Origin of the sequence: Alloalcanivorax mobilis, assembly GCF_002864685.1 — a bacterium.
GTDB lineage: Bacteria > Pseudomonadota > Gammaproteobacteria > Pseudomonadales > Alcanivoracaceae > Alloalcanivorax > Alloalcanivorax mobilis.
Genome location: NZ_NMQZ01000003.1, coordinates 112,843 through 168,285, shown reverse-complemented (window position 1 = coordinate 168,285; position 55,443 = coordinate 112,843). Strand labels below are relative to the sequence as shown.

56 protein-coding genes and 1 tRNA gene (2 of these 57 cut by a window edge) are annotated in these 55,443 nt (G+C 63.5%); 20 read left to right on the top strand and 37 right to left on the bottom strand.

Annotated features, from left to right (window positions below; translation table 11 throughout):
* The 9 genes from CGS25_RS03525 to secF form a co-directional block, all read left to right on the top strand.
* Positions 1–86, top strand: the 3' portion of a protein-coding gene (locus tag CGS25_RS03525; protein ID WP_101674609.1) for a GMC family oxidoreductase. 1,564 nt of this gene lie to the left of the window's left edge; the window shows 86 of its 1,650 coding nt (coding positions 1,565–1,650); the start codon falls outside the window, past its left edge; its stop codon occupies positions 84–86.
* A gap of 75 nt (positions 87–161) precedes the next feature.
* Entirely contained in the window at positions 162–1,394 is a 1,233-nt protein-coding gene (locus tag CGS25_RS03520) for an NAD(P)/FAD-dependent oxidoreductase (protein ID WP_101674608.1), read from the top strand.
* 239 nt (positions 1,395–1,633) lie between these two features.
* Positions 1,634–2,263 (top strand): TetR/AcrR family transcriptional regulator, encoded by a 630-nt coding sequence (locus CGS25_RS03515; RefSeq protein WP_067610095.1) that lies wholly within the window; start codon positions 1,634–1,636, stop codon positions 2,261–2,263.
* A 298-nt stretch (positions 2,264–2,561) separates the two neighbouring features.
* On the top strand, positions 2,562–3,053 hold the full coding sequence (locus CGS25_RS03510; RefSeq protein WP_089033084.1) for an RDD family protein: 492 nt from the start codon (positions 2,562–2,564) through the stop codon (positions 3,051–3,053).
* Positions 3,054–3,061: 8 nt separating this feature from the next.
* On the top strand, positions 3,062–4,117 hold the full coding sequence (queA, locus tag CGS25_RS03505; protein ID WP_101674607.1) for a tRNA preQ1(34) S-adenosylmethionine ribosyltransferase-isomerase QueA: 1,056 nt from the start codon (positions 3,062–3,064) through the stop codon (positions 4,115–4,117).
* A gap of 73 nt (positions 4,118–4,190) precedes the next feature.
* Positions 4,191–5,312: a tRNA guanosine(34) transglycosylase Tgt gene (gene tgt / locus CGS25_RS03500; protein WP_089033082.1), complete on the top strand. Its 1,122-nt coding sequence runs from the start codon at positions 4,191–4,193 to the stop codon at positions 5,310–5,312.
* A 77-nt stretch (positions 5,313–5,389) separates the two neighbouring features.
* Complete coding sequence (yajC, locus tag CGS25_RS03495) at positions 5,390–5,725, top strand: preprotein translocase subunit YajC (protein ID WP_089033081.1); 336 nt, start codon at positions 5,390–5,392, stop codon at positions 5,723–5,725.
* Between the two features lie 81 nt (positions 5,726–5,806).
* On the top strand, positions 5,807–7,687 hold the full coding sequence (gene secD, locus CGS25_RS03490) for a protein translocase subunit SecD (protein ID WP_089033080.1): 1,881 nt from the start codon (positions 5,807–5,809) through the stop codon (positions 7,685–7,687).
* Positions 7,688–7,694: 7 nt separating this feature from the next.
* Complete coding sequence (gene secF / locus CGS25_RS03485) at positions 7,695–8,621, top strand: protein translocase subunit SecF (RefSeq protein WP_089033079.1); 927 nt, start codon at positions 7,695–7,697, stop codon at positions 8,619–8,621.
* Between the two features lie 116 nt (positions 8,622–8,737).
* Here the strand turns inward: secF and CGS25_RS03480 are convergent, their stop codons facing one another.
* From CGS25_RS03480 to suhB, 7 genes are all read right to left on the bottom strand, one after another.
* Positions 8,738–9,940, bottom strand: a complete 1,203-nt coding sequence (locus CGS25_RS03480) for a pyridoxal phosphate-dependent aminotransferase (RefSeq protein WP_089033078.1) — start codon at positions 9,938–9,940, stop codon at positions 8,738–8,740.
* Position 9,941: 1 nt separating this feature from the next.
* Positions 9,942–11,351, bottom strand: a complete 1,410-nt coding sequence (locus CGS25_RS03475) for an amidase (RefSeq protein WP_089033077.1) — start codon at positions 11,349–11,351, stop codon at positions 9,942–9,944.
* A gap of 38 nt (positions 11,352–11,389) precedes the next feature.
* Complete coding sequence (locus CGS25_RS03470) at positions 11,390–12,358, bottom strand: D-2-hydroxyacid dehydrogenase (protein WP_089033076.1); 969 nt, start codon at positions 12,356–12,358, stop codon at positions 11,390–11,392.
* Positions 12,355–13,605, bottom strand: a complete 1,251-nt coding sequence (locus tag CGS25_RS03465) for an aspartate aminotransferase family protein (RefSeq protein WP_101674606.1) — start codon at positions 13,603–13,605, stop codon at positions 12,355–12,357. Before CGS25_RS03465 ends, CGS25_RS03470 begins: the two co-directional genes overlap by 4 nt.
* A gap of 61 nt (positions 13,606–13,666) precedes the next feature.
* Positions 13,667–14,839, bottom strand: a complete 1,173-nt coding sequence (locus CGS25_RS03460; RefSeq protein WP_089033074.1) for an isocitrate/isopropylmalate dehydrogenase family protein — start codon at positions 14,837–14,839, stop codon at positions 13,667–13,669.
* 156 nt (positions 14,840–14,995) lie between these two features.
* Positions 14,996–16,450 carry an NAD-dependent succinate-semialdehyde dehydrogenase gene (locus tag CGS25_RS03455; RefSeq protein WP_089033073.1) on the bottom strand — a complete coding sequence of 485 codons (1,455 nt, stop codon included), beginning with the start codon at positions 16,448–16,450 and terminating at the stop codon, positions 14,996–14,998.
* A gap of 261 nt (positions 16,451–16,711) precedes the next feature.
* A complete protein-coding gene (gene suhB / locus CGS25_RS03450) occupies positions 16,712–17,530 on the bottom strand; it encodes an inositol-1-monophosphatase (protein ID WP_089033072.1) in 819 nt (272 codons plus the stop codon).
* A 192-nt stretch (positions 17,531–17,722) separates the two neighbouring features.
* Between suhB and CGS25_RS03445 the strand changes: the two genes are divergently transcribed.
* The 5 genes from CGS25_RS03445 (at position 17,723) to CGS25_RS03425 (ending at position 21,776) form a co-directional block, all read left to right on the top strand.
* A complete protein-coding gene (locus CGS25_RS03445) occupies positions 17,723–18,496 on the top strand; it encodes an RNA methyltransferase (RefSeq protein WP_089033071.1) in 774 nt (257 codons plus the stop codon).
* A gap of 2 nt (positions 18,497–18,498) precedes the next feature.
* On the top strand, positions 18,499–19,269 hold the full coding sequence (gene cysE / locus CGS25_RS03440; RefSeq protein WP_101674605.1) for a serine O-acetyltransferase: 771 nt from the start codon (positions 18,499–18,501) through the stop codon (positions 19,267–19,269).
* A gap of 25 nt (positions 19,270–19,294) precedes the next feature.
* Positions 19,295–19,501 carry a hypothetical protein gene (locus CGS25_RS03435; protein WP_089033069.1) on the top strand — a complete coding sequence of 69 codons (207 nt, stop codon included), beginning with the start codon at positions 19,295–19,297 and terminating at the stop codon, positions 19,499–19,501.
* A gap of 617 nt (positions 19,502–20,118) precedes the next feature.
* Positions 20,119–21,036, top strand: coding sequence for a bile acid:sodium symporter family protein (locus CGS25_RS03430; RefSeq protein WP_101674604.1), 918 nt, complete (start codon positions 20,119–20,121; stop codon positions 21,034–21,036).
* A gap of 32 nt (positions 21,037–21,068) precedes the next feature.
* A complete protein-coding gene (locus tag CGS25_RS03425; RefSeq protein ID WP_089033067.1) occupies positions 21,069–21,776 on the top strand; it encodes an extensin-like domain-containing protein in 708 nt (235 codons plus the stop codon).
* A gap of 205 nt (positions 21,777–21,981) precedes the next feature.
* Here CGS25_RS03425 and CGS25_RS03420 read toward each other — a convergent pair whose 3' ends face one another.
* Positions 21,982–22,821, bottom strand: a complete 840-nt coding sequence (locus CGS25_RS03420; protein ID WP_101674603.1) for a DMT family transporter — start codon at positions 22,819–22,821, stop codon at positions 21,982–21,984.
* 94 nt (positions 22,822–22,915) lie between these two features.
* On the bottom strand, positions 22,916–23,239 hold the full coding sequence (locus CGS25_RS03415; RefSeq protein ID WP_101674602.1) for a winged helix-turn-helix transcriptional regulator: 324 nt from the start codon (positions 23,237–23,239) through the stop codon (positions 22,916–22,918).
* 97 nt (positions 23,240–23,336) lie between these two features.
* Here CGS25_RS03415 and CGS25_RS03410 point away from each other — a divergent pair, with 97 nt between their 5' ends.
* Positions 23,337–23,894: a carboxymuconolactone decarboxylase family protein gene (locus CGS25_RS03410; protein WP_101674601.1), complete on the top strand. Its 558-nt coding sequence runs from the start codon at positions 23,337–23,339 to the stop codon at positions 23,892–23,894.
* Between the two features lie 23 nt (positions 23,895–23,917).
* Here the strand turns inward: CGS25_RS03410 and CGS25_RS03405 are convergent, their stop codons facing one another.
* From CGS25_RS03405 to CGS25_RS03310, 20 genes are all read right to left on the bottom strand, one after another.
* Positions 23,918–24,679 (bottom strand): IclR family transcriptional regulator, encoded by a 762-nt coding sequence (locus CGS25_RS03405; protein WP_089033063.1) that lies wholly within the window; start codon positions 24,677–24,679, stop codon positions 23,918–23,920.
* Positions 24,680–24,723: 44 nt separating this feature from the next.
* A complete protein-coding gene (locus CGS25_RS03400) occupies positions 24,724–25,287 on the bottom strand; it encodes an NUDIX hydrolase (RefSeq protein ID WP_101674600.1) in 564 nt (187 codons plus the stop codon).
* Between the two features lie 16 nt (positions 25,288–25,303).
* The gene (locus tag CGS25_RS03395) at positions 25,304–26,317 is read right to left on the bottom strand and encodes an FAD-binding oxidoreductase (RefSeq protein WP_101674599.1); all 1,014 of its coding nucleotides are present in this window, start codon (positions 26,315–26,317) and stop codon (positions 25,304–25,306) included.
* Between the two features lie 19 nt (positions 26,318–26,336).
* The gene (locus CGS25_RS03390; RefSeq protein WP_089033060.1) at positions 26,337–27,335 is read right to left on the bottom strand and encodes an amidohydrolase family protein; all 999 of its coding nucleotides are present in this window, start codon (positions 27,333–27,335) and stop codon (positions 26,337–26,339) included.
* A 12-nt stretch (positions 27,336–27,347) separates the two neighbouring features.
* On the bottom strand, positions 27,348–27,701 hold the full coding sequence (locus tag CGS25_RS03385) for a non-heme iron oxygenase ferredoxin subunit (RefSeq protein ID WP_089033059.1): 354 nt from the start codon (positions 27,699–27,701) through the stop codon (positions 27,348–27,350).
* A 17-nt stretch (positions 27,702–27,718) separates the two neighbouring features.
* Complete coding sequence (locus tag CGS25_RS03380; protein ID WP_089033058.1) at positions 27,719–28,621, bottom strand: DMT family transporter; 903 nt, start codon at positions 28,619–28,621, stop codon at positions 27,719–27,721.
* 24 nt (positions 28,622–28,645) lie between these two features.
* Entirely contained in the window at positions 28,646–29,467 is an 822-nt protein-coding gene (locus tag CGS25_RS03375; protein ID WP_101674598.1) for a 1,6-dihydroxycyclohexa-2,4-diene-1-carboxylate dehydrogenase, read from the bottom strand.
* 43 nt (positions 29,468–29,510) lie between these two features.
* Positions 29,511–30,368 carry a VOC family protein gene (locus CGS25_RS03370; protein WP_089033056.1) on the bottom strand — a complete coding sequence of 286 codons (858 nt, stop codon included), beginning with the start codon at positions 30,366–30,368 and terminating at the stop codon, positions 29,511–29,513.
* Positions 30,365–32,263, bottom strand: a complete 1,899-nt coding sequence (locus CGS25_RS03365; RefSeq protein ID WP_232802236.1) for a TRAP transporter permease — start codon at positions 32,261–32,263, stop codon at positions 30,365–30,367. Before CGS25_RS03365 ends, CGS25_RS03370 begins: the two co-directional genes overlap by 4 nt.
* A 171-nt stretch (positions 32,264–32,434) precedes the next feature.
* Complete coding sequence (locus CGS25_RS03360; protein ID WP_089033054.1) at positions 32,435–33,787, bottom strand: OprO/OprP family phosphate-selective porin; 1,353 nt, start codon at positions 33,785–33,787, stop codon at positions 32,435–32,437.
* 198 nt (positions 33,788–33,985) lie between these two features.
* Positions 33,986–35,026, bottom strand: coding sequence for a TAXI family TRAP transporter solute-binding subunit (locus CGS25_RS03355; RefSeq protein WP_101674597.1), 1,041 nt, complete (start codon positions 35,024–35,026; stop codon positions 33,986–33,988).
* A 143-nt stretch (positions 35,027–35,169) separates the two neighbouring features.
* Positions 35,170–35,700, bottom strand: coding sequence for an aromatic-ring-hydroxylating dioxygenase subunit beta (locus CGS25_RS03350; protein ID WP_089033052.1), 531 nt, complete (start codon positions 35,698–35,700; stop codon positions 35,170–35,172).
* A gap of 37 nt (positions 35,701–35,737) precedes the next feature.
* Positions 35,738–37,039: an aromatic ring-hydroxylating oxygenase subunit alpha gene (locus tag CGS25_RS03345; protein WP_089033051.1), complete on the bottom strand. Its 1,302-nt coding sequence runs from the start codon at positions 37,037–37,039 to the stop codon at positions 35,738–35,740.
* A gap of 45 nt (positions 37,040–37,084) precedes the next feature.
* Positions 37,085–37,927 carry an alpha/beta hydrolase gene (locus CGS25_RS03340; protein WP_101674596.1) on the bottom strand — a complete coding sequence of 281 codons (843 nt, stop codon included), beginning with the start codon at positions 37,925–37,927 and terminating at the stop codon, positions 37,085–37,087.
* Entirely contained in the window at positions 37,924–38,139 is a 216-nt protein-coding gene (locus tag CGS25_RS03335; RefSeq protein WP_101674595.1) for a 2-hydroxymuconate tautomerase family protein, read from the bottom strand. Before CGS25_RS03335 ends, CGS25_RS03340 begins: the two co-directional genes overlap by 4 nt.
* A 15-nt stretch (positions 38,140–38,154) precedes the next feature.
* Complete coding sequence (dmpH, locus tag CGS25_RS03330; protein WP_101674594.1) at positions 38,155–38,946, bottom strand: 2-oxo-3-hexenedioate decarboxylase; 792 nt, start codon at positions 38,944–38,946, stop codon at positions 38,155–38,157.
* Complete coding sequence (dmpG, locus tag CGS25_RS03325; protein ID WP_089033047.1) at positions 38,943–39,983, bottom strand: 4-hydroxy-2-oxovalerate aldolase; 1,041 nt, start codon at positions 39,981–39,983, stop codon at positions 38,943–38,945. Before dmpG ends, dmpH begins: the two co-directional genes overlap by 4 nt.
* 2 nt (positions 39,984–39,985) lie before the next feature.
* Positions 39,986–40,927, bottom strand: a complete 942-nt coding sequence (locus CGS25_RS03320; RefSeq protein WP_101674593.1) for an acetaldehyde dehydrogenase (acetylating) — start codon at positions 40,925–40,927, stop codon at positions 39,986–39,988.
* Between the two features lie 13 nt (positions 40,928–40,940).
* Positions 40,941–41,726, bottom strand: coding sequence for a 2-oxopent-4-enoate hydratase (gene dmpE, locus CGS25_RS03315; protein ID WP_089034571.1), 786 nt, complete (start codon positions 41,724–41,726; stop codon positions 40,941–40,943).
* Positions 41,727–41,817: 91 nt separating this feature from the next.
* Complete coding sequence (locus tag CGS25_RS03310) at positions 41,818–43,278, bottom strand: 2-hydroxymuconic semialdehyde dehydrogenase (protein ID WP_101674592.1); 1,461 nt, start codon at positions 43,276–43,278, stop codon at positions 41,818–41,820.
* 548 nt (positions 43,279–43,826) lie between these two features.
* On the opposite strand from CGS25_RS03310, the gene CGS25_RS03305 reads away from it, so the two are divergent.
* Entirely contained in the window at positions 43,827–44,318 is a 492-nt protein-coding gene (locus tag CGS25_RS03305; RefSeq protein WP_089033044.1) for a MarR family winged helix-turn-helix transcriptional regulator, read from the top strand.
* A 20-nt stretch (positions 44,319–44,338) separates the two neighbouring features.
* Here CGS25_RS03305 and ychF read toward each other — a convergent pair whose 3' ends face one another.
* Positions 44,339–45,430 (bottom strand): redox-regulated ATPase YchF, encoded by a 1,092-nt coding sequence (ychF, locus tag CGS25_RS03300; protein ID WP_089033043.1) that lies wholly within the window; start codon positions 45,428–45,430, stop codon positions 44,339–44,341.
* A 196-nt stretch (positions 45,431–45,626) separates the two neighbouring features.
* Here ychF and CGS25_RS03295 point away from each other — a divergent pair, with 196 nt between their 5' ends.
* The gene (locus CGS25_RS03295; RefSeq protein ID WP_101674591.1) at positions 45,627–46,367 is read left to right on the top strand and encodes a glutathione S-transferase family protein; all 741 of its coding nucleotides are present in this window, start codon (positions 45,627–45,629) and stop codon (positions 46,365–46,367) included.
* 120 nt (positions 46,368–46,487) lie between these two features.
* Here CGS25_RS03295 and pth read toward each other — a convergent pair whose 3' ends face one another.
* The 7 genes from pth to CGS25_RS03260 all read right to left on the bottom strand — a co-directional run bounded on the left by pth (position 46,488) and on the right by CGS25_RS03260 (position 52,264).
* Positions 46,488–47,075 carry an aminoacyl-tRNA hydrolase gene (pth, locus tag CGS25_RS03290; protein ID WP_101674590.1) on the bottom strand — a complete coding sequence of 196 codons (588 nt, stop codon included), beginning with the start codon at positions 47,073–47,075 and terminating at the stop codon, positions 46,488–46,490.
* Positions 47,076–47,083: 8 nt separating this feature from the next.
* Positions 47,084–47,740, bottom strand: a complete 657-nt coding sequence (locus CGS25_RS03285; protein ID WP_089033040.1) for a 50S ribosomal protein L25/general stress protein Ctc — start codon at positions 47,738–47,740, stop codon at positions 47,084–47,086.
* 293 nt (positions 47,741–48,033) lie between these two features.
* Entirely contained in the window at positions 48,034–48,993 is a 960-nt protein-coding gene (locus tag CGS25_RS03280; RefSeq protein WP_089033039.1) for a ribose-phosphate pyrophosphokinase, read from the bottom strand.
* Positions 48,994–49,045: 52 nt separating this feature from the next.
* Positions 49,046–49,121 (bottom strand) — tRNA-Gln (locus tag CGS25_RS03275).
* A 13-nt stretch (positions 49,122–49,134) separates the two neighbouring features.
* Entirely contained in the window at positions 49,135–50,013 is an 879-nt protein-coding gene (gene ispE, locus CGS25_RS03270) for a 4-(cytidine 5'-diphospho)-2-C-methyl-D-erythritol kinase (protein WP_101674589.1), read from the bottom strand.
* Positions 50,010–50,570, bottom strand: a complete 561-nt coding sequence (gene lolB, locus CGS25_RS03265; protein WP_232802235.1) for a lipoprotein insertase outer membrane protein LolB — start codon at positions 50,568–50,570, stop codon at positions 50,010–50,012. The genes ispE and lolB overlap by 4 nt, the downstream gene beginning before the upstream one ends.
* The gene (locus CGS25_RS03260; protein WP_101674588.1) at positions 50,567–52,264 is read right to left on the bottom strand and encodes a tetratricopeptide repeat protein; all 1,698 of its coding nucleotides are present in this window, start codon (positions 52,262–52,264) and stop codon (positions 50,567–50,569) included. Before CGS25_RS03260 ends, lolB begins: the two co-directional genes overlap by 4 nt.
* A gap of 263 nt (positions 52,265–52,527) precedes the next feature.
* Between CGS25_RS03260 and hemA the strand changes: the two genes are divergently transcribed.
* The 3 genes in view from hemA to prmC are tightly spaced (at most 35 nt apart) and all read left to right on the top strand, a layout consistent with a single transcriptional unit that may run on beyond the window.
* Positions 52,528–53,799, top strand: coding sequence for a glutamyl-tRNA reductase (gene hemA, locus CGS25_RS03255; protein WP_101674587.1), 1,272 nt, complete (start codon positions 52,528–52,530; stop codon positions 53,797–53,799).
* Between the two features lie 35 nt (positions 53,800–53,834).
* Positions 53,835–54,923 carry a peptide chain release factor 1 gene (prfA, locus tag CGS25_RS03250; protein ID WP_089033035.1) on the top strand — a complete coding sequence of 363 codons (1,089 nt, stop codon included), beginning with the start codon at positions 53,835–53,837 and terminating at the stop codon, positions 54,921–54,923.
* A 2-nt stretch (positions 54,924–54,925) separates the two neighbouring features.
* Positions 54,926–55,443 carry the 5' portion of a peptide chain release factor N(5)-glutamine methyltransferase gene (gene prmC / locus CGS25_RS03245; protein ID WP_101674586.1) on the top strand. 304 nt of this gene lie beyond the right edge of the window, so only the first 518 of its 822 coding nucleotides appear in the window; it begins with the start codon at positions 54,926–54,928; its stop codon lies beyond the right edge, outside the window.

The following is a 55,443-nucleotide window of genomic DNA, read 5'->3' as shown; positions in this document are numbered from 1 at the left end:
ATCAGCCGGCGACCATGATTGGCGAGAAGGGGGCCGAGATGATTCTCGAGGATTTCAAGGTTTTCCGCGGCCGATCGCGGTATTGAGTGCGGCGAGCTCGTCCCCATGGCGTTTGTAATCGTGAAATCGGACCCCAAGGCACAGTAGAAAAGAGACAGGCTATGACGAACAATCAGAAACAAACGACGGTCATCGTTGGCGGCGGGCACGCGGCGGGAGCGCTTTTGACAACACTGTTGCAAAAGAAATATCAGCATAAAGTGATTCTGGTGGGCGAAGAGCCCCACCCACCCTATCAGCGCCCGCCTCTGTCCAAGAATTACCTGACAGGCGAAGTTGATCAGGGTTCACTGTATTTGAAGCCAAGCTCAATATATGAAAACGCGGGTCATCAGTTGCGGCTCGGTGTGCGAGTCGTGCAAATCGATCGAAACAACAAAATCATCCGGTTGTCGGACCAGAGCACCTTGAAATACGATCAACTTGTCCTGGCCACGGGATCGCGTGTTCGGCGTTTGAATGCGCCAGGAGCGGACTTGAAAGGCATTCACTATCTGCATGATATAGCCGATGCGGATAACTTGCGTGAACAATTAGTTGCGGGGAAACGTTTGGTCATCGTGGGTGGCGGCTATATCGGTCTCGAGGTCGCCGCCAGCGCAAACAAGAGCGGCGTCGATGTCACCGTACTGGAAGCCGCTGATCGGCTTATGCAACGGGTTACTGGGCCGGAGATGTCCGCATTCTTTTACGCCAAGCATACTGACGCCGGCGTGGATGTACGTTTGAACACGGCGGTTACCGGCTTCGAAGCGGGAGAGCAAGGTTGTGTGACTGGCGTGAGATTGGCGAACGGCGGTATCGTGCCGGCCGATATCGTGCTTGTTTCCATCGGTGTTCTTCCGGAAACCGCTCTGGCCGAGGCCGCGGGCTTGCCCTGTGATGACGGTATTGTCGTTGACGAGTTTACTCGTACCGCGGATCCCGCTGTCCTGGCGATCGGCGACTGTACCCGCCACCGGAATCTGTTATTTGAAAAGATGCAACGACTTGAGTCCGTGGCGAATGCCGTCGATCAGGCTCGTACGGCGGCCGCGACGCTTATGGGTGAGCGCGTGCCCTACAAAAGCGTGCCGTGGTTCTGGTCGAACCAGTTTAACGTACGCTTACAAATGGTGGGGTTATCTCAAAACCACGATCAGCGGGTGGTTCGCGGCGATCCCTCGGATGAAGCGTTTGTGGTATTCTATTTACGCGGAAGCCGGCTGGTGGCCGTTGACGCGGTAAATCTGCCCATGGCCTTCATGGTCGGGAAGAAGCTTGTATATCAAGGCAAGGACGTCGATGTTGAAGCATTGAAAGATCCGAGCACCGAATTGAAATCGTTGGTATAAGGCATGATACCGAAGCAGCACCGGCATTCGGTGCGACGCAGACCGTACACGGCCCGGACCCCTTCCCTGGCCAGCTGACCAAGGCCGGTGGTGCTTAGCCGATGACTTGTGAGAAAATCAGCGGGGCCGCGCGGATCTTCGGCGTGACGAGCCATTACGGGGGAGTCGTCGGTCTGACGCAGGCAATGGACTCTCGCAATTCGGATTCGCGCCGTACCCCGAGGCCGGAGGAGAAAACCATGAAAAAAAAGCGCCCGGCCGGTCCGGCCCGGTCTGATCGTCAGTTTGTATTGACATCCGCCGCTCGACTGTTTCGTGAGCAGGGCTATGACCGGACCACGGTGAAAGAAATCGCAAAAGCGTGTAATTTGCTGCCCGGCAGCCTTCATTACCGGTATCAGGCCAAGGAGGATATTCTTGTTGATCTGATGCGCCTTGGTTTGGAGCAAACCTCGACTGCTGTCTCCGAAGCCGTGGCCGGTGCGGCGGAACCCGTGGAGCAGTTGCGTAGAGGCATCAATGCGCACCTTCAGATGCTGGTCAGCGGCTCGGACATGGTCTATGTACTGTTGTTTGAGTGGCGTTCTCTGCGCGGCGAAGCACGTAAGGAGATGATCAAGTTGCGCGACCGTTATGAGTCCCTCTGGGCGACTATGCTCAAGTCACTGGCGGAGAAAGGGGTAATTCGAAAGGAAGTGGATCTGGATTTGCTGCGGCTTATAGGCCTCGGTGCGCTCAACTGGGTAGCCACCTGGTTTAGCGACGATGGTCGCTACACGCTAGAGGAGATAGGTGATTTTGTCTGGCGCATGATCCGCGACGCGGTGCTAAAGGAGCGCCGGCACGATGTGCGGACTGAATACGGTTGATCGGCGCCCCTATGGCTCTAACGTCAGGCCCCCGGGAGCATTAGCGCCTCGGTGAAACCCAGCTCCGGCATAGGCACGGTCTTTGGATTGATCACGACAGAAAGTTCGCCAGAAGTGGGTCTGGGGAAGAGGCGCCCGGTGGCGGATCATTGGCGGTTTTGAATCGGTTTCTGCTACACTCGCGCATTGGGCCAAGTCCCGCTCTGCTACCCAGCATGAAACGAAGCCCCCGTTACACGCGGGCTTTTTATTCCGTATCCGTTCGTCGCCAGACGCTGGTCCGCCCGCCGGAGCCCCCATGATTGAAGACGCCAAACCCGCCGGTTTGCTCAAACGCTTTATGGCCCTGGTTTACGACGGCTTTCTGGTGGCGGCGTTGTGGTTCATCACCGCCGGCATCTTCGTGATCATCTATAACCACACCGGCCTGCCCGAAGAGGGCGTCAATGTCACCGCCGCCCCCACGGCGGTGTTGCAGGGCATACTGTTCCCTTTGCTGGTAATCGAGACCTGGGCTTTTTACGCCTGGTTCTGGACCCACGGTGGCCAGACCCTGGGCATGCGCGCCTGGCGCCTGCAGGTGCGCGACTACCGAGGCGGGCCGATACGGCTCTGGCAGACCCTGGTGCGCTTTTTCGCCGCCGGTCTGTCCTGGCTGTTGCTCGGCGCCGGTTATCTGGTGGTGCTGGTGCATCCTCACCAAACCCTGCACGACCGGCTCTCGCTCACCGCCACCGTGGTGTTGCCGAAGGGCGCGCGCGCTAAGCGTGCCGCCAAGGGCGCCGCTTAGGTCCCGCCATGAACGTTTCCGATTTCGACTTCGACCTGCCCGACGAGCTGATTGCCCGGCACCCGCCGCAACACCGGCGTGACGCCCGCCTGCTGGCCCTCACCGGCGAGGGGCTGGCCCATCGCCGTTTCCCTGATCTGGCCGGTTATCTGCGCCCCGGTGATTTGCTGGTGTTCAACGACACCCGCGTGATCCCGGCGCGGCTGTTCGGCCACAAAGACAGTGGTGGCCGGGTGGAGGTGTTGGTCGAGCGATTGCTGGGTGGCCAGGAGGCGCTGGCCCACGTGCGCTCTTCCAAATCGCCTAAGCCGGGCACCGGGCTGGTCTTTCAGGAGGGCATCGCGGCCCGCGTGCATGGCCGCCAGGGCGAGCTGTTCCACCTTGGTTTCAGCGGCTGCGCCGACGCGCTCTCGGCGTTGGAACGCATCGGCCATGTGCCGCTGCCCCCCTATATCGACCGCCCCGACGAAAGCGCTGACCTGGAACGCTACCAGACCGTCTACGCCCGCGAGCCCGGCGCGGTGGCGGCGCCCACCGCCGGGCTGCATTTCGATGCGCCGATGCTGGAACAACTGGCCGGGCTGGGCGTGGAGATCGGCTTCGTGACCCTTCACGTGGGCGCGGGCACCTTCCAGCCGGTGCGCGTGGAGACAGTGCAGGATCACCATATGCACAGCGAGCGCTACCGCATCAGCGAGGCCCTGGCCGCTCAGGTGGCGGCCGCCCGCGCCCGTGACGCCCGCGTGGTGGCGGTGGGCACCACCGCCCTGCGTGCTCTGGAAGCCGCCAGCGGCGCCGGCGCCTTGCAGGCCGGCGAGGGCGAAACCGACATCTTTATTTACCCCGGCTACCAGTTCCGCCAGATCGATGCGCTGGTCACCAACTTCCACCTGCCCCGATCCACCCTGTTGATGCTGATCAGCGCCTTCGCCGGCCGCGACCGCGTCATGGCCGCCTACCAGGCCGCCATCGACGAACGCTACCGTTTCTTCAGTTATGGGGATGCGATGTTTATTGAAAGAGCGCCGGACGCTGGACGCTTGACGCCGGACGCTAAAACATGAGGTGCGGCTGGTTTTTTTATTTTAGCGTCCAGCATCCGGCGTCCGGCGTCGAGCGAGGTTTGCCATGTCCCGAATGACCTTTCAGCATCTGGCCAGCGACGGCGCGGCGCGGCGTGGGCGCTTGACCTTTCCGCGCGGCAGCGTGGAAACGCCGGCGTTTATGCCGGTGGGCACCTACGGCACCGTCAAGGGCATGTTGCCACGGGATCTGGATGAGACCGGCGCCGAGATCTGTCTGGGCAATACCTTTCACCTGATGTTGCGCCCGGGCACCGAGGTGATCGGCCAGCACGGCGGGCTACATGGCTTTATGCAGTGGCCACGGCCGATTCTCACCGATTCCGGCGGCTTCCAGGTGTTCAGCCTGGGCGCCATGCGCAAGATCAGCGAGCAGGGCGTGGTGTTCAAAAGCCCGATCAACGGCGACCGCATCGAGCTGAGCCCGGAGCGGGCGATGCAGGTGCAGCATGCCCTGGGCAGCGACATCTGCATGATCTTCGACGAATGCACGCCGTTTCCCGCCACCGAGACCCAGGCGGCGGAGTCGATGCGGCTCTCGTTGCGCTGGGCGGCGCGCTCCAAACAGGCTCATTTTGAACAGGCGGGGAACGATGCCGCCTGTTTCGGCATCGTACAGGGAGGCATGTACGACGCATTGCGCCGTGAATCCCTGCACGGGTTGGTGGACATCGGCTTCGACGGTTACGCGGTCGGCGGGTTGAGCGTGGGCGAGCCGCAGCAGGAAATGCTGCGCACCCTCGGTGAAATCGCCCCGCACATGCCGGCGGATAAGCCCCGTTACCTGATGGGCGTGGGCAAACCGGAGGACATCGTCGAGGCGGTGCGCCGTGGGGTGGACATGTTTGACTGCGTGATGCCCACCCGCAACGCTCGTAACGGCCACCTGTTCACGGCCTCGGGAGTGGTGAAAATCCGCAACGCCCGGCATCGGCATGATCTGTCGCCGCTGGAAGAAGGGTGCGATTGCTATACCTGTGGCCGGTTTTCGCGCGGTTATCTGCACCACCTGGACCGCTGCGGCGAGATGCTCGGCGCGCAGCTCAACACCATCCACAATCTGCGCTACTACCAACGGCTGATGGCCGGATTGCGGGGGGCTATCGAAGCGGGTACATTGAGCGCCTTTGTGGGCGGCTTCTACGCGGCTTTGGAGCGTCCGGTACCCGCGCTTTAAACACCGTGAACGGCATTGGCCGGCGAGCTCGCCGGTGGTCGCTCACGCTTACTGCTTAAAAGACCTGGAGTGACATAATGAACTGGTTGATCTCACCTGCCTATGCACAGACTGGCGGCGCCGCTCCTGGCGGAGCACCCGGTGGCGTGGAACTGATCATGCTGGTGGTGATGATGGTGGTGTTTTACTTCTTTCTCATCCGTCCCCAGCAAAAACGCGCCAAAGAGCATAAAAATCTGGTCAAAAGCCTGAACAAGGGTGACGAAGTGGTCACCAGTGGCGGCATCCTGGGCAAGATCGTCAAGGTCACCGACGATTTCGTGGTGGTGGAAATCAGCAATAACCTCGAGATCAAGCTGCAGAAACAGAGTGTCCAGGCCACGTTGCCCAAAGGCACCATTAAGAACATATAAAACACGCGCGCCCGGTCCGGCGCGACCGGGCGGCTCCGGCCCTGCGGGCCGGCAATTTACCGGCTGAACCGGAACATCGATATGACCCGCTATCCGCGCTGGAAATTTTTCCTGCTCCTGGCCGTGCTGGTGCTTTGCGGCCTGTACGCCCTGCCCAATATCTATCCGGACGTACCGGCCGTTCAGGTCAGTGCCGCCGACGCCGGCGACGAAGTGTCCACCGGCACCCGCGAGAAAATTCGCAGTACGCTGGATCAGGCCGGGTTGAACCACGGTGACGGCGAGGCGGTGAACAGCTCGTGGTTGATCCGCATGGACAACACCGACCAGCAGTTGCGGGCCAGAGCGTTGCTCTCCAAGACCCTGGGCGATCAGTACATCGTGGCGCTGAACCTGGCACCCACCACGCCAGGCTGGTTGCGTGCCCTCGGGGCCTCACCAATGAACCTGGGTCTGGACCTGCGCGGCGGCGTGCACTTTCTTTTGCAAGTGGACATGGACACGGTGGTCAAGCAGCGCATGGACGCCTGGTCTGGCCAGGCCAAGATGGCGTTGAAGAATGCCGGCGTGCGTTACCGCGATGTGATCATCGACGATCAGACTCTGACCGTGAAGTTCGACGATCAGGTCGCCGCGGACGCGGCGCGCGCGCCGCTGCGCACCGCGCTGCCGGAGTTCAAGCTGAGTCAGCCGGAGGCCCGTCCGGAGATCAACCTCACGCTCAACCCCACCGCCATCAAGGAAATCGAGGACTACGCGGTGGATCAGAACCGCACCGCCTTGAACAACCGGGTTAACGAACTGGGGGTGGCCGAGGCGATCGTGCAGCGCCAGGGCGCCGACCGCATCGTAGTGGAACTGCCTGGCGTGCAGGACGCCGCCCAGGCACGCCGCATTCTGGGCCGCACCGCGACCCTGGAATTCCGCCTGGTGGCGGACAACTATTCCGCCGAACGGGCCGCCACCGGCGTGGCGCCGCCGGGCACCGAGATTTTCCCGTTCCGTGATCAGAACAACCGCCCGGTGTTGCTGGAAAAAGCCAAGATCGCCGCCGGCGATCAGGTCACCAACGCCAGCATGGGCTTCGATCAGCAGTCCGGGCAGCCGCAGGTGAACGTGTCCCTGGACGCCACCGGCGCGCGTAGCATGCAACGGGTGACCGGCAAGAACGTGGGCCACCCGATGGCGGTGTTGTTTATCGAGACCAAGACCGAGATGACCTCGGTGGTGGACAAAGACGGTAAACGCACGCAAGAGCCGCGCAGCACCACCGACCGCTACGTGATCAACGTGGCCACCATTCAGGACACCCTGGGCAGCCGCTTCCGGATCACCGGGCTGGACAGCCCGGCGGAAGCCTCGGAGCTGGCGCTGCTGTTGCGCGCCGGCTCGCTGGCGGCGCCGGTGACCATCGTCGAGGAACGCACCGTGGGCCCGAGCCTGGGCGCGGAGAACATCGAAGCGGGCCTCAAATCCATGCTGCTGGGCATGGCCCTGGTGCTGGCGTTCATGCTGGTCTGGTACAAGTTGTTCGGGCTGTTCGCCAACATCGCTCTGCTCGGCAACCTGGTGATCATTGTCGGCGTGATGTCGCTGATCCCCGGCGCCACCCTGACCCTGCCCGGTATCGCCGGGATCGTGCTGACGGTGGGCATGGCGGTGGACGCCAACGTGCTGATCTATGAGCGCATCCGCGAGAATATCCGTAGGGGTATGCGGCCCCGGGAGGCCATCGAAGAAGGCTACAGCCGTGCCTTCGTCACCATTCTCGATGCCAACATCACCACCATGATCGTGGCGGTGATCCTGTTCTCCGCCGGTACCGGCTCGGTGCAGGGGTTCGCGGTCACCTTGTTCATCGGCATTCTCTCGTCCATGTTCACCGCCATCATCGGCACCCGCGCGATGGTGGAAATGGTCTACGGCCGGGGCGCCCGCGCGCCGGCCAAACTGAGTATCTGAGGCGCTTATGAGCAATAAAGCCCCCTTGAACGTCAATTTCATGGCGCCGCGCAAGATTCTCGGCGTCATGTCGATCATCCTGGTGGTCGGTTCCTTGATTCTGTTGGGGACCCGGGGTCTTAACCTGGGCATGGATTTCACCGGCGGCACCACCGTGGTGGTGCAGGGCGAACAGGACATCGACACCGACCAGGTGCGTGAGGCGCTGAGCGGTAACGGCTTCGGTGACGCCGTGGTGCAGTATTACGGGTCCGCCCGCGAGGTGAGCATTCGCGTTTCCCCCCGCGAGGACGCCGACGCCGATAAAGTGGGTCATCAGGTGTTCGACCTGATCGCCGGGCAGATCGGCAATATCAGCCTGCTCAAAGTGGAGTTCGTGGGGCCGCAGGTGGGCGATGAACTGCGCGATCAGTCTGGTCTGGCGCTGCTGATGGCACTGGGGCTGATGCTGGTCTACGTGTGGTTCCGCTTTACCAACAAGTTCGCGGTGTCCACCGTGTCGGCGCTGATCCACGATGTGATCATCACTCTGGGGTTGTTTTCGCTGCTTCAGTGGCCGTTCGACCTGACCGTGCTGGCGGCGGTGCTGGCACTGATCGGTTACTCGCTGAACGACTCCATTGTGGTCGCCGACCGCATTCGCGAGAACTTCCGCAACAGCCGGGAAACCGACCCCACCGCCATCATCAACGGCGCCATCAACGAAACCCTGTCGCGCACCATCAACACCTCGTTCACCACCATGCTGGTGCTGGTGGCGCTGTTCCTGTTCGGCGGCGAAGTGATGCGCGCCTTCTCCGAAGCGCTGCTGGTGGGCATCTTTATCGGCACCTACTCGTCCATCTACGTGGTCGCCAACCTGCTGTTCACGTTTAAAGTCTCCAAAGACGACTTCCTGGTCGCCACCAAGGAAGAAGTGGACGATATGCCATAGGCGGGCGGAGCCCGCTCGTTGAAAGTGACAAGTTAAAAGTGCAAACGCGGGCACGACCGTGCCTAATGGAGAGGTTTCGCCCGCGTTTCAACTTTTAACTTTCAACGTTCTTCTTCTTACCAATCCTGCTTGGCCATCCACGGAATCATGCGCTGGAAAGCGGCTTCGATTTGTTCCAGTGAGGTGGAGTAGCTGATTCGCAGGGAATTGGCGCCGGCGTCGCCGAAGGTTTCGCCGGCTACGGTGCACACGCCGGTTTCGCGCAGCAGTTTCAGGGCCACGTTGCCGCCGTTAACGCCCTCCGGCAGAGAAGGAAACAGATAGAACGCGCCTTCCGGCCGGTAGCCGGTCAGGTGCGGGGTCTGTTGCACCAGCTCCACCAGCCGGTCACGGCGTTTCTGATATTCCTCGAGCATGTCGTCAATAAAGGTGCGGTCACCGCGCAACGCCGCCACCCCGGCCCATTGGCAGGGCGTGTTGGCCACCGTGGTGGTGAACATGTGGTAGCGGCGCAGCTTCTTGATCGCGCCCTGGCTTGCGATCATCCAGCCAATGCGCATGCCGGCCATGCTGAAGGTTTTCGAGAAACTCGACACCACCATCACGTGGTCCAGATCCGAGCAGCAGGAGAGCACGCTGGGGTACTCGCGGCCGTCGTAAATCAGGTGGTCGTAGACTTCGTCGCTGATCACATAGACGCCCCGATAGGCGGCCTCTTGCACGATGGCCTCCACGGTTTCACGCGGATACACGGTGCCGGTCGGGTTGCTGGGTGAGTTGAGCACGATGGCGTAGGTGTTGGGGCCAATCGCGTCGATCACCTCCTGCGGATCAAGCTGATGCTGATTCTCGGCCCGGGTGGGCACTGTTTTCACCACGCCGCCGTTCATCCGTATCAACGGCGCATACAGCATGAACGACGGGTCCGGCACGATGAACTCGCGCCCCGGCGCCGAGGTGGCGGTGAGCGCCAGATACACCGCTTCGGTGGCGCCGGTGGTGATCATGATGTTTTCCGGCGACAGGGTTCGGTGGTAGCGCTGTCCGTAGTAGTCGGCGAGCGCTTCCAGCAGCTCCGGCAGACCGGCGTCCATGGTGTAACCGGTCTGGCCGGCGTTGAGCGCGTCGATGGTGGCCTCGACCACGTGGCGTGGCGGTTTCAGATCGGGCTGGCCGATGGAAAGGTGGATCACGTCGTCCATGGTGGCGGCGAGATTGACCATGCGGCGAATGCCGGGCACTGGGATGGTGTGCAACGCCGGGTTCCAGATCGGGTCTTCGGTTTCGTAGAAATCGGTGTCCAGATTGATGCCGCTCATATCAGGCCTCCCCGGCGATCGGTGGCCGGGCCGCGAACGGGCGCTCCAGCTCGAACAGGTGGCCGGCTTGCAGAACCCGCTCGTCCTCGAAGCGGCGGCCGACGATTTGCAGGCCCATGGGCAGGCCGTTGCTGGCCAGGCCCAGCGGGACCGACAGGGCCGGCTGACCGGTGAGGTTGAACGGGTAGGTGAAGGGCGTCCAGGTGGGCCAGCGCGTATTGGGCCAGTCCGGAGGCACTTCCCGGTTGGTGTCGAACGCGGTGATCGGCAGGGTCGGCGTGATCAGCAGGTCGTACTTCTGATGGAACACCGCCATCCGTTCCGAAAGCGCCATGCGCTCGTTCACCGCCGCCAGATAATCGAGCATCGACAGGCGTTCCGCCTTTTCCACCACCTGGATCAGGGCCGGGTCCATCTCGGCGCGTTTGCGCGCGCCCAGGTCGCGGCAGGCGTTGGCGGCGCCGCCGTAGAACAGGTGGCCAAAGGCGGCCAGCGGGTTACTGAAACCCGGGTCCACTTCGATCACGGTGGCGCCCAGGGTTTCGAACACGCGCACCGCCTCGGCCGCCGCGCGCTCGATGTCCGGGTCCACATCCACATAGCCCAGGTTGTTGCTGTAGGCGATGCGCAGCCCGGACAAGTCGCCGCCCAGCGCGGCCAGATAGTCGACCTGCCGGCGTGGCGCGGCCTGCGCGTCGCGGGGGTCGGCTTCGGTGAGCACCTGCATCATCAGGGCGCTGTCGGCCACCGTGCGCGTCATTGGCCCGGCGTGGGCGAGGGTGCCGAACGGGCTGGCCGGCCAGTGCGGCACTTCGCCAAAGGTGGGCTTATGGCCAACGATGCCGCAGAACGCGGCGGGAATGCGGATCGAGCCACCGGCGTCGGTGCCCAGCGCCAACGGCGCCATGCCGGCGGCCACCGCCGCCGCCGAGCCGCCGCTGGAACCGCCGGCGGTTTTGCTCGGGTCCCAGGGGTTGTTGGTGGGCCCGCACAGCGGGCTGTCGGTGACCCCTTTCCAGCCGAATTCCGGCGTCGTGGTTTTGCCCAGGGGCACGTAGCCATGGCGCTCCAGCGCAGCGGTGGCCGGCGAGCGTTTATTCAGGGTCGAGGCGGGATCGATGGTGCGCGAGCCTTTCACGGTGGGCCACATGGGCGTCAGAAACACATCCTTGACCGCCACCGGCACGCCGTCCAGCAGCCCCAGCGGCTCGCCACGGGCGTGGCGCTGCTCCGACTCCCGCGCCAGGGCCAGGGTGGTTTCCCGGTCAATCAGACACCAGGCGTTGAGGGCGTGATCGCTGCTTTGAACATGATCCAGCAGGCTCTCGGCGACCTCCACCGGCGACAGCCGTCGGGTCTCAAAGGCCTCTTTCAGTGCCAGGGCACTCAGGCTCCGCAGGTCTTCGCTCATCGTCGTCTCCTCTGAAACCGCGGATTGGGAAAGCGAAGTCAGCGCCGGCCGTAGCCCCTGCGGGTGTCCACCGGGTTGGCCAGGGGACGCCCCTGTCGCCAGCGCTGAAAATTGTCCACGAACTGTTCGCCCAGGGCGCGCCGCCAGCCGACGAAGTCGCCGGCCATATGGGCGGAGAGCATCACATTGGGGTAACGCCACAGCGGGTGTTCGGCGGGCAGCGGCTCTTGCTCGAACACATCCAGGGCGGCGCCCGCCAGCCGGCCGCTGTCGAGGGCTTCGAGCAGGGCGTCGGTGCGCACGATGGCGCCACGGCCCACGTTGATCAGCACCGCCCCCGGCTTCATAAGCCGGAAGTGGCGACGGTCGAACAGCCCCTGGGTGGCGTCGGTGAGCGGCGCGGTGATGATCACGTAGTCGGCGTCGCCAAGCAGCGCGGGCAGGTCCTCCTGGCGGTGCACGCGCCGGAAGGCGCGGTCCTGGCGGGCGCGGCGGGCGGTACCGATCACCGGCATGCCGATGGCGCCGAGTACGCTGGCGACCTCGCGGCCAATGGAGCCGGCGCCGACCACCAGTGCCTGCTGATCGCGGGCCAGCCGCGTCTCGCGGTGCCGCCAGCGGTGCTGGCGCTGCAGCGCCAGGTTGGTGAGGGTGTCCTTGGCGAACAGCAACACGGCGCCGAGCACGTACTCGGCGATGCCCCGGTCGAACACCCCGGCGGCGTTGGTCACCAGCAGATCGCCGTCGCGGATCGGCGCGATCATCAGCGCGTCGACGCCGGCGCTGGTGGCGTGCACCCAGCGGATCGGGCAAGGCGAGGGCCAGGCCGCCTCCAGGGTGTCGGTGCGGAAGTCCGTGACCACCAGAATGTCGGTGTCGGCGAGCCGTTCCGCGAGGCCGTCGTCGCCGCGCTGCTGATGGACCCGGGCCAGCGGCCGCAGCGCCTCCAGACCGGGCAGGTCGGGCTCGTCGGCGGCCAGCAAAACGGTGACGCGCGGCAGGGTCATGCGGTTTCCCCGAGGGCGTCTTCGAACAGCGTCATGGCCCGGTCAATCTCTTCGCGGCTGACGGTGAGCGGCGGCAGCCAGCGCACGATCTGGCCGTGGCTGCCACAGCGCAACAGCAGCAGGCCGGCCTGTTCGCTGGCGGCGAGCAGGGCGCCGGCGCGGGCGCCGTCCGCGTGGCCGTCGCGGTCGACAATCTCCATGCCGCGCATCAGGCCCAGGCCGCGAATCTCGTCCACGCAGGCATGGCGCTGGCGCAGCCCGTTCAAGGCGTTGTCCAGGTAATCCCCCAGGGTGCCCGCCTGCTCCACCAGGGATTCGCTTTCAATCACCTCCAGTGTCGCCAGCGCGGCGGCGCAGGCCACCGCGTTGGCGCCATAGGTGCCGCCCTGGGAGCCCGGGTAGCCTTCGGCCATCAGTGCCTTGCTGGCGGCGATGGCCGACAACGGATAGCCGCTGGCCAGGCCCTTGGCGGTGATCAGAATGTCCGGCTCGACGCCGAAGTGCTGATGGCTCCAGAACCGCCCGGTGCGGCCATAGCCGGCCTGGATTTCGTCGGCGATCAGCAGGATGCCGTGGCGGTCGCAGCGTTCGCGCAGGCCCTGCATGAACGCCTGGGTGGCGGGGTAGTAGCCGTACTCGCCCTGCACCGGTTCGATGATCATGGCGGCCACGTCGCCGGGGGCGGTCTGGGTGAGGAACAGCTGATCCAGCTCGCGCAGGCAGAACGCCACGGTGTCCTGCTCGCTCCAGCCATAGTGGTAGCTGTGCGGAAACGGCGAAAAGAACACGCCGGGCATCATTGGGCCCCAGCCGGTGCGCACCTTGGTGGTGGAGGAAGTCAGTGACGCGGCGCCCATGGTGCGACCGTGAAAGCCGCCCATAAAAGCGATGACATTGGGACGGCCGCTGGTCTGGCGCGCCAGGCGCAAGGCCATTTCCACCGCCTCGCTGCCGGAGTTGGCGAACGCCACCGCATCAAGCCCGGCGGGCAGATGCTCGTAGAGGCGATCGCTGAGGCGTAGCATATTGGGGTGGCTGACGGTGGTGTACTGGGCGTGCACCAGCTTGCCGACCTGCTCGCGGGCGGCTTCCACCACGGGGGGGTGGCAATGGCCGGTGGCGGTGACACCGATGCCGGAGGTGACATCCAGCCAGCGCCGGCCTTCGCCGTCGTACAACCAGCTTCCTTCGCCCCGTTCCGCACAGATCCCGCTGGATTGCACCAACAATGGAGACAGGTGACTCATGGCTCATTCCTCCGCGTGCCGTGCCCCGGGGGAAAGGCGCTGAAATCAGCCTTGCGTGGCGCTAAGACGGTTCAGCGGCTCCGGTTTCTCCAAGGGCGCCTTGAATCCGCTCACCGATCAGGTCGGTGCCGCTCGCCGGTTCCCCGGCGGCGAGGTCTGCCAACAGCGTCTCATGCAAATGGCGCGCCGCGCCACCAAAAACCGGCGTTTTTTCCGCCAGATGGTCAAGCAGCATGGCGAGGCTGAACAGGGTGGCGCGCGGGTCCGCCAGATTGCGGCCGGCGATGTCCGGCGCGGAGCCGTGGGTGGGTTCGAACAGGGCCGGTACGGAAGCGTCCGCCGGGTTGAGGTTGGCGGAGGGCGCCACCCCCAGGCCGCCGGCGAGCACCGCCGCCAGATCGGTAAGAATATCGCCGTGCAGATTGCTCGCCACCACCACGTCGAAACGCCAGGGCGCCTGCACGAATTTCATCGCCGCGGCGTCCACCAGTTCATGGTGGGTGGCGACATCGGGGTAATCGGCGGCGACCTCCGCGAACACCCGGGTATAGAGCTCGCCCCAGAACGCCTGGGCGTTGCGTTTGGTGATCAGACAGACCTGGGCGGCGCGCGGCTGGCCATCGCTGTCGGTGAAGCGGCGCTCGCGGTTTTCCAGGCCACGCACCTGGATACGTTGCCGGGCGCGCTCGAACGCGTGCCGGACCAATCGTTCGGTGGCGGTATAAGTGAACACTTCAAGCTGGGTGGCGACTTCCTGATCGGTGCCGGCTCGCAGGCGGCCGCCCTGGCCGGCGTACTCGCCTTCGCTGTTCTCGCGAATCACCAGCATATCCAGATCGCGGGCACGATCATCGGCGAGGTATTGAAGGGTGCCCGGGTAAAAACGGGCCGGCCGTTCGCAGGCCCACAGGTCGAGCCCCTTACGCAGGGTCAGCAGAGGCGCCAGGGAAAGGCCATCGGCAAGCACGTAACGCTCACGATCGTCGAGCGGGCCGGGATCACCGAGCGCGCCCAACAACAGGGCATTGTAGGCACGCAGCCGCGCCAGGGCATCGTCGGGCATCATCGCGCCATGCTGCTGATGCCAGGCGGTGGCGGGCCAGTCGAAGCGGTCATACTGCAGCGGCAACCGGTGCTGGCGGACCAGCGTGTTCAACACCGCCTCCGCCACCGCCATCACTTCCGGGCCAATGCCATCGCCGGGCAAGAGCGCTATTCGTAACTTGTTGGCCATATGCCTTCCCTCCCGACAGCGGATTCCATTCGTGGCGCACCGGGTTGGATTCAGGATTCAGGATGAAGGATACAGATTAACCGCGCGGACCCGGCGGTGAACTGACACCGGACGTATCCGCGCCTGTATCCTGATTCCTGTAACCTGTATCGGCTTTTAACCCATGCACAGATATTTGGTTTCCAGGTACTCGTCCATGCCCTGGTGGGAACCTTCGCGGCCGAGGCCGGATTCCTTGACGCCACCGAATGGCGCGGCGGCGTTGGAGATCAGCCCTTCGTTGATGCCCACCATGCCGGCCTCCAGGGCTTCCGCCACGCGCCACACGCGGTGAATGTTTTCACTGTAGAAGTAAGACGCCAGCCCGAACGGGGTGTCGTTGGCCAGGCGCACGCCTTCCTGCTCGTCCTTGAAGCGGATGATCGCCGCCAACGGGCCGAAGGTTTCTTCCTGGCAGAACTCCATGTCCTGGGTGGCGCCGGTGATCAGCGTCGGCTGAACGAAGTTGCCACCGCGCTCGTGGGCGGCGCCGCCCAGCACCACTTTGCCACCTTTGGCGACGGCGTCCTCGATGTGTTCGAGCACCTTCTTCACCGCCCCTTCGTTGATCAGTGGCGCCTGGGTCACGCCTTCCTCGAAGCCATCGCCGACCTTGAGTTTCTTGATCGCCGCGGAGAGTTTCTCCACGAAGGCATCGTGCACGCCATCCTGCACCAGAAAGCGGTTCACGCACACACAGGTTTGGCCGGTGTTGCGGAACTTGCTGGCAATGGCGCCTTCCACGGCCTTGTCCAGATCGGCGTCGTCGAACACCAGGAACGGCGCGTTGCCGCCCAGTTCCAGCGACACTTTCTGAATGTGCTCGGCGCACTGGGCCATCAACTGGCTGCCCACTTCCGTGGAGCCGGTGAAGCTGACCTTGCGCACCACCGGGGAGCTGGTGATGGTGTTGGAAATCGCCGCCGCCGAGCCGGTGATCACATTGATCACGCCAGCGGGAATGCCGGCGCGTTGCGCCAATTCGGCCAGGGCCAGCGCCGAATAAGGTGTGGCGCTGGCCGGTTTGACCACCATGGTGCAGCCCGCCGCCAGGGCGGCACCGGCCTTGCGGGTGATCATCGACGACGGGAAATTCCAGGGCGTGATCGCGGCGGTGACGCCGATCGGCTGTTTGATCACCACGATGTGCTGGCCCGGCTTGGCGCCGGGAATGGTGTCGCCATAGGCGCGCCGCGCTTCCTCGGCGAACCATTTGATAAAGGATGCGGCGTAGGCGATTTCGCCCTTGGATTCCGCCAGCGGCTTGCCTTGTTCCAGGGTCATCAGCGCGCCCAGATCGTCCTGATTGTCCATCATCAACTGATACCAGGCGTACAGCAGATCGGCCCGTTCGCCGGCGGTTTTGGCGCGCCAGGCGGGCAGGGCGTTATCGGCGGCGGCGATGGCCTGAAGGGTGTCCGCTTCTTTCATGCGCGGCACCTTGCCGATGGTCTCGCCGGTGGCGGGGTTGTCCACCTCGAAGGTGGCGCCGTCTTCGGCGTCGCACCACTGGCCGTTGATGAAACACTGCTGGCGAAAAAGATCGTTGTCTTTGAGGGTGAACTTGCTCATCGGGCGGCTCTCCTGAAACCGGGTCTCAGTATGGATCGGAATGCGTCTGCGGTCGGACGAAACCGTGAACGGGTGGCCAGCACGCCGTGATGAAACGGCACGCGCAGCCCCTGTTCCGAGGTTCTATTACGCTAACAGAGCCCGCCGCATACGCCTATCCCCGGGGCATTTGATTTGTGTATCGGGATGATTGGCGATGGTTGTATCAACGCGGCGAAGGGCGAGCGCCACGCCCGTGGCATGGCGCTCGGAGCGCGGGGCTCAGCGCTTAAGGGCGTCGGTGACGTGCGGTTGCAGCTTTTGCAGCAGACCTTTGAACACCTTGGGGCTGCCGGCCACCAGGTTGCCCTGGGTGAGGTAACGGTGGCCACCGTTGAGGTCGCCCACCAGCCCGCCGGCTTCGGTGATCAGCAGGATGCCGGCGGCCATGTCCCATTCCGCCAGGCCAATCTCGAAAAAGCCGTCGAAGCGGCCGGCGGCGACCCAGGCCAGGTCCAGGGCGGCGGCGCCCGGGCGGCGCAGGCCGGCGGCCACTTCGGCCACCGAACGGAACATGCCCAGGTAGGCGTCCATGTGCTGGGCCTGATCCTGACGGAACGGAAAGCCGGTGCCGATCAACGCGCCTTCCAGGCCAGGGCGGTTGGTGACTCGCAGACGGCGCCCGTTGAGCGCCGCGCCACGGCCACGGCTGGCGGTGAATTCCTCGTCGCGCAGCGGGTCGTAGACCACCGCGTGCTCCACCTTGCCCTTGATTTTCAGGGCAATCGAGACCGCGTACTGGGGAACGCCATGAATGAAGTTGGTGGTGCCATCGAGAGGGTCGATCACCCACTGGTAATCGGCGCCGTCGCCCTGGCCGGCGATTTCCCCGCCTTCTTCGGCGAGAATGCCGTGCTCGGGATAGGCTTTACGAAGCACATCGACGATGCGTGCTTCCGCGGCCCGGTCCACCTGGGTCACGAAATCGTTGACCCCCTTGCGATCCACGCTCAGCGGATCGTTGTTCTCCGCGGCGCGGCGGATCAGGTTGCCCGCCTGGCGGGCGGCTCGCAGAGCAATGTTCACTTGCGGCGCGTGCATGCAATCATCCTGTCGGTTTCAAAGAGCGCGGGCGGCGCCCTGGCCGTCCATCGGGGGCGAATTGTAGCAGAGCCGGGGCGGCGAAGGCAGACACCTTTGTTCGCCACCGTGGGGCGATGGCCAGCGCAGGCGCGGCGGATGGCCGGATTCTGTTAATATGCCGCCCCGCCCATCGAATAGGCAGGCTAGACAATGCTCGACAACGTGCGCGTGGTGATGGTGGAGACCACCCATCCGGGCAACATCGGCGCCGCCGCCCGCGCCATGAAAACCATGGGCCTGAGTGACCTGAGGCTGGTGGCCCCGAAAAGCTACCCAAGCGTGGAGGCGACCGCTCGGGCCTCCGGCGCCGGCGATGTGCTGGCCGCCGCCGGCGTCTGCGCGAGCCTGGACGAAGCCCTGGACGGCGCCACCCTGGTGATTGGCACCAGCGCCCGCCAGCGCCGCATCCCCTGGCCTTGCGTCACGCCCCGGCAACTGGCCGCGCAATTGCAGCGCGAACCCGCCGACACCCGCATCGCGGTGATGTTCGGGCGAGAAGACCGTGGTCTCACCAACGATGAACTGCGACGCTGCAACCTGCACGTCACGGTGCCCAGCAATCCCGAATACGGCGTGCTTAACGTGGCGTCCGCGGTACAGTTGATCGCCTATGAGCTGCGGCTGGCGCTGGTGGGCGAAGACCCGGACCTGCCAGATGCCCGCTCCCGGCGCGAGTTGATGCCCCTGCCGGAGATGTTCTGGGACGAGCCCGCCGCTGGCAACGAGGCGGTGCAGCAGTTTCTGGAGCATCTGGAACGGGTGATGGCGGAAAGCGGCTTTCTGGATCAGTCCAACCCCGGCCAGGTGATGACGCGCATGCGGCGATTGTTCCTGCGCGCCCGTCCGGACAAAATGGAGATCAGCATTCTGCGTGGCACTCTGGTGGCGCTGGAAAAAGCCATGCGGGCTTCCACTTCGAGGTAACTATGTTCAACCAGATCAAAGAGGACATCCGATCGGTCTTTCACCGTGACCCGGCGGCGCGCAACACCTTGGAAGTGTTGCTCAATTACCCCGGCCTGCACGCGGTGTTGTTCCACCGTCTGGCGCACTGGTTGTGGACCCATAAGTTCAAACAGATCGCGCGATTGCTGTCCACCTTCAGCCGCTGGTTCACCGGCATCGAGATCCATCCGGGCGCCAGGATCGGCCGGCGTTTTTTCATCGATCACGGCATGGGCGTGGTGATCGGTGAAACCGCCGAGATCGGCGATGACGTCACCCTCTACCACGGCGTCACCCTGGGCGGCACCAGCTGGAACAAGGGCAAGCGGCACCCGACCCTGGAAGACGGCGTGGTGGTGGGCGCTGGCGCCAAGGTGCTGGGCCCGTTCACGGTGCACAAGAACGCCAAGATCGGCTCCAATTCGGTGGTCACCAAGGAGGTTCCCGAAGGCGCCACCGTGGTGGGCATCCCCGGCCGGGTCATCGGCAAGGCGGTCACCGAACAGGAAAAGACCCGCCAGGAGATGGCCGAAAAAATCGGCTTCCAGGCCTACGGTGTCAGCAACGACATGCCTGACCCGGTGGCCGAGGCCATTGGCGCGCTGCTCGATCACCTGCACGCCGTCGACGGCAAACTGGACCGGGTCTGCACCAACCTGAGAAAGCAGGGCATTCAGGGCTGCGATGAAAAGCTGCCGGAACTGAACGACGAAGACTTCGAATCGGTAAAGGCGCGCGGCGGCACCGATTAAGGAATCGTTATCGACGGAGCAAACCATGCCTGACGTTGCATCATTGATCTGGGGATTTTTGTTCGGCTGCGTGGGCATGGGCCTGTTTATTTACGGAAAAAAGCAAGCGGTGCTGATGCCGCTGGTGTGTGGCGCCGCGCTGATGATCTACCCCTGGTTTGTCACCAAGGCGATCTGGGTGGTGGTGGTGGGTGTGCTGCTCACCGCCTTGCCGTATTTTATTCGTCTATAAAAGGCTGCCGAACAATCCCTTGCGTGCTCTGAGTGAGCTGAAGCGCGCCGACCAAAGCCATCAACCACATCAATAAAAAAGGTTCTTCACGGAATAGCGGGAATTGACGCATGCTGATCCACTTCCCATCGCCGCTGACGCCCTGTTGGGCGTTCTACTTTCTTGCTTGTCCAAGAAAGTAGACAAAGAAGGACACCCCGTTGTGTCGCCCTTCGGGTTCCCGAGCCACGGGCAATTGATGGCCGGGTCGGCGACGAGACGACATCCTGTCGTCCGCCGCCTCAGTTGGCCGTCCCTGGCCAACTGACCCTATCAATTTCCCGCGGCTCGGCGACACAACAAGGGGGAAAGCCCTCCAGAGCGGTACGATAGGCCATGGCCTGCAGAGGGAAAATCAGGCTGAGGAGTTTGATCTGGGAGCGGTCCCGGAAGGCACCGCCCTTGCCCCGCGTCCCCAATGGAGCGGCCCAACCGCGAGCCAAAAGCCGCTTCCCGTTAAAGCACGAAGAACCAATAAAAAAGGCTCATCGCGCTTTAGCGGGAAGCGACTTTGATGGGAAATGGATCAGCATGAATCAACTCCCGCTCGCGATGAACCTAAGAAAGTGGAGCACATCATGATTGCCACGGTCACCCGCTTGTTCCCCCTCTGGGCCATTCTGCTTTCGATCTTCGCCTATCTGATGCCGGCGCCGCTGGCCGCCCGTGGCACCTGGATCGTGCCCCTGCTGATGGTGATTATGTTTGGCATGGGCATGACTCTGGCCTGGTCGGATTTCGCCCGGGTGTTGCGCCAGCCCCGGGTGATTCTTACTGGCATGGGCCTGCAGTTTCTGATCATGCCGCTGGCCGCGTTTCTGGTCGCCCGGGGGCTTGGTTTGCCCCAGGAGCTGCTGGTCGGGCTGGTGATCGTGGGCGCCTGCCCCGGCGGCACCGCCTCCAACGTGATCTGTTATCTGGCGCGCGCCGACGTGGCGCTGTCCATTACATTGACGTCGCTGTCCACCCTGGTGGCGGTGCTCGCCACGCCGGTGCTGGTTTGGTTGTACGTCGGTGAGAGTATTCCGGTGCCGGTGGCGGCGATGCTGTGGTCGCTGGTGAAAATCGTCCTGCTGCCGGTGGTGGGAGGCACGGTGCTCAACTCGCTATTGCACAAACCGCTGCGGCCAGTGCGTGAAATCTTTCCGCTGATCTCGGTGATCGCCATTGTGCTGGTGATCGGCATCGTGGTGGCGCAGAACCAGGGTCACATCGCCACCGGCGGGTTGCTGGTGATGCTGGCGGTGATATTGCACAACGGCCTGGGGCTTGGGTTGGGCTACGGCGCCGCCCGCTTGCTGCGCTTTGACCGACGCCAAGCACGTACTCTGGCGATCGAAGTGGGCATGCAGAATTCCGGCCTGGGCGTGGCGCTGGCGGGCAAGCATTTTTCCGCCCTGGCGGCCCTGCCGGGGGCGTTGTTCAGCGTCTGGCACAATTTGTCCGGCTCGATTCTCGCCTGGTACTGGCGCCGCCGGGGAGAAAAGGATGATTGAGGGCCAGCCCGTGGGTCGCTAGGCTGGAGGGAATGAAATCCCTCCTGGTAATCCTGGTGATGGCCATCGCCGCCGCTCTATTCGTGGCTGGTCTCAAGCAGCAATGGTGGCCGGTGCCGCGCCAGTGGAATCCCTTTATGCCACTGGTGGTGAGCGACCCGGTGACACCGGTGACGCGCTGGAAACTCAAGCGCATAGGCGATGACCGCCAGGCGTGCCTGGCGGCGTTGGATACGGTGCCTGAAGGCGGTCTGGATTACCTGCCCCTGAAGGATTACACCCCGGTTCAGGCGTGCCCGTTAAGCAATGTGGTGCGCGTGCGCAGCGCCGGGGTACGTTTCAATCACTCGTTCGTGGCGCGCTGTCCTCTGGCGCTGGCCTGGGCGATGTTCGAACGCCACCAGCTGCAGCCTCAGGCGAAGGCGGTGTTCGGTCAGCCGGTGCGTGAAGTATGGCACTACGGCACCTTCGCTTGCCGCAACATCTACCACCGCAAGGATGACCGCCGCAGCGACCACGCCACCGCCTCGGCCCTCGACGTAGCCGCCTTCACCCTGGCCGACGGCACCCGTGTCTCGGTGCTTGACGACTGGAACGACGACGGCAAACGCGGAGACTTTCTGCACCGCGCCCGCGACGGCGCCTGCCGGTTTTTCGGCACCACCCTGAGCCCCGACTACAACGCCGCCCACGCCAACCATTTCCACCTGGGGTTGCGCGGGTTTGGCATCTGTCGTTAGCGGCTGGAACAAGGGACAGGCCGTGCCATCGGCGACGCCGTGCTCCGTGGAGACCGGCTTCAAGCGGCAAGTTTCAAGCTGCAAGAGGCCACTTCCGTCGTCGCTTTTTGTAGCTTGTAGCTTGTAGCTTGTAGCTGGCGCGGACACAGCCTTTTGTCACACCACGGTCCCGCCCGCGCTGGTCCTTTCAATCTGTTCCCTGTTTCTAACGCGGCAGCGTCAGATACACCCCCAGCAACACCAGAGGCGCGCCCAGAAGGTGGTTGATGCCCAGCGCTTCGCCGAGCACCAAAAAAGCGAACAGGGCGGTAAAAAACGGCGTGCTCAGGCGCACCGTGGTGGCGGCGGTGGGAGTAATGTGCTGGCAGGCAAGGGGATACAAATAACCCGGCGCCAGGGTCGAGAACGCCGCCAGCCCCAAAAACAGAGCCCATTGGTGGCGGTCCGGCATGGCTTCCGCCCCCGGCGCGAACGGCACGCACACCAGCAGCCCCAGCACACAACTGATCAACACCACGCTCCAGCCCTGGCCCTGCAAGCGGGTGCCGGCCATCGAGTAAAGCGCCATGGTCAACGCCGCACCCAAGCCGCACAGATTGCCGATCAATTCCGATTCGCCAGTACCGGTGGATTGGTCTGCGAGCATCAGCACCACCGTCACGCCGACGAACGCGAGCAGGCCGCCGGCCAGTTCACGGGGCGCCACCCGCTCGCGCCGCAGGGCGCGCAGCAGCATCACGAAAAACGGTGAGGTGGACACCAATAACGAAACGCTGACCACATTGCTCAAGTAGAAGCCAATGGTGGCGAGGATGTAATAGGCGGCCAGCAAGGCCCCGGCGTAGGCGGCCTGGCGCGTCGGCGCTTTATAGCCACGGGTGATCGCCGGCAGCGCGGCCAGCAGCAGTGCGGCGGTGAGAAAGCGAAACACCAGGGTGGTGCCAGTGGGCAGGTCCCGCAACAGCGCCACCCAGATACCGGTGGCGCCCCACTGCACGCTGGCCAGCAGGGCGAGGGTGGTGCCCTGGGCGGTACGGCGATTCATAGCGGTTTCCCCTTCCTGGTGCGTCAGGCCCGCCGGCGGGGCCGGTGTCGGATCGGAGTATGGCGGGCCTTGCCGGCGTCGGGAAGGGCGCGCATCAATCCCGCGCCCAGTGTTCCGCCCAATGATTGAGATCCAACAGCCTGACGCCCAACTCCTGGCCTTGGGGGGTGAGGCGATAGCCGGCGCCTTCTTCCCGTTCCACCAGCGCCATTTCCCTGAGGAGTTTCAAGCGGCCATTGAGGACCGTCGGCGAGACCTGGTCGCAGCGCTCGCGCAGATCCCGGAACGACAGCGGCCCAGGGGTCAGTTCCCACAGAATGCGCAATGTCCAGCGCTGGCCCAGCGCATCCAGCAGCACCATGATCGGTCGGCCGCTGCGGGAGCCGCGCACGGGCGGGGTAACGGCTTTTCTGGCCATCGGGCACCTCTTATAGCCTGGTTGACTTGACCGCCACATAAAATGTAGCGAAGAATCGGGTCGCTACACTTTCCGTAGCGAAAGACGAGAGGTTACCATGAGTCACGATCTTGCGCCCCTGCCGGGGCCCGATTTTACGCCCGCCATTCAGGCGATTCTGGATCGCTATTATCCGAACAGGGACGGCGAGGTGTTGAGCCTGTTCCGGGTGTTCGCGCGCAGTCCGCGACTGTTAAAAAAGCTGGGCGCCGCCGGCCTTCTGGATGCCGATAGCCCCTTGACCCTGCGGCAGCGGGAGATGGTTATTCTGCGCACCACCGCCAACAACGACTGCGAGTACGAATGGGGCGTGCACGTCAAGGTATTCGCCGGGGCCGCCGGCTTCAGTGACGCGCAGATTCGCGCCACACGGCGCGGGGCACCACGGCAGGAAGATTGGAACCCGGAAGAACGGTTGCTGTTGCAGGCGGTGGATCAACTGCATGCCATGGGCCATCTGGATGAGCCCACCGGCAAGCGCTTCGCGGCAGGTTGGAGCACCGAGCAGCAGTTGGAAATCCTGGCGCTGTGCGGCTTTTATAAAACCGTCAGCCTGATCGCCAACACTGCATCGCTGCCGCCGGAAAGCTGGGCGGTGCGCTTTCCAGCCTGGTAGGCAAGGGGGTCTTCAGCAGTCAGTTAAAACGCACCGGGCAGACTGGCGCCGATTTGCGCCGCGTGTTCACGTAAGGCCGCCGCCACTTCGCGAATTTTCGCCTGATTGAGGCGCGTTATCGGCGCCGACAACGAGATGGCCGCGCGCACCGTGCCGCTGTGGTCACTGATCGGCACCGCCACGCAGCGCAGTCCGGTTTCCACCTCTTCGTTGTCCAGGGCGTAGCCGCGCTTACGGGTGCGGCTCAGTTCTTTGATCAAGGAGGGGGCGTCGATGAGAGTGTGCTGGGTGAAGCGACGAAAATCCTGCCGCTCAAGGAACTGGTTGAGCGTTTCACCCTCCAGGCGGCTGAGCAGGGCTTTGCCCAACCCGGTGCAGTAAGCGGGCAGCCGTTTGCCGATATGGGTAATGATGGTAAGGCTGCGCGAGCCCTCGCCTTTTGCCACATAGCAGACCATGCCGTTATCGGGGATACCCACGTGGATGGTCTCGCCGAAGCGCAGCGCCAGGCTCTCCACATGGGGTTGGGTAAGGCGGTGCATGGCGTCGGTGACCGACACCCGACCGCCGAGGTCGGCGAGCAGCAAACCGAGCTCGAAGGCGCCGTCCGGGGTCCGGCCAATGGCGCCCACCGAAAGCAGGGTGGTGAGGAAGCGGTGGGCGGTGGCGATATTGATGTCCAGCCGCTGGGAAAGCTGGGACAGCGTCAGCTTTTCGCCGGCGAAGGTAAAAGCGCCGAGAATTCGAAAGGCTTTGATTACCGAAGCGTTAACCGGGGTTGCCATGGGTCTTCCTTGTCGTAGTGATGCGTGCCACACCGGGCATGCCATTAACCTGGGAGCCGTTGGCGAAGGCGATCCATGATGCGCGCGGTCAGGCCCCATATCCGCTCGCCTCTATAGGAGAGCACCAGCGATGTTTTGCGCCGGCCCCGGTACTCGATCTCCTGGTGCTGGTATTGACCCGCGTCCATGAACGCAGCGAGCGGCAGTTCCAGAACGTCGGCGACTTCGCTGGCCTGGAGGCGCCATTGGCGAGGGCGGGTGACGCGGGCGAGCACCGGATAGACGCGCACGCCGCTGCTGTTGTCGCAGGCGGGCAACACCGCGCGCACGGCGGCTGGCGATACCGACAACCCCAATTCCTCGCGGGCTTCGCGCAAGGCGGTGCGGATCACGCAGCGATTGTCCGCCGGTTCCATCAGGCCCCCGGGCAGGCAGATCTCACCCGCGTGCTGGCGCAACCGCGTGGCCCGGCGGGTAAAAATCACCGGGCAATCCGCCTCTTGTTCAAGCACGGCGATCAGCACCGCCGCGCAGCGCTGGTGCGGTGATGGCGAGGGCGGGCCGAGTGGCGGCAGCGCCGCCAGACGTTGCCGTAGTGAACGGTTCATGGCCTGCCCGCCTGGCTCAGAAAAAGCGGTCAAAATGCACCTGCTCGGCGGGCACCCGGCTCTCCAGCAACAACATCCGGGTGGTGGCCTGCACCATCGGTGGTGGACCCGCCAGATAGCATTCGAACTGATCCAGACGTTCACCCAGGGTGTGCGCCACCGCTTCGTGGATAAAGCCGACCAGGCCGTCCCAGCCCTGGTCCGGCGACGGCTCGGAGATGGCGGCGTGAAAGTCGATGCGCTGATCCGCGCCGGGCAGCGCGCGCAACTCGTTCAAGCCACAAATGTCCGCCGGTGTGCGACCGCCAAAGAAGAAGTGCACGCGGCGGCCGTCCAGTAAGGGCTCGGCCAGCACCCCGCGGGCGATGGAGAGCACCGGCGAAATCCCCGAGCCGCCGGCAATGCACAGCACGTCGCGGGGGGATTCCGGTTGCAGGTGAGCCAGGCCGTAAGGGCCGTCCAGTTCGATGCGATCCCCGGGCTGAAGATGGTCGAACAGCGCGCCGCTGACCTGGCCACCGGGTTTGCGGCGAATCCAGAATTCCCAGACACCGTCATCGTTGGCCAGATTGCTCATTGAATAGGCTCTTGGCGCGGCGTGGCCCTGCAGATGCAACATGGCGTACTGGCCGGGTAAAAAGCGCGCGGCGACGGCGGTGCGAAAGCGAAATTCCACGATGTCCGCGGTCAGTTCGCGGCGCTGTTCCAAAGTGGCTTGCAGGCGGCGCGGCGGGCAGGCCGGCCGGTAGCTGTCGTCGACACGCATCTTGATGGTGACATCGCCGGCCGCGCGGCACTGGCACGCCAATTTGCGGCCCTTCTTTTTATCTCTTTCGGTGAGCCCGGGCGCCTGCTCCCACAGTTCTTCCACCTCGCCCTCCAGCAGCTCGAATTTGCAGCTTCCGCAGCCACCGGAATTGCACTCGTAAGCGAGGCCCAGGCCGGCGCTCAGACCGGCACGAAGCAGGCAGTCATGCTCGGCGGTCTGTTCGAAAGCGAGCTCGCTGTTATGAAGATGAATCGTCGGCATAGTGACGGTGTCCTGTCGGTTAACGGTTGGAGGCGTCGGCAATGGCGAGAAAGTGCCGGGCGTTGTCGGTCAACAGCGCGCGCCGCTGGGCATCGTCGAGCTCAAGCCCGAGCAGGCGGTGGCCGGGGTCGCGCTCGCGGATCACGAACGGATAGTCACTGCCCACCATCAGGCGTTCATGGCCATACACCTGGATCAGGTACGCCAGGGCCTGCTCGCTGTACACCAGGGTGTCGTACCAGAAGCGCCGGGCGGTCTCCTCGGGGGCATGTGGCATGGTGTCGCGCAGCGCCGCGTTGCTGTGCCAGCCATGCTGCAGACGCGGCAGGATCATTGGGAATGAACCGCCACCGTGGCTGAACGCGACCCGCAGGCGGGGAAAGCGGTCCAGCACGCCATTGGCGATAAAGGCGGCGATGCCGAGGCCGTTTTCGTTGGGAAAGGCCACCAGGGCTTCCATCAACGCGGGGCCGTACAGACGTTCGGTGGTGGGGTGCAGCGCGTGCACGAACAAGCACATGTCCTCTTCTTCGAGCGCTTGAAAAAACGGGTCGAAGCGGCGATCCGCCAGGGCGATGCCGTTGATATTGGAGCCTGCTTCGACGCCGCGCAGGCCGAACTCGTGCTTCAATGAACGCACTTCCCGGGCGGCGCGCTGCGGGTCCTGCAGGGGCACCATGCCGAGGCCGTGGAAGTGGCTGGGGTCATGGGCGACCATCGCGGCGATGGTGCCGTTGATATGGCGGCCAAAGGCCAGCGCATCGGGCAGCTCGAACCAATAGGACAGTAACTCGGGCATGGGCGAGAGCACTTGTACGGCGACGCCTTCGGCGGCCATTTCGTCAATCCGCCGGCGCGGGTCCCAGGCGTTGTCTTCAACCTGGCGGAACGGTTTGCCACCGATCATCACCGTGCGGTGGTGCTCACCACAGTGCATGCAAGGCCAGGCGTGGCCAGGCTGCTTGCCCGGGTAGGCGGGAAAATCCGCCGGCACCACGTGGGTATGCATATCGATCATGATGTCGCCTCCCTATCCGGCCTTGACCGCGCCGGCCAGTACATCGACATAGACCTTGCCGTCCTCGAGCTGAACCGGATACACCTTGAGTGGCAGCACGCAGGGAAACGACAAGGCTTCGCCGGTGCGGATGTCGAAGGTGCCGCCGTGCCAGGGGCACTCGACCACGAAGTCGTCGTCGACGTCGCCTTCGGAGAGCAACGCCTGGCCGTGGGTGCAGGTGTCGTCGGTGGCGTAAAGCTGATCATCGACGCGAAACACCGCGATCGGAGGGCGCGCCGGTGGCGTGATCTGAACAATCTCTCCGTCGCCCAGTTGATCGAGTTCGCAGACGTAGAAACGGGACAGATTGATAACACAATTCATGGCAACTCCTGAGTTTCTCAAGCCAGGCCATAGGCCGTTACCAGCACCACGCCGGATACGGTGGCGACAGTGCCGGCGATAACCTGGCGGGTAAAAATTTCGTCGGCGCGCAGAAAAATGTAGGACATCAGCAGCACGAACAGCGGCGTGGTTGACGCCAGTGGCGCGACGACCACCAGGTCCTGGTGTTGCAGCGCGGCGTATAACAGCACCGGGCCAAGTGCTGAGAACACACCGGCCAGCACGAAGTAGCCGAACTCGTTGCGGCTGCAGCGTATGCTTGCGAACGAGCCGCTGAGCAGGAAATAGAGCGTGGCGAACAGCCAGGATGAGGTGCAGGTCACCGCGGCGGCGGTGATCGGGTCGGCGCCGATGTCGATGCCGACCTTGCGCAGCACAATGGAAATGCCGTAGCTGAGCGCCGCCGCCGCGGGCAGAAGCAAATAACGGCGCGGTACCCGGGCCAGGCTGCGGGTATCGTTGCGACCGCCCTCGGCGCCGACGGCAACACTGCCCATCACCACCAGCAGCGCGCCCAGGAACCCCAGAGGCGTGATCCGTTCGTCAAGAAAGGCGATCGCCAGAATCACCGAAATCACCGGGTGGGTGAGCGTCAATGGCGTGGTGATGTTGGCACCGAGCCGTGCCATGCCCTGAAACTGAAACAGCCGGCCAAGCAACGGCGCGAACATGCCGGACAGGAAAAAGTATCGCCATTGCCACCAGTCCCGAAGATGCACCTCTTGGGTCAGCAGGCTCCACACCCACAGAAACAGCACATTGATGGACAGAGTGATCCACAACGCGGTGGCGCTGGAGGCGCTTTTAACACCCACCCGAACCAGCAGGAAGGTGAGCGCGAACATCACCGATGAGAGCAGCGCCAGGCCGATCGGTAGGGTGGCGTTGAGTTCATCCATGTTCAGGCTCTCCGGCCCACCGGGTCACTCGTTCACTCCGCCGGTGACGGTGGAAATGCGCATGCCGCGCTTGCCGGTGTCGATGACTTCGCCGGTGATATAGGAGGCATCGTCGGAGGCAAGAAAGGCAATGGCGGCGGCCTGTTCATCCACGCTGGCGGCGCGCTCGAACAGCCCCTCGCGGCTGACGTAGTCGTAGAACTGCTGGTTCCAGCGTTTTTCCTGGTCGCTTAATTGGCGCTCTAGACGTGGTGTGGGGCGCTCCTTGACGGCGGTGTTGCCCGGCGATACGCAATTGACGCGAATATTGAAGTCGGCAAGCTCCACCGCCAAAGCGGTGGTGAGCGCGGCGACGCCGCCCTTGGAGGCGGAGTAGGGAATGCGGAAGATGCCCATGGTGGCATTGGAGCCCACGTTGACAATGGCGCCGCCGCGCTCGCGCATGTGCTCGATCACCGCCCGGCAACACCAGAGCGGCGGCCAGAACGAGCGCTCCACCTCGGCACGGATCTCCTCCTCACTGTAGTGCCAGAACGGCTTTTTCCAGATCGTGCCGCCAACGTTATTGACCAGTACATCCACCTTGCCGAAGGCAACGTGCGCCAAATCCATGGCGCTCACCGCGCCATCAAAAGTGGACAGGTCGGCGATCGCCACCGCCACCGGGTGGCCGGCGGCGCGTCTCGCCTCCGCCGCCGCCTGGGCAGGCGCTTCGGCTTTATCGGCGAGCACTACCTTGGCGCCTTCGCGGGCCAGCCGCCAGGCGCTGGCCAGACCAATGCCCTGGCCCGCGCCGGTGACAACCGCCACTTTGTTCTCGAATCGTTTGCAACCATAAGCACTCATGGCACTTCTCCCTGGAGTCGTTGATGGCGTTGTCGGCGCCACGCTATTCGCTGAATTCTTCCACGTTGGGGCGCGCCCCCCACATACAGAACGAAGACGGTTTCATCTCGAACTGGCGCGGCGTATAGGCGCCCTCATCGGTAATCCGCTTCACGCCGGCGGAATACTCGTAGACCCGGTTATCCGGGCCCATGAAGTAAATGAACATGGCGGTGGAAGTGGGGTGGCGGCCGGGACCGAACACAATGGGAATGTCGTTTTCTTTCAGGAAGTACCAGGAGCGCATCACGTCATCGATGCCCGCCACCTGAAAATTGACGTGCTGGATACCGCTTTTCTCCGAAGGGAACAGGGCGATCTTGTGGTGTACCTCGTCGATACGCAGCAAGGCGCCCTCGCCAATGCGATCACTGATGCGCGCATCCATGAACGCGGTCCAGAAAGACAGATCCCGTTCGATGTCGCGGCTGTGCAGGCCGAAGTGACCGAATTCAGTGATGCCGGCGTCGCGCGCCGGAAAATAGCGCACCCCGGTGCGGTGGTGGCGATAAACCAGTTCCAGGCGGTTGTCGTTGCGGTCGGTGAAGCCGATGAAGGCTTCGACGTGGCGCTCCTCGCACTCCGCTGGCGTACCGCGGTGCACGGCAAACCCTTCGGCGCTGAGCTGGCGCTCGGCGTCGTCCAGTTGATCCAGCGTGCGCAGTTGGAAGGCGGACGCGTCATAGTCGGCGTCGCCCTGGATATAGCACAGGTTATAGGTGCTGTCGTCGCCGCGCAGATAGGCGTGCGTGTCGGTGCGCTCGCGCAGTTCCAGGCCGAGGATGCGGGTGGCGAAGTCCACCATTTGATCCAGGTCCTGGCAGCCCAGGCGCAGATAGCAGATATCGTGCAAATGAATCATTGCCAGGTCTCCACTTTTTGATTGCCGGAAGAGGGGGGAAGCGGGCCGTCCAGTGCCGGCCGCAGGCGTTTGCTGATCAGGTACGCCGCCGCCAGGCAGAGGCCGGCCACACCGATCAGGTTGAATGATGAGAAGCCAAGCAGGGCGACCGCGATCAACAGGGCTCGCACCCAGGATTTCAGAATGCCGTGGTACCAGCCTTCCGCCGCCACCGCGAGCACACACACCGCCACCGTCACTTTGACGATGTCGAAGACTATCGTTTGCCACTCGCCGATCAGCAGCATTCCCGGGTTGTAGACGAACGCGAAAGGCAGCGCGAACACCACCATGCCGACACGCGCGGCGGTCACCGCCACCGTCATTGGCCGCTCGTCGGCGATGGTACTGGCCACGTAGGCGGCGACCGCCACCGGCGGCGTCAGATAAGAGGCTACCGCGAAGAAAATCAGAAACAGATGCGCCTGGATCGGCATCAGACCGGCGTCAACCAGGGCCGGTGCCACCATCACCGCCACCAGGGAATAGACCGCCACCACTGGCATGCCCATGCCGCAGATAATGGTGACGACCGCGGCCGCGGCCAGCGCCAGGAAGATATTCACTTCCGCGACACTGAAGATCAGCGCCGAAAGCTTGGACACCAGGCCGGTAATATTCAGGCCCAGCATCAGAATGCCGGCGCCGGCCACGGCGGCGATCAACGGTGCGATGGCGGTGCATACCTCCACACAGCCTTCGATCAGCTTGCGTGGGCCAAGGCGTTTACCCGGGATGCCCCAACTGGCGAGGATCACCGCGATCAGCGCGAAGGTGGCCGCCAGCGCGGGCGTGTGCCCGTTGAGCATGTAATAGACCAGCAGGCCCATGGGAATCACGAAAATCCAGCCGGTGCGCACCACGGTCCACAATGAGGGAATCAGGCTGGCATCGATGCGCCCCACCTGACGCCGGCAGGAATAGCAGTGCACCTGAACGTAGATGCACACGTAATAAAGGACTGAGGAGGCAAGAATCGAAAGCAGCACTTCCTTATAGGGAATGCCGGTGAATTCCACCATTAGAAACACCACCGCCCCCATCACTGGCGGCAACAGCGCGCCGCCGGTGCAGGCCACCGCCTCGATGGCGCCGGCCACGCGACCGGTATAACCGGCACGCTTCATCATCGGGATAGTGATCGAACCGGTGGTCATCACGTCGGACGCGGGGCTGCCGGAGATCATCCCGAACAGACCGCTGGAGGTAATGGCGACCTTGGCGGAGCCGCCGGAACGACGGCCGGCGATCAGCGCCGCCAGATTAAAAAAGAAATCGCCGCCGCCGCTTTTTTCCAGAAATTTACCGAAGGTCACGAACAGAAAAGCGTACACCGCGGCAACCTGAATGGGCGCCGAAAACAGCCCCCCGTCCTGGGGGGAGACCATCAATACTTCAAGAAGATAGTGCCAGCTCAGACCGCGATGGCTGAAAAATCCGCTCAGGTGATGGCCGAGCAGGCAGTAGCCGATCACCAGCCAGACCACCACCGAAATGCCCGGGCCCACGCAACGACGCAGCAACTCCAGGGTCAATATCAGATACGCGGCGGCGGCGACCTGGTCCCAGACGGTGAAGTAGCTCAAGCCGCTGATCCAGTCGTGATAGCGGTCCATCTGGGTTATAAGGTAGACGCCGGCGATCAGGCTGGTCAGGGAGAGCAGGTAGTCGCCGATGGTGCTGCGGTTCACGTCCGGTGCGTAACTGATCGCCAGAAATGAAATCACGTACATCGGCACGACAAAAATGATCGCCAGTTCCAATCGGCCAATCTCTCCAGCGAGGGCGTACCAGACCTCGAACAGCGTCAATGGCACCGCAAGCAGCGCGAAGAAGGCGTACTTATAGCGATCCATGGGCACCTTGTTGCCCATTTGAAACAAAAGCCAGAGAGATCTTTTTACGTATCGCATTGCAACACCTGTTTGATGGTGCGTTGCGCCCGCCGGTGAGCGGGCGCAATGGCGGTGAACAAATAGGAGCCGGTTCCTCCGCCGGAAGCCGGCCCGGGTTGGATTACCTGGGTGCTACCATTCGACCTGCGCCCGTGCCTGAACGAAGCTGGGCTGGTCGCCATCGTAGGGGCCGCCTTCCACATCAAGCACGTTGCCGTACTCCAGCGAAAAGCGCAGACGCTGCTCCGGGAACCAGTTCAGGCCTAGCATCATCATGTCGATCTGGCCGCCGTCGATGTTGCTGTCGGTGAGCTCCAAAGTGCTGTAGCTGGCGGCCACCTGCCAGGCGCCGAGCCCGCCCTGGCTCAGGCTGCGTGCCGGAGTGGGCGGCCCGAAGACGTCCTCGCCGGGTTTGTAGGCGCGGCTCTCGCCGGTCAGGAAATAGCCGGCCTGAACGTAGCCACCCTTGAATTCAGGCTTCTCGCCATCGCCCGGGCCGCCTTCGATTTGATCGAACTTCTGTTGGAAATACTCGGTTTCCAGTTCGAACGGGCCGTGCAGGTACATCAGTTGAACGCCACCGGCGGTGAAGCCGTCGGAGACGAACGCGCCGGTGTCCACCGGCCGGAAAGGGCTCAAGTAGGTTTGCGGCCGGGCGCGCAGGCGGAAATCATCGGAGCCCTTAGCGGATTGGCGCCGCAAGGAGACCCCCAGGTTGAGCACATGGTTGGTTGCCTGGATCGGGTTGAAGGTGAACTGCGTGGCGATGTCCACCGGGTCGTCCGCGTTGGCGTCGCTGGCACGGCTGCCCAGTGGCGCCTGGGTGGCGGCGATACTCCAGCGCCAGCGGTTGCCGATCAGATCGCTGCGCAAGCCAAGCCGCCGCGCGCCGGCACCCAGCACCAGGCTGGCGGTGGGTTGCTCCATGAACATGGTGTACTTGGGGCTCTGCTGCCCCAGGAAGCCGAACGGCAGAAAGCGGTTCCCCAACGATAAATGCAGGTCGGTATTGGCGAACTTAAAGCCGTTATAACCCAGGTAGGCTTCCTTGATGCCGCCCTCGCCGCTGTTGGTGAAGTCGTACTGGAACACGTAGGACCAGTCGCTGTAGAGCGTGCCGGCGGCTTCCAGGCGTGCTTGCCGAAAGCGTGTGCCATTGCCCATCGGTTCGCCGTCTTCGTTGTACCACGCGGTGTCCATCAGAATGCGGCCACCGACCCGGGCGGTGAAGTTGCCATCGCCGCTGGAGAGCAGCATGCGGCCACCACGCTGTTTGATGGTCACCAGGTTACCGTCGCTGGCCTTTTCAGCTTTCTCAGCTTTCACGGCTTCCAGTTCCTGCTCCAGCTTACGCACTCTCTGATCCAGATCGCTGTCGGCGCGCGCGGTTTGCAAGCCCATGGCCACGGCCAGGGCACCAATCACCAATGCTGGTATCGCCACGGTACCCAGCGGTGTGCGGGTGCTGTTGATTGTCTGTTTCATTGTTAGTGTCCTTGTTCTTTTTCTCTGAGATTGATAACCTTTCTCAGTATTTGAAAAGCGTAAGGCAGTACCGGGCCAAACCTGTTGCAGCAGGTTTTGGCCCTTTTCTTTCTCTCCCTGAAATCTCTACCGCGACCCGCTTCAACGGGGTGCCGTCCTGTCACGGCGGCTCATGCCGCTACCTTGAACGCCGCCTGTTTACTTGATTAAACCGACTTCCCGATAAAACGCTTCGGCACCTGGATGCAGCTTGAGGTAGCCGAGATCCGGCAGACGCTCACGGCTTGCCTTGGCCAAGGCCGGGTGCAGCGATTGATAGCGATCAATCTGCTGATACATGGATTTAGCCAGCTTGTAGGCATCCTCGAAGGTGGCTTCGGGGCCGGCTACGATCACGAAGCTGGTGAACGGCACGTAGAGCGGTTGCTTCTGGAATTCGTAGGAGTCGGCGGGAATTTCGCCGACCTTGAGGCCCAGGTCGTCGGCGACATAGCTCGCCAGCTTCTTGCCCAGCGGCACGAAGCCGATCTTTTGCACGCTGCCCAACTCGACGATGGACCCGGCCGGCGTGACACCGCCGGTAATCACCACGTCAAGACGGCCATCGCGCATCAGATCGTTGGAGGCGCCGGTGGGCAAGGCCACCAGTTTGCCGCCCCATTTCTCGATGTCGCTCATTTGCTTATCGTAGTAAGAAAGCAACGAGCGCACGTGCTCGCGTACCCACAGGTTCCCCGGCTGGTTTACCGACACCCGCATGGGTACCTGCTTTTTGATCAGATCGTCGAAGCTCTTGATGTCGTACTTATCGAGGAATTCCTGACGTGCGTATACCGCCAGGGCGAACACGTCCGGAGAGCCGTTCAACACGCCGGTAATCGTTCCCTTTTCGTATTTCTGGCGGAACGGAGCACGGCCATTAAAGGCCATGCGCGGTTCGATCATGCTTTCCAGAGCGAACGGCCGGCGGCCGGTGCGCAGATATTCCAGTGCGCCGGCTGGGTTGCCCGGTTCATAGACGATGCTGGAGTTGTCGTAGGTGCGACGAACCGCATCGATGACGCCTTCGCCGAACACCGACACCTGGCCGCCGGATGAATAGCCGGCGATGGTGACGTCCACCGGCGAGTCATCGACATCGGGCGCCGCCGTCGCCACCGCGCTGGCGCCGGTGAACAAGGCGATCAAGGCGTAACGGACGTAACGAGGGCGGGTCAGCCGCCGTAATGAATGGATCATAGTGAGCCTCCGTGATTATTGTATAAATTGCTCTGTGTCGTTATTTTCGGGCCGCAAAGCGCCCGTTTCCGTTTTCGGGCAAGGCGATGGCGATGGGGTGGACTGGCCCCATTGCCCTCGGTTGCCCGATCCGGCCTTTCCGGTCACACCAGAAAAGTCAGATTCGGCATCGCCTCATCGTTGTTCAGTAACATCACCTTTTTACTGAGCAGGCGGAACGTTTCCCCGCTGTCGCGCAGTCGATACAGACATTTGCCAAACCAGATGTTCTGCACTCCGACCCGGATTTCACCGAGTACGAAATTGCTGGCCACTTCGACAATGTCCTGCTCGCGGGATACCGCCACCACGCCGCCGATATTTCGGTTCAGCCTGGCCTGTGGCCGATAGGCGTGAGCGGTCTTGTCCTTGAGACGCATAATGCGTTCTTCCAGCTGGCTGCGATCGTCATAGATGATCGCGATGCCGGAAGAGGGGTCCTGATCGTCATCGTTGCACGGCACCCAGTAGCGGATGTCATTGCCTTCCCAAAGGGCCATCCAGGTGTCGTACTGATGCTCGTCCATGAGCGCCGCCTCATAGGTCAGAAATCTCTCCAGACGTTGCTGGGTCGCGGTATCGACAAGGCCGGTAGTGACTGCCTCGGGTGCCGCGTTCACGATCTGTTTTGCCATTCTCTTGTGCTCCGAATCTGTGCGTGCATGCCCGGCTTCAACGCCGGGTCATCAGTCGTTTCCATTCCTGCATTTGCGCGCGCTGGGTGGTTTCATCGCTTATGCAGGCGGCGACGCTGCCGTCCTCGTCCTGTTCTTCGCGGCCCAGGCCGCGGCCCAGCAACACCCAGGGATCGGCGTCGGCGATCAGCCCGCGCTGGGTGCGCTCGAAGATTTCCGCGTCATCCGGCGAGCCGGCGGCGGCGGGTCCATAGAAGGCTTCATGGGCGCGCAGTCGCTTTTCATTAATGCTGTCGCCGACGCCTTTAAGAAACACCGGGTACATCAGTACTTCGGTTTCCCCCGGGCTGATCGGCACCACCACTCGAACGTGGTCGTGGATCAGCTGCAGATTGGGAAACACGCCCAGGTGCGGGTCGCCGTGCCAGGCGATCAGTTCCTTGGCGTGCTCTTCGCCGTGGGCGGTGATCATATCCTCCACGTACCGCCGGCCGTCGTCGCTGGCGCGCAGGTCCTCAATGGATTGCTCGGCATGAGGCCGCCGCTGGGCACGGAAATCCAGGCAGGCGTGGCCATACTCAAATCCGCGTGTACGGCTTGAGGAGCTGTCCGCGAAAGGGTCCTCCAGATGCAGGGCACCCACCGCCGAGCCGGTGGTGTTCTCTCTCTTGCTGAAAATCTTGAACACCGACATATGAACGTAGTGCGGGTGGTAACCGTCCATGCCCACCTGCTTCCAGTTGCCACGGTAACGGGTGCGATTGACCACGCCGGGCTTCACTTGCAATTCTCCGGTGGGGGACGCATCGACCATGATGTCGAAGTATTTCAGTGTGGCGCCGAGATACTGGCGCAGGTCCATGGCCTGTTCGTCGAAGCTGGCGAAAACGAAGCCTCGGTAGCTGTCCACCCGTGGCACGCGGGTCAGGCCGTGCTGCTCGGGATCGAATTTCTGATCGTAGGCTTCCGCGCCGGTGACGCCGACCAGATCGCCTTTGCTGTCGTAGGTCCAGCCGTGATACCAGCACTGAAAGCGCTTGGCGTTGCCGCGCATCGCCTCACACACCTGCGCGCCCCGATGCCGGCAACGGTTGATAAGCAGTTGAATCTGGCCGTCACCGTCGCGGGTGGCGATGATCGGAAAACGGCCCAGTTGCAGGCGTTTGAAGTCGCCGTGCTTGGGGACTTCGCTTTCGTGCAGCGCGAACAGCCAGGTGCGATGGAAAATGCGTTCCATCTCATCTTGAAAGATCTGTTCGTCGGTAAAGATGGCGCTGTGCACGCGATCTTCTTTAATCAAGGCGCCGTAGTCGCGGCTGGTTGCAATCAGCGTGGTCATTGCTGTGTCCTTATGGGTTCACTGTGCGGCTCGCCGGCCGCTTGTTCATTGCGCGATGGCTTCGCCGAGGAAGTCGTTCACCAGCTTGTTGAACCGCGCGGCGTGCTCGATCTGTGTCCAGTGACCGCAGCGTCCGAACAAATGAAGTTGCGCGCGCTCGATCAGATCGAACAAGGTGCGCGAGGTAATCGGCGGCACGATGCGGTCTTCGCGGCCGTGCACGATCAGCGCTTCATGCGGCAGGGCGCGGATATCCGATTCGTTGCTGGCTAACGCCCGTACCCAGCGTTGCCGTGGCGCCGGGAACATCCGCGAGAAGGCCTCCTGGTAGCCGGGACGCACGCTTGCCCGGTAGCGCAGCTCCGCCAGTTCGTCGCTGAGCAAGCTGTTGTCGTAGGCAAAACTTTCCATCAATTCGCGCATGCCCTGCACCGAGGGCGTATAGCCCCACACCGCGTCCAGGCCCGGGGTCAGCTCGAAGTCGACACCGGCGGCCCCCATCAACACCAGGCGCCGGACCCGTTGCGGGTGGCGGATGGCCAATGCCAGGGCCAGCGCGCCGCCGTAGGAATTGCCCACCACGTCGGCTTGCTTCACGCCCAGCGCATCAAGGAAATCCACCGCGTGTTTGACCCAGGTGTCCAGGTTGTACTGAACGCCATCGGGGCGATCGGTGTAGCCGAAACCGACCATGTCCGGTGCCAGTACGCGGCGTTGCTTCGCCAGCTCGGCGATGTTCAGCCGCCAGTTCGCCCACGCGGTGACGCCGGGGCCGGAACCGTGCAGCAGCAGCACCGGAACGCCGTCGTGTTCGCCGGCGTCGTGGTAATTGGTTTCGATGCCGCCGGCATTGATGCGCAGGCCAAGTTCAGGGTTCTCATCGCTCATTGCTCATCTCCCTTGGTTAATGTCGCATCGCGCTTCGCCATCGACTGGCCCGCCGTGCCCCAGTGGGTTTTGGGCATCTCTTGCAGCAACACGCGTACCGCTTCCGGCTTCACCGATAGGGTGTGCACCACGGTATCGGTGAGGTTGCCGATCAGTTGTTCCTTGAGTTGCGCGTCGCGTCCTTCGACGATGGTGACTTGTAGTAAAGGCATTTTTTTCTCCCGGCCCTAAGCGATCCGCATGGAGATCGACCCCAGGCCCTGATAGCGCACATGGATGGCATCGCCGGGTTGCACGGCGATGGCGGCGGTGATGCCGCCGGTCATGACGAAGCTGCCGGCGGGCAGGTATTGATCCCGTTCGGCGAGCAGGTTGGCGAGCATCGCCACGCTGGCGGCGGGATGGCCCAGCACTGCCGCGCCGGCGCCGACTTCCACCACTTCGCCGTTCTTCTCCACCACCACGCCCAGCGTGGTCAGATCCAGGCCGGCGACGTCGGCGCTGCGCCCGCCGGTGACGAAGCGCGACGAGGAGGCGTTGTCCGCCACCACGCTGACCAGATCGAAATCGAAATTCTGGTAGCGCGAATCGATCACCTCCACCGCTGGAATGACAAAGTCGGTGGCGGCCAGCACATCGCCGATGTGGCAGCCGGGTCCGCGCAGCGGCGCCTTGGTCACGAACGCGAGCTCCGCCTCGATTTTGGGATGGATCAACTCGTCGCAGCGGATTTCACCGCCTTCGGGGATTGCGAAATAGTCGGCGAGAAAGCCGTAGATCGGTGTTTCGACGCCCATCTGCGCCATCTTGGCCCGCGACGTCAGCCCCATCTTCATGCCGGCCAAACGATGGCCGCGCTCGCGTTTGCGGCGCTGAATTTCCCACTGCACGTCATAGGCGTCGGCGAACGTCATGTCCGGGTAATCTCCGGTGACCTTGGCGATGGCGGTACGGTTCAGTTCCGCGTTTTCCACCCGTTCCGCCAGGGCCAGCATCTGCTCTTCGGTCAGCGTTCTCATCCGCGCGCCTCCTTGCCTTGCTCGGCGAGCAGATCCAGTGCCACGTCGACGATCATGTCTTCCTGGCCGCCGACCATGCGCCGTTTGCCCAGCTCAACCAGAATGTCCACGGTCTTCAGGCCGTATTTTCGCGCCGCCACTTCGGAATGGCGCAGGAAGCTGGAATAGACGCCGGCATAGCCCAGTGCGAGGGTCTCGCGGTCTACCCGCACCGGCCGGTCTTGCAAGGGGCGCACGATGTCGTCGGCGGCGTCCATCAGCGTGTACAGGTCGCATCCGTGCTGCCAGCCGAGCTTTTCGGCGGCGGCGATGAACACTTCCAGCGGCGCGTTGCCGGCGCCGGCGCCCATGCCCGCCAGGCTGGCGTCGACGCGATCACAGCCTTCTTCCACCGCCACGATCGAATTGGCCACGCCCAGCCCCAGGTTGTGATGGGCGTGCATGCCGGTGTGGGTTTCGGCTTTGAGCGCCGATTTCAGCGCACGGAAACGATCACGCACGTCCTGCATGCCGAGCGCACCGCCGGAGTCCACCACATAGATGCAGGTGGCGCCGTAGCTCTCCATCAGTTTGGCCTGTGTCGCCAGGTTTTCGGCGCTGGTCATGTGGCTCATCATCAAAAAGCCGACTGTGTCCATGCCCAGCTCGCGAGCCGCTTCGATGTGCTGCCTGGAGACATCCGCTTCGGTGCAGTGCGTGGCCACGCGCACCACCCTTGCACCGGCGCGATAGGCCGCTTTCAAGTCATGCACGGTGCCGATGCCCGGCAGCAACAAGGTGGCGATGCGGGCCCGCTCGATGACGTCGGCGACCGCCTCGATCCATTCCAGATCGGTGTGCGCGGCGAAACCATAATTGAAACTGGAGCCCTGCAGCCCGTCGCCGTGGGCCACCTCGATGCTGTCCACGCCAGCGCGGTCCAGTTGGCGGGCAATCGCTTGCACGTTGTCGATGGAGTATTGGTGGCGAATGGCGTGGCTGCCATCGCGCAAGGTGACGTCGGAGATATACAGTTTCTTACCAGGATCGAAATACATACTCAGGCTCCCCCTGCGATGGCCGCAGCGATGCGCTCGGCGGTGGCCAGAGCCGCCGAGGTCATGATGTCCAGATTGCCGGCGTAGGCGGGCAGATAGTGGGCGGCGCCTTCCACCTCCAGAAAGATGGACGTCTTGAGGCCATGGAAGCGGCCGACGCCGGGCAGGTTGAGCGGGGCGTCGGCGGCAATGTCGTCAAACTGGACGGCTTGCTTGAGGCGGTATCCGGGCACATAGGCGGCCACCGCCTGGGCCATTTCCCGCACCGAGGCTTCGATGCGCGCGCGGTCGGCGGCTTCGCAGAGCACATAGACGGTGTCGCGCATGATCAGCGGCGGCTCGGCCGGGTTGAGGACGATGATCGCCGCGCCCCGTTGCGCGCCGCCGATCACCTCAATGGCCTTCGAGGTGGTTTCGGTGAACTCGTCGATGTTGGCGCGGGTGCCGGGGCCGGCGGATTTGCTGGCGATGGAAGCCACGATCTCGGCGTAGTGCACCTTGGCGACCCGGGACACCGCCGCCACCATGGGAATGGTAGCCTGGCCGCCGCAGGTCACCATATTGACGTTGGTGGCGTTCAGGTTCTGTTCCAGATTGACCACCGGCACACAATAAGGACCGATGGCCGCCGGGGTCAGATCAATGATGCGCAGAGCGGGTTTCCTGGCGCGCAGAAACGCCTCGTTGTGCAGGTGGGCACCGGCGGAGGTGGCGTCGAACACCACCTGAATCTGGTCAAATTCGGGCAGGCGGGCGAGGCCTTCCACGCCCTCGTGGGTGGTCGCCACGCCGAGACGCCGGGCGCGCTCCAGGCCATCGGAGGCGGCGTCGATGCCAACCAGGGCCGCCACTTCAAGATGCTGCCCGTGGCGCAGAATCTTGATCATCAGATCGGTGCCGATATTGCCCGAACCGATAATCGCTGCTTTCAGTTTCTTACTCATTACCGAGAATCCTTTAAATAAAGCGTACCGAGGCGCTGCCAATACCGCCGATATCAACGCGCATGTGATCGCCCGGGCGCACCGGTTCCAGTGGTACCAGGGAGCCGGAAAGAATCACCTCGCCGGCTTTCAAAGAGGTGCCAAGCCGGCCCAGCGTATTGGCCAGCCAGGCAACACAGTTCACGGGCGAGCCGAGGGCGGCGGCGCCGGCACCGGTGCTGATGACCGAGCCGTTTTTCTCCACCACCATGCCGCAGGTGGCGAGGTCCACGCGGTGCGGCGACACCGCCTGGTCGCCGAGCACGAACAGCCCACAGGAGGCGTTGTCCGCGATCGTGTCCTGAATCGTGATGTTCCAATCGCGAATACGGGAATCGACGATTTCGAAGCAGGGCATCACGCATTCCGTGGCGGCGAGAACGTCGGCGTTGGTGATGCCGGGACCGCTCAGGTCACGTTTGAGCACGAAAGCGATTTCGCCCTCTGCTTTGGGTTGAATCAGTTCGCCCCCGATGGGCAGGGCATCGCCGTGGCCATACACCATGGTGTCGGTGAGATAGCCGAAATCCGGCTGGTGCACGTTCAGCATGCGTTGCACGGCGGTGCTGGTGACGCCGATTTTCTTGCCGATGACTTTTTCCCCTTCCGCCAGGCGCCGTTCCAGCAGACGCAGCGAGATGCGGTAGGCGTCTTCCAGGCTCAGGTCCGCTTGCCGCTCGGTGATCGGCGCGATCGCGCGCCGATCTCGCAATGCCTGAAACAGCTCATCGCCATAGTGTTCAATGCGGTTTTTTTCCATATCCGTGCTTTTCATATCGACTCGTGTCATCTCGATTCTTGTCATGCCGGTGCGTGACATGCCCTGGTGGCTCAATGGGCGCGGGTTACGCTCACAGCTTGATGCAGACGTTGGAAAGCTCGCTGTAGAACTCGAGGCCGTGCACGCCACCTTCGCGGCCAATGCCGGATTGTTTGCTGCCGCCAAACGGAGTGCGCAGATCACGCAGAAACCAGCTATTGACCCAGCACAGCCCAACGTCGATACGCGGTGCCACCCGGTGGGCGCGGGCGAGGTTTTCGGTCCACAGCGCGCAGGCCAGGCCATAGGGGGTGTCATTGACCTGTTCAATCACGTCGTCTTCGTCATCGAACGGCTGGATGTGGCAGCACGGGCCGAAGATCTCGTCGCTGAGCACCGCCGAGTGGGGCGGCAGCCCGGTCCAGATGGTGGGTTGTACCCAGGCGCCGTTGGCCAGCGCCTCGGGCATCTCCGGTACGCCGCCGCCGGTGACCACGGTGGCGCCGTCGCGGCGCGCGGTTTCGTAGTAAGAGAGCACCTTGTCCCGATGCGCGTGGCTGACCAGCGGACCAAAGCTGACACCTTCGTCGCGCCACCAGCCCGGCCGCAGTTGTTCCGCGCCTTGTTTGAGCCGGGCGACAAAGGCATCGAAAAGGGGGCGCTCCACGTACACGCGCTCGGTGCCCAGGCACACCTGGCCGCAGTTGGCGAAGGCCGAGCGAAGGGTGCCTTCGATGGCTTTATCGAGATCGGCGTCGGCGAACACCACGGCGCTGTTCTTGCCGCCCAGTTCAAAGGAGAGGGGCAGCAGGGATTGCGAAGCGGCTTGCATGATGGCGCGGCCGGTGCCGGTTTCGCCGGTGAAGGTGATGCCGTCGATGTGCGGATGGCGGGTCAGGTATTCACCAGCGGATTGCGGCCCGAAGCCGTGCACCACGTTATAGACCCCTTTGGGAATGCCGGCCTGGTTCATCACCTCGCCAAGCAGAGCCGCGGTATGCGGGGTTTCTTCCGAGGGTTTGACCACCACGGTGTTGCCGCAGGCCAGCGCCGGGCCCACTTTCCAGGTCATCAGCAGCAGCGGCAGGTTCCAAGGCGCCACCACCGCGATCACGCCGCGGGGTTTGCGCACCGCGTAATTGAGCGCGCCGTGGCCGTCCGGGGTATCGGTCACAAAGCTCTCGGTGGCGACGTTCTTGACCAGATCGGCGAACACTTTGAAGTTGGCGGCGCCACGGGGAATGTCGATGTGCGAGGCGAGGGCGGCGGGTTTGCCGGTGTCCAGGCACTCCGCTTCAAGAAACTCATCGAAGCGCGCGGTAATGCCGTCGGCGACCTTGTGCAACAGCGCCATGCGTTGTTCCACCGGCATGCTCCCCCAGTCGCCCTGTAACGCGGCGCGCGCCGCCGCCACCGCGGCATCCACCTCGCGCTGGCCGCCTTCGTGCACTTCGGCGATGCGCTCGCCATTGGCGGGGTTGATATCGTCGAAACGGCGGCCGCTGGAGGACTCCACATACTCGCCGTTGATGAAGTGCCTGATCTGTTGCATGGCTGGCTCCGTCTGCCGGCACCGCGAGCGCATCGCGATGCCGTGCGTTGTTGTTCTTAACTATTGAGATGGCCTCTCAATAATTGATTAAGGCGGAAAAAACGCGGGCCGGATCGACCCGCGGAACCGCTGTTTTCGTTGCTTCGGGCAGGCCGTTGGAAAGGTCCGCCTGACCACCAAACTGGGGTGGCCAATACTGGTTTGGAAAGCGTTGCGGACAAATGCTTCGCTATCTAAGTTAGATATCTAATATAAATTGCCAGTGGGCTGTCAACTTCTTTTTTTTGGGTTTTTCTGGCACCGGAAACGACAAAAAGGGCGCGGCTCGTGCTGGTATGACGATTTTCCGGGGTGCGGATTGGCGGGCTCAGGCGGGAGAAGTTTCGTGAACGGGGAGCGAACTGCGGGGAACGGCAAGTCTATGCGCGGCACGGCGCGCCGCCCAGGACGAGGCAGCGGCAAGACAATTTACTTAGCAAACTAACTTAAAAATCCACTATCATGCACGGGACAATTGACCGCAATCGGAAAAGGAGACGGACTCTCTGATGGGCCGACGAGACGATCACGCCGCACAACGTATACTGGAACACTGGCAAAGCGAATTCCCCGAGGACCGCCTCGCCCACCTGGTGCGCGACGCGGCACGGGTATTAGCAAAGAGCTTACAAGTGCGGCTGGCCGAGTATTCGGTCAGTTTCGGGCACTGGTCCTTTTTGCGCGTGCTCTGGTATTCCGAAGGATTGACGCAGCGGGAGCTTAGCGAGCAGGTGGGGCTGATGGAGCCGACCACGTTTACCGCGCTCAAGGCGATGGAGGCAAAGGGGCTGATCGAGCGGCGGCATCAGGATGGCAATCGCAAAAACCTGCACATCTACCTGACCGACAAAGGCCGCGCGCTTAAGGACGAGTTGATCCCGATCGCCGAGGAACTCAACGAAGTGGCGGTGCGCGGCCTCTCCGAAGAGGAGAGGCGCATCATGCACCGTGGCTTGCTGGCGATCATTCAGAATCTGTTCGAGGCCGGTGCCGTCTCTTGAGCGTGCGCCTCGGGCAGTGATCACACGTTGAAACGGAAGTGCACCACGTCGCCGTCCTGGACGATGTATTCCTTGCCTTCCAGGCGCCACTTGCCGGCATCCTTGGCGCCCTGTTCGCCATTGAACTGGATGAAATCGTCGTAGGCGGTGACTTCGGCGCGGATAAAGCCTTTCTCGAAGTCGGTGTGGATCACGCCGGCGGCCTGCGGGGCGGTGGCGCCGACTTTCACGGTCCAGGCGCGCACTTCCTTTTTGCCGGCGGTGAAGTAGGTTTGCAGGCCGAGCAGTTGGTAACCGGCGCGGATCACCCGGCTCAGGCCCGGCTCTTCCATGCCCAGGTCGGCGAGGAAGTCGGCCTTTTCCTCGTCGTCGAGTTCGGCGATTTCCGATTCGATCTTGGCGCAGATCGGCACCACCGAGGCGTTCTCTTGGGCGGCCAGTTCGCGGACCTTGTCCAGCAGCGGGTTATTGTCGAAGCCGTCCTCGTCCACGTTGGCGATGTACATGGTCGGTTTGAGGGTGAGCAGGTTGAGGCTGCGCAGGGTTTTGCGGTCGTCGTCGCTGAGGTCGACGGCGCGGGCCGGCTGGCCTTCGTTGAGCACCGGCAGCAGTTTTTCCAACACCGGAATCAGGGCCTGGGCTTCCTTGTTCTGGCCCTTGGCGGCTTTTTGGGCGCGTTGGTGGGCGCGTTCCACGGAATCCAGATCGGCCAGCGCCAGTTCGGTGTTGATGATCTCGATGTCGTCCAGCGGCGACACTTTACCGGCCACGTGAATCACATTCTCGTCATCGAAGCAGCGCACCACGTGGGCGATGGCGTCGGTGTCGCGAATGTTGGCCAGGAACTGGTTGCCGAGGCCTTCGCCCTTGGAAGCACCGGCCACCAGGCCGGCGATGTCGACGAATTCCATGGTCGCCGGAATCACCTTTTCCGGGCTGACGATGGCGCTGAGCCGGTCCAGGCGCGGATCGGGCACTGGCACCACCCCGGTATTGGGCTCGATGGTGCAAAAGGGAAAGTTCTCGGCGTCGATGCCGGCCTTGGTCAAGGCGTTGAAAAGCGTGGATTTGCCCACATTGGGCAGGCCCACGATGCCGCATTGAATACCCATATCCGCACCTCCGTTTTCGAGGGCGCAATGCTACTCAAGGCGTGCCCAAAAAGCGACCGGCACGGCGGTTGTTCCGCCACTTGCCAGAACTGTTTCTCGCCCCGGGTTGCTGGGGAGACCGCCGGCACAGGCTCTGGCGCCGTCCCTCGGCGGGGCGGGCGCGGCTAGACTGGCCAGTCAAGGAGGGAAGGACACCATGAGCGAGCGTATCCTCTATCAGTTTCCGATTTCTCACTACTGCGAGAAGTCGCGCTGGCAGCTTGACCACAAGGGGCTGGAATACCGCATTCGCAACCTGCTGCCCGGCCCGCACCGGCTGCGCAGCCAATGGTTGGCGCGCATCAACACGCTGCCGATTCTGCGTGATGGCAAGCGGGTGGTGGGCGATTCCACCAAAATCGCCTATTACCTGGAGAAGTATTACCCGGAGCGCAGCCTGACCCCGGCCGATGCCGACCAGCGCGCCGCGATGATCGAGCTTGAACAGCAGATGGACCGTTACGGCGTGCACGTGCGCCGCTGGCTCTATGGTCAGGTGATTGATCGCCCGGAGGTGATGAATGCGATGCTCGATCCTTACCGGCTGCCGGCACCGATTCAGCGTTGGCTGACGCCGATCACCCGCGAGGGGACGCGGCGGCTTTACCGCATCGAGCCGAAGGCGGTGATGCGCTCGGAGCAGCGTCTGGAAGAGGGGCTGGCCATGCTGGAGGCGCAATTGACGCGCAGCGGCGGCGAGTACCTGGTGGGCGGGCGCTTGAGCCTGGCGGACATCGCCGCCGCCAGCCTGCTGGCGCCACTGGTCGCGCCGCCCGGCACACCCTGGGACATGTTCGCCGAAGGCAGCCTGCCGCCGGCGCTGGACAAACAACTGGCGGATTTGCGTGAGCGGCCGGTGGGCCGTTGGGTGTTGGAGCGCTATCGGACCGACCGGTAAAAACCGAAAGTTAAAAGTTAAAACGCGGGAAGGCGCGAGATCCCGCCGGCGCCGTGCTGCCCGCGCTGCATCGCAGGGGGCGGGTTCTTTCAACTTTTAACTTTCAACGGTTTTATTCAGTTAAGCCCGAAACCCATTCAACCCATTCATCGCCGCGTTCAGCTCACCGCGTAACAGGTCCGGTGTGTGGCGGACCGCTTCGTCGATGGCTTTGTCGATCAGGTCGCGGTCGTGTCTTGAGGGTTTGTTGAGCACGTGAGGCGTCACCAGGTCGGCGCTGCCGGGGTGGCCGATGCCGATGCGCAGACGATGGAAATCACGGCTGTTGCCGTGGCGCGCGATGATGTCGCGCAGGCCGTTGTGGCCGCCGTGGCCGCCGCCCTGTTTGAAGCGCGCCACACCGGGCGGCAGATCCAGTTCGTCGTGGGCGACCAGCATTTGCGAAGGCGGGATCTTGAAGAAGTTGGCGAGGGCCGAGGTGGCCTGGCCACTGCGATTCATAAAGGTGTTGGGCACCAGCAGGCGGACCGTTTCACCGTCGAACTGGAAGGTGGCGGTCAGGCCGAAATACTTCTTGTCTTCGTTCAGAAAAACGCCCTGGGCACGGGCCAGGGCGTCGATGTACCAGACACCGGCGTTGTGGCGGGTGGCGTCGTATTCGGGGCCCGGGTTACCCAGGCCCACGATCAGTCGAACCGACTCCGCCACGACGCTGATCAATCCTCGTCGGAGGCTTCGGCGTCACCGCCGCTGGCGGCTTCTTCTTCGTCACTGTCGGCGCTGGCACGCACTTTCGGAGTGTGTACCGCGGCCACCGGCTGGTCGTGGTCTTCGCCCAGGGCCAGTTGGGTCAGTTCCACGCCGGCGGGCAGTTTCACGTCGGACAGGTGAATCACCTGGTCCAGCTCCACCGCGGTCATGTCCACGGTGAGGTATTCCGGCAGGTTCTGCGGCAGACAGCTCACTTCCACTTCGGCGATGTTGTGGTGGATTTCGCCACCTTGTTTCTTCACGCCAATGCACTTCTCTTCGTTGGTGAAGTGCAGCGGTACCACCATGGTGATCTTGTGGCTCTGATCCACACGCAGGAAGTCGATGTGGGCGGGGAAACCGGTGGCCGGGTGGCGCTGCAGATCCCGCAGGACCGCCTGCTGCTCTTTGCCATCCAGTTTCAGGGTCAGCACGTGGCTGTAGAAGGCCTCGGTTTCCAGGGCTTTCTTCAGTTCGCGCATTTCCAGGGAAACCATCACCGGCTCGGCTTCGCCGCCGTAGATGATACCCGGGACTTTATTGTGCAGACGACGCAGGCGGCGGCTCGCACCTTTCCCCGCGTGGCTGCGGTTTTCAGCAGTCAGCGTAAATGCATTGGACATGATGATGTCTCCGTTATGCCCCCCGCCACCCCGCGACCAGGCGCGACGAAGAGATTGATAACCCCGGACGGATGCCCGGAAGGGGGCGGATTATGCCGGAAATCTGGCCAGGAGGCCAGACGTTGGGGTTGGAAGTTAAAAGTGACAAGTTAAAAGTTGAAGGCGCGTGATCAGAGGGGCGTCGCCGAAACGCAAGAGGCCGCGTCCAGGCGATGGGCGCGGCCTCCGATGCTGAACGCGGGCAGAAGAGCCTGGCCGCGCTTTCAACTTTTAACCTGCAACTTTCAACCGCCTTAAACCAACTCCAACCTGTCGAACATGGCGGACAGGGATTCTTCGTTGTTTACCCGGCGGATGGTCTCGGCGAGCATCGGCGCCAGGTTGAGCACGCGGATGTTGCCGCAGCGCCGGGCTTCTTCGCTGAGAGGGATGGTGTCGGTGACCACCAGCTGGTCCATGGCGCTGGCGGCGATGTTCTTGATCGCCGGGCCGGAGAGCACCGGGTGGGTACAGTAGGCGAACACCTTGGCGGCGCCGTGGTCCTTGAGGGCCTGGGCGGCTTTGCACAGGGTGCCGGCGGTGTCGACGATGTCGTCCACCAGCACGCAGGTGCGGCCTTCGACTTCACCGATGATGTGCATCACCTGGGATTCGTTGGCCTTGGGGCGGCGTTTGTCGATGATCGCCAGGTCCGCGTCGTTGAGTTGCTTGGCCAGGGCGCGGGCGCGCACCACGCCGCCCACGTCCGGGCTCACCACCATCAGGTCGTCGTGCTTCTGGCGCTCGATGTCGGCGACGATCAGCGGCGTGGCGTAGACGTTGTCCACGGGAATGTCGAAGAAACCCTGAATCTGGTCGGCGTGCAGGTCCACGGTCACCACCCGGTCGATGCCCACGGCGGTGATCATGTCGGCCACCACCTTGGCGGTGATCGGCACCCGCGCGGAGCGCACCCGGCGATCCTGGCGGGCGTAGCCGAAGTAGGGCATCACCGCGGTGATGCGGCCGGCGGAGGAGCGGCGCAGGGCGTCCGCCATCACCAGCAGTTCCATCAGGTTGTTGTTGGTGGGCTGGCAGGTGGACTGGACGATGAACACGTCCTTGCCGCGCACGTTTTCCTGGATGTCCACGGCCACTTCGCCGTCGCTGAAGGTGCCCACTTCGGCGTCGCCGATGGGCAGGTTCAGCTGTTTGACCATGGCCTCGGCCAGTTCCGGGTTGGCGTTCCCGGTGAAAACGACGAGTTTGGACACTGGCGCCCCCTGGGGAATGGCTTAATGAGTTTGGGTATGATGCGGGAAAATATGGCTGGGGTACCAGGACTCGAACCTGGGAATGACGGGATCAAAACCCGCTGCCTTACCAACTTGGCTATACCCCAACACTAACTTGCCTCAGGTTTGACCTGAATTCTGCGTGGCTCGAAGCGTCGCCAGTGCCTCATGAAGAGGTGAGATTTGAGTGCTTCGAGCTACAAAAGCTGTCCAGTGTTGTGGCAATCGCTGCAGCAATGGCTGCGCTGATTGCTCTCCGGTCAGGCGTGCGAAACAGCAAGCGCCGGTGCCGGTCATGCGGGCGTTACCCGCTTCTCGCTGGAGCCAGTCCAGGGCTTCCCCAATGGCGGGAAAGTGGCGTCTGGCAACGGCTTCACAATCGTTGTGCAGCGTTTCCAGGGTGGCCGCCCCAAGCGAGGCCGGTAATTTAATGGTGGGGGTGTGCCTTGTCAATTGCCGGTCGTTGAAAATTCGAGCGGTTGAAACACTAATGCCCGGTTCCACCACCAGAAACCACTGTTGCGGCAGCGGCACCGGTGTCAGCCGGTCACCGACGCCCTCGGCCCAGGCGTTGCGGCCGCGCACGAACACCGGCACGTCGGCGCCCAGCATCAGGCCCAATTCGGCCAACCGCTGTTCACCGAGATTCAGCCCCCACAGCTGGTCCAGGCCCCACAGGGCGGTGGCCGCGTCGGAGGAGCCACCGCCCAGGCCGCCACCGGCGGGCAGCCGCTTGGTCAGGGTCAGGCGGGCGCCGGCGGCGCAGCCGGTCTGTTGGCGCAGCAGGCGCGCGGCGCGCAGCACCAGGTTGTCGTCGTCGGCCAGGGCCGGGTCGTCACAGCGCAGACTCAATCGCTCGGCGCTCTCGAAGGTCAGGGTGTCACCGTGATCGAGCAGCGCGAACAGGGTTTGCAGTTCGTGGAAGCCATTCGGCCGACGGCCGGTGATATGCAAAAAAAGATTCAACTTGGCCGGCGCCGGCAGAGAGAAGCGCGTCATGGCAGCGGTTGCCACTCCCTGATCAGCAGGGTAAAGCGATCGTCGCCCTGGACCGCCTTGATGCGATGCGGCAACGCCACCCGGCCGACCTTTTCATAGCGGTCGAACTCGAGTTGCCAGCCCAATTGCCGCAGGCCGGTAATCTGGCCTGCGTCGTTGGTCTGCGCTTCGCCGGGGGCGCCCGGCCACTGCAGGCCGCGGCTCCAGTACTGCAGCGCCGAGACCGGCAGCCAGAAGCCGGTCAGGTGCCAGGCCAGCTCGCCGGGGCTGCGCGCCTGCCATTCGCCTTTGCCGGTGCGCAGCCGGGCGACGCCGGGCCGCCAGGTCAACTCGGCGCTGCCAAAGCCGAGCGGGCCGGAAAAGTGAATTTCACCGTTGCGCGGCGTCTGGTGCCAGTCAAAGGTGGCGGAGCCGCCGTCCTCAGCGGTGCGGTAACCGAGTTTGCCGCTCATGTTCCAGCGCTGAATCTGATCGGCGCGGCTGAAATCGGTGGTCACCACGGGCTGGCTCTGGCAGGCCGCCAGCAGCACCGCGAGCAGGGGCCACAGGTATTTCACAGCTCCACCTCCAGGCGTTTCAGGGTGTTGCGCACCGCCGGGGCGTCCGGTTCCGCATCCAGGCTGCTCTTCCAGACCAGCCGCGCTTTATCGTGCTCGCCCAGTTGCCAGAGCACCTCGCCCAGGTGCGCGGCGACCTCCGAATCGGGATAAAGCGCGTGGGCGCGCGCCAGATAACGCAGCGCCTGGTCCAGCCGGCCCTGTCGGTACAGCACCCAGCCCATGGAATCGAGGATCGCCGGGTCGTCCGGGTTTTGCTGAAGCGCCTGGCGGATCATTTGTTCCGCCTGATCCAGGTGCACACCCCGGTCGGCCCAGGTGTAGCCCAGCGCATTGAGAGCGCCGGCGTCGTTGGGTTGCAGTTCCAACACCCGTTTCAAGTCGCGCTCCATGACTTCAAAGCGGCCCATGGTCTGGGCGGTCATGCCGTGGGAATAAAGCAGGTCGGCGTTGTCCGGCTGGTTGGCGAGCGCCTCTTTGAGCATCGCCAGCGCGCCGTCGGCGTCGCCGTTTTCGGTTTTCATTTCCGCTTCGCTGATCACCAGCACGTCGGTGCTGCCCGGATTCTGGTTGATCAGGGTGGTCATCAGGGCATGGGCTTCGGCGCTGCGTCCCTGGCGGTACATGAGGCGGGCCGCCTGCACCTGGGCGCGCAGGCTGTCGCTGCCCTGGACCTGCAGATAATAGTCGATGGCCTGGTCCGGGGCGTCGCGCAATTCCGCCGCCTGGCCCAGGTTGAGGCGAATCTCGTCGCTGCGATAGCCTTGGGCCAGCAAGCCCCGCAGCAGATCCTCGGCGGCGTCGCCGGCGCCGGATTCCAGGGCGATCAGCGCCAGCGAGTATTGCAGATCCAGGTCGTCCGGGTTCTGCTCGGCGAGAATCCGCAATTGCTGCTCAGCCTTTTCGGTCTGCCGGGCGGCCAGCAGCAGGCGGATGTAGGCGACCCGTGGGCGGCGCGCCTCGGGGCGTTCGTCCACCAGCTTGCTGAGATGGCGCAGGGCTTTTTTGTGCTCGCCCTGTTCGAACAGCAACTGGCCCTTGAGCAGCTGCGCTTCCTGGTGCCCGGGTTGCCGGTCCAGAGCGTGCTCCACCGCCTCCATGGCGCCTTCCAGGTCCGCTTGCTGGCGCAGATCCAGGGCCCGCGCATACCACAGCGGGGCTTCGTCGGGGTAGCGTTCGGCCAGCCCGGACAGAGCGCTGAGCAATTGCCGGTTGCCTTCTTCATCCAGGCTTTGGGCCTCGGCCACCAGAGGCACCAGGGCGTCGCTGCCGGAGCGTTTCACCAGCCGGTCGATGTGCACGGCGGCGGCGTCGCCATTGCCCAGTTCGATCTCCGCCAGCGCCGCCAGGCGCAGGGCGTCCTCGTTGTCCGGTTCGCGCTCAAGCCACAGGCCGGCGAGTCGCCGGGCCTGGTCCGGGTCCTGCAGGAAAGTGGCCAGGCGGGTGGCCTGGCCGATCACCTCGGGATCATGGGTGCGGGAGGCGGCCTTGCCGTAATAGGCCATGGTCACATCCAGCGCTTGCCGCTGGGCGGCCACTTCGGCCACCAGCAGGTCGCCCAGGGTTTCGCCATCGTAGCGGATCGGCGGCAGGTTGGCGGGCGGCGGCGTGGCCGGTTTGGGCGCGGGCGGGGTGTGCGCGCAGCCCGCCAGGGCGGCGAGCGCGACAATAATAAGCGACGGACGTGATTTCATCGGCTGCCAATCGAGGTCTCAGTGAGCGGCTATCATGGCACACCGCCGGGGTGCACCCAAGGGAGCCTTGAACCCATTTTCCGACCGCCGCGGGCGCTCCGCCAGATCGTGGCCATGCAGTGGACCCGGCGGCGCTGGCCCGGCCGGCTGGAGAGGCCGGGCTCGCCGGCGCTGACATTGTTTTACAGGGCGGATTCGCGCAAAATGCGACACCCTTGCGCGTATCAGGCAGAACCCCTTTGCCGGGTTGTCCTCGTTTGACTATGAATCTCATCGCCGTCGGCGTTAACCACACCACCGCGGACGTGGAGTTGCGTGAGCAACTGGCGTTCTCCGCCGACCAGGCGGACCAGGCGCTGTTGGCGTTGCGTGAGCTGCCTGGCGTGAGTGAAGCGGCGCTGCTCTCCACCTGTAACCGCACCGAAATCTATTGCCTGATCGAGGGCGAGGCCCCGGATTTCGGCGATTGGCTGGCCCGCACCCGGCGCATGCCGGTGGATAAGATCAGCGCGGCGCTCTACCACCATCGTGACGAGCAGGCCCTGGAGCATATGATGCGCGTGGCCGGCGGGCTGGATTCCCTGGTGCTCGGCGAGCCGCAGATTCTCGGACAAATGCGCGAAGCCTATGCCCGCGCCCACGAAGCCGGCTTGCTCAACGGCGAATTGGGGCGGGTATTCCAGAACGTCTTCTCGGTGGCCAAGCGCATCCGCACGGAAACCGGCATTGGCGCCAATCCGGTGTCGGTGGCCTACGCGGCGGTGTCCTTCGCGCGACATATTTTCGCGGATTTGAAGAAAAGCCGGGCCCTGTTGATCGGCGCCGGCGAGATGATCCAACTGGTGGCGCGCCATCTGCAGGAACAGCAGGTGCGCGAGATCGTGATCGCCAACCGCACCCCCGAGCGGGCCGAAGCGTTGGCGCGGACGGTGGGCGGGCGTGGCATCGCGCTGGAGGAATTGCCGGTGGCGCTGGAGCACGCCGACATTCTGATCGCCTGCACCGCCGCGCCGTTGCCGATTCTCGGCAAGGGCACCGTGGAAAGCGCGCTCAAGCGCCGTCGCCATAAGCCCATGTTCATGGTCGACATCGCCGTGCCCCGGGACATCGAACCGGAGGTGGGCGAGCTGGATGACGTGTATCTGTACACGGTCGATCATCTGCAGGAAGCGATTCAGGAAAACGTGCGGGCCCGCCGCGAAGCCGCCGATCAGGCCACCGTGCTGATCGCCGAAGCGATCCGCCTGCACCGGCGCAGCCGCCGCGAGCAACGGGCCGCCGGCGTGCTGCGCGATTACCGCCGTCAGCGCACCGATCTTGCCGACCAGGAATTGCAGCGCGCCCTGGCCCAGTTGCAGCAGGGCGGCGATCCCGAGCAGGTACTGCGCCGCTTCAAGCACAATCTGGTCAATAAATGGCTGCACCAGCCCAGCGTCACGCTGCGTCAACTGGCCGCCGAGGGCCACAGCGACGCCCTGATGATGGCGCGCCAGATTCTGCTCGACCAGGACAGCGATAGCGCCGGCGACGATTAGGTAACGTCCATGCAATTATCTCAGAGGTTCACGCAATGAAAGCGTCGCTGAACGCCAAGCTGGAAAAACTGGTCGAGCGGTTCGAGGAACTCAGTGCGCTGCTCTCGGACCCGCAGGTGATTGGCGAGCAGAACCGCTTTCGCGAATTGTCCAAGGAATATTCCGAACTGGAGCCGGTGGTGGGCACCTATCGCCGCTATCGCGAAACCCTGGACAATCGCGACGCGGCGCGCGCCCTGCAAAACGACAGCGACCCGGAGATGCGGGAAATGGGCGCCGAGGAGGCGCGCGACGCGGAGCAGCGGCTGGAACAGCTGGAACAGCAACTGCAGACGCTGATGCTGCCCCGCGACCCCCGTGACAGCGCCAGTGTTTATCTGGAGATCCGCGCCGGCACCGGTGGCGACGAGGCGGCCATTTTCGCCGGTGACCTGTTCCGCATGTACTCCCGTTACGCCGATCAGCGCGGCTGGCGCGTGGAAATGATCAGCGCCAGCGAGGGTGAGCACGGCGGTTTCAAGGAAGTGATCGCGCGCATTGCCGGCGACGGCGTGTATTCGCGGCTCAAATTCGAATCCGGCGCGCACCGGGTGCAGCGGGTGCCGGCCACCGAATCCCAGGGCCGCATTCATACCTCGGCGTGCACGGTGGCGATCCTTGCCGAAGCGGAGGCCGCCGGCGACATCGAAATCCGCACCGAGGATTTGCGCGTGGACACCTACCGTTCCTCCGGTGCCGGCGGGCAGCACGTCAACACCACCGATTCGGCGGTGCGTCTGACCCACCTGCCCACCGGCGTGGTGGTGGAATGTCAGGATGAACGCAGCCAGCACAAGAACAAGGCCAAGGCGATGTCGCTGCTGAAAGCCCGGTTGCTTGATGCCCGCGAAAGCGCCGCCCACGCCGAGCAAGCCGCCGAACGGAAATCCCTGGTCGGCTCCGGAGACCGCTCCGAGCGCATTCGCACCTACAATTTTCCCCAGGGCCGGCTCACCGACCATCGCATCAATCTGACCCTGTACCGGCTGAACGAAATCGTCGCCGGCGATCTGGACGAAGTGGTCGGCGCGCTGCTTTCCGAGCACCAGGCCGAGCAACTGGCGGCGCTGGCCGACGGCCACTGACGATGCGCATTGATCAGGCGCTGCGCGACGCCCGCGAGACGCTAAGCCAGTCGCCGAGCCCGGCGCTGGACGCTGAATTGTTGCTGTGTCGCGCCCTCGGGCAGACGCGCGCCTATCTGTACACCTGGCCCGAGCGCACCCTGGACGAGACTCAAACCCGGCTGTTCGGGGCGTTGCTGGCGCGTCGCGCGGCGGGCGAGCCGGTCGCCCACCTGACCGGCGAGCGCGAATTCCACGGGCGAGCCTTCCTGGTCAGTCCGCACACCCTGATTCCCCGGCCGGACACCGAAACCCTGGTGGAAACGGTGCTGGCCCTGCTTGACGACACACCGCGCCGGGCGCTGGATCTGGGCACCGGCAGCGGCGCCATTGGCGTTACCCTGGCGCTGGAGCGCCCGGCCTGGAACGTGATCCTGACCGACGCCAGCCTGGCCGCGCTGCGCGTGGCCCGGGACAACGCCGAGCGGCTCGGCGCCGAGGTGGGCTTGGTGTGTGGCGACTGGCTCAGCGGGGTGAGTGG

What these genes read in the sequence shown, in the direction of transcription:
- CGS25_RS03520 (WP_101674608.1), top strand. Translation starts at nt 162, where the DNA reads ATGACGAACAATCAGAAACAAACGACGGTCATCGTTGGCGGCGGGCAC.
- CGS25_RS03515 (WP_067610095.1), top strand. Translation starts at nt 1,634, where the DNA reads ATGAAAAAAAAGCGCCCGGCCGGTCCGGCCCGGTCTGATCGTCAGTTT.
- CGS25_RS03510 (WP_089033084.1), top strand. Translation starts at nt 2,562, where the DNA reads ATGATTGAAGACGCCAAACCCGCCGGTTTGCTCAAACGCTTTATGGCC.
- queA (WP_101674607.1), top strand. Translation starts at nt 3,062, where the DNA reads ATGAACGTTTCCGATTTCGACTTCGACCTGCCCGACGAGCTGATTGCC.
- tgt (WP_089033082.1), top strand. Translation starts at nt 4,191, where the DNA reads ATGACCTTTCAGCATCTGGCCAGCGACGGCGCGGCGCGGCGTGGGCGC.
- yajC (WP_089033081.1), top strand. Translation starts at nt 5,390, where the DNA reads ATGAACTGGTTGATCTCACCTGCCTATGCACAGACTGGCGGCGCCGCT.
- secD (WP_089033080.1), top strand. Translation starts at nt 5,807, where the DNA reads ATGACCCGCTATCCGCGCTGGAAATTTTTCCTGCTCCTGGCCGTGCTG.
- secF (WP_089033079.1), top strand. Translation starts at nt 7,695, where the DNA reads ATGAGCAATAAAGCCCCCTTGAACGTCAATTTCATGGCGCCGCGCAAG.
- CGS25_RS03480 (WP_089033078.1), bottom strand. Translation starts at nt 9,940, where the DNA reads ATGAGCGGCATCAATCTGGACACCGATTTCTACGAAACCGAAGACCCG.
- CGS25_RS03475 (WP_089033077.1), bottom strand. Translation starts at nt 11,351, where the DNA reads ATGAGCGAAGACCTGCGGAGCCTGAGTGCCCTGGCACTGAAAGAGGCC.
- CGS25_RS03470 (WP_089033076.1), bottom strand. Translation starts at nt 12,358, where the DNA reads ATGACCCTGCCGCGCGTCACCGTTTTGCTGGCCGCCGACGAGCCCGAC.
- CGS25_RS03465 (WP_101674606.1), bottom strand. Translation starts at nt 13,605, where the DNA reads ATGAGTCACCTGTCTCCATTGTTGGTGCAATCCAGCGGGATCTGTGCG.
- CGS25_RS03460 (WP_089033074.1), bottom strand. Translation starts at nt 14,839, where the DNA reads ATGGCCAACAAGTTACGAATAGCGCTCTTGCCCGGCGATGGCATTGGC.
- CGS25_RS03455 (WP_089033073.1), bottom strand. Translation starts at nt 16,450, where the DNA reads ATGAGCAAGTTCACCCTCAAAGACAACGATCTTTTTCGCCAGCAGTGT.
- suhB (WP_089033072.1), bottom strand. Translation starts at nt 17,530, where the DNA reads ATGCACGCGCCGCAAGTGAACATTGCTCTGCGAGCCGCCCGCCAGGCG.
- CGS25_RS03445 (WP_089033071.1), top strand. Translation starts at nt 17,723, where the DNA reads ATGCTCGACAACGTGCGCGTGGTGATGGTGGAGACCACCCATCCGGGC.
- cysE (WP_101674605.1), top strand. Translation starts at nt 18,499, where the DNA reads ATGTTCAACCAGATCAAAGAGGACATCCGATCGGTCTTTCACCGTGAC.
- CGS25_RS03435 (WP_089033069.1), top strand. Translation starts at nt 19,295, where the DNA reads ATGCCTGACGTTGCATCATTGATCTGGGGATTTTTGTTCGGCTGCGTG.
- CGS25_RS03430 (WP_101674604.1), top strand. Translation starts at nt 20,119, where the DNA reads ATGATTGCCACGGTCACCCGCTTGTTCCCCCTCTGGGCCATTCTGCTT.
- CGS25_RS03425 (WP_089033067.1), top strand. Translation starts at nt 21,069, where the DNA reads ATGAAATCCCTCCTGGTAATCCTGGTGATGGCCATCGCCGCCGCTCTA.
- CGS25_RS03420 (WP_101674603.1), bottom strand. Translation starts at nt 22,821, where the DNA reads ATGAATCGCCGTACCGCCCAGGGCACCACCCTCGCCCTGCTGGCCAGC.
- CGS25_RS03415 (WP_101674602.1), bottom strand. Translation starts at nt 23,239, where the DNA reads ATGGCCAGAAAAGCCGTTACCCCGCCCGTGCGCGGCTCCCGCAGCGGC.
- CGS25_RS03410 (WP_101674601.1), top strand. Translation starts at nt 23,337, where the DNA reads ATGAGTCACGATCTTGCGCCCCTGCCGGGGCCCGATTTTACGCCCGCC.
- CGS25_RS03405 (WP_089033063.1), bottom strand. Translation starts at nt 24,679, where the DNA reads ATGGCAACCCCGGTTAACGCTTCGGTAATCAAAGCCTTTCGAATTCTC.
- CGS25_RS03400 (WP_101674600.1), bottom strand. Translation starts at nt 25,287, where the DNA reads ATGAACCGTTCACTACGGCAACGTCTGGCGGCGCTGCCGCCACTCGGC.
- CGS25_RS03395 (WP_101674599.1), bottom strand. Translation starts at nt 26,317, where the DNA reads ATGCCGACGATTCATCTTCATAACAGCGAGCTCGCTTTCGAACAGACC.
- CGS25_RS03390 (WP_089033060.1), bottom strand. Translation starts at nt 27,335, where the DNA reads ATGATCGATATGCATACCCACGTGGTGCCGGCGGATTTTCCCGCCTAC.
- CGS25_RS03385 (WP_089033059.1), bottom strand. Translation starts at nt 27,701, where the DNA reads ATGAATTGTGTTATCAATCTGTCCCGTTTCTACGTCTGCGAACTCGAT.
- CGS25_RS03380 (WP_089033058.1), bottom strand. Translation starts at nt 28,621, where the DNA reads ATGGATGAACTCAACGCCACCCTACCGATCGGCCTGGCGCTGCTCTCA.
- CGS25_RS03375 (WP_101674598.1), bottom strand. Translation starts at nt 29,467, where the DNA reads ATGAGTGCTTATGGTTGCAAACGATTCGAGAACAAAGTGGCGGTTGTC.
- CGS25_RS03370 (WP_089033056.1), bottom strand. Translation starts at nt 30,368, where the DNA reads ATGATTCATTTGCACGATATCTGCTATCTGCGCCTGGGCTGCCAGGAC.
- CGS25_RS03365 (WP_232802236.1), bottom strand. Translation starts at nt 32,263, where the DNA reads ATGGATCGCTATAAGTACGCCTTCTTCGCGCTGCTTGCGGTGCCATTG.
- CGS25_RS03360 (WP_089033054.1), bottom strand. Translation starts at nt 33,787, where the DNA reads ATGAAACAGACAATCAACAGCACCCGCACACCGCTGGGTACCGTGGCG.
- CGS25_RS03355 (WP_101674597.1), bottom strand. Translation starts at nt 35,026, where the DNA reads ATGATCCATTCATTACGGCGGCTGACCCGCCCTCGTTACGTCCGTTAC.
- CGS25_RS03350 (WP_089033052.1), bottom strand. Translation starts at nt 35,700, where the DNA reads ATGGCAAAACAGATCGTGAACGCGGCACCCGAGGCAGTCACTACCGGC.
- CGS25_RS03345 (WP_089033051.1), bottom strand. Translation starts at nt 37,039, where the DNA reads ATGACCACGCTGATTGCAACCAGCCGCGACTACGGCGCCTTGATTAAA.
- CGS25_RS03340 (WP_101674596.1), bottom strand. Translation starts at nt 37,927, where the DNA reads ATGAGCGATGAGAACCCTGAACTTGGCCTGCGCATCAATGCCGGCGGC.
- CGS25_RS03335 (WP_101674595.1), bottom strand. Translation starts at nt 38,139, where the DNA reads ATGCCTTTACTACAAGTCACCATCGTCGAAGGACGCGACGCGCAACTC.
- dmpH (WP_101674594.1), bottom strand. Translation starts at nt 38,946, where the DNA reads ATGAGAACGCTGACCGAAGAGCAGATGCTGGCCCTGGCGGAACGGGTG.
- dmpG (WP_089033047.1), bottom strand. Translation starts at nt 39,983, where the DNA reads ATGTATTTCGATCCTGGTAAGAAACTGTATATCTCCGACGTCACCTTG.
- CGS25_RS03320 (WP_101674593.1), bottom strand. Translation starts at nt 40,927, where the DNA reads ATGAGTAAGAAACTGAAAGCAGCGATTATCGGTTCGGGCAATATCGGC.
- dmpE (WP_089034571.1), bottom strand. Translation starts at nt 41,726, where the DNA reads ATGGAAAAAAACCGCATTGAACACTATGGCGATGAGCTGTTTCAGGCA.
- CGS25_RS03310 (WP_101674592.1), bottom strand. Translation starts at nt 43,278, where the DNA reads ATGCAACAGATCAGGCACTTCATCAACGGCGAGTATGTGGAGTCCTCC.
- CGS25_RS03305 (WP_089033044.1), top strand. Translation starts at nt 43,827, where the DNA reads ATGGGCCGACGAGACGATCACGCCGCACAACGTATACTGGAACACTGG.
- ychF (WP_089033043.1), bottom strand. Translation starts at nt 45,430, where the DNA reads ATGGGTATTCAATGCGGCATCGTGGGCCTGCCCAATGTGGGCAAATCC.
- CGS25_RS03295 (WP_101674591.1), top strand. Translation starts at nt 45,627, where the DNA reads ATGAGCGAGCGTATCCTCTATCAGTTTCCGATTTCTCACTACTGCGAG.
- CGS25_RS03285 (WP_089033040.1), bottom strand. Translation starts at nt 47,740, where the DNA reads ATGTCCAATGCATTTACGCTGACTGCTGAAAACCGCAGCCACGCGGGG.
- ispE (WP_101674589.1), bottom strand. Translation starts at nt 50,013, where the DNA reads ATGACGCGCTTCTCTCTGCCGGCGCCGGCCAAGTTGAATCTTTTTTTG.
- CGS25_RS03260 (WP_101674588.1), bottom strand. Translation starts at nt 52,264, where the DNA reads ATGAAATCACGTCCGTCGCTTATTATTGTCGCGCTCGCCGCCCTGGCG.
- hemA (WP_101674587.1), top strand. Translation starts at nt 52,528, where the DNA reads ATGAATCTCATCGCCGTCGGCGTTAACCACACCACCGCGGACGTGGAG.
- prfA (WP_089033035.1), top strand. Translation starts at nt 53,835, where the DNA reads ATGAAAGCGTCGCTGAACGCCAAGCTGGAAAAACTGGTCGAGCGGTTC.